A 56,177-nucleotide genomic window follows, 5' to 3' on the forward strand; every position below is an offset into this window, starting at 1 on the left:
CACGGGCGGATCCGTACGAGGGGGTCAGCCCGTCGTACGGATCCGCCCCGGTGAGCGTGTCGACCAGGCCGGTGCCGATCCCGGGGCCGGCCCGGACCACCGGAACGCCGCTCCTCCGTGCGCCGCCCCAGGCCGACGCCCGCACGACGCACGGTGGTCAGCGGCGGTTGCGTAGGGCGGGGCCCTCGTCGAGCCGGACTACCTGTTCCCGGAGTTCGGCGTGGTCGGACAGGTCCAGGTGCCGCGGATCCGCTGCGTGGCGCGGCAGGTCGAACGCGCGGTGGAGGATGTCGGCCTCGTGCTGCTGGAGCTGCCACTGCTCGTCGCCCGGCCCGGGCGGTCCGGGCGCTCGCGGGTGTGCTCGACCCGCTCGTTCTGGGTACGGGGGCGGCTGCCGTCGGCACGGATGGCCTGGCGGAGCCGGAGGTGACGGCGCTCGGCGGACTGCCGGCTCTTCAGCTCCAGCGCGTCAGCGACCCGGGTCCAGGCGACGCCCAAGGGGCGGGCAGGCGAGATGCGCACGAGCTCATCGTCGAGGAGCTTGTCCCGCAGCATCCGGACTACCAGCGGCCGAGGCGCTGCCGGTCAAGAGCGAGGCGTTCGACGGGGCGGTGGCGTCCCTGGTCCTGTGCACCGTACGGGACCTGCCCCGGGCGGTCGCCGAGATCAAGCATGTCCTGCGGCCGGGCGGCGAACTGCGGTTCTTCGAGCACGGGCTGGCTTCGGGGCGGGCGCTGGCGACGGCGCAGCGGGCGGCCGACCGGACCCTGTGGCCGCTGCTCTTCGGCGGCTGTCACACGGCCCGGGACCCCTTGGCCGCGAATCGAGGCGGCGGGCTTCGAGCTGGGCACGTACCGCGCAGGCTGCGCATCCCGGAGACGGGTCTTGGGGTGCCCTCGTCGTCCTGTGTCCTGAGCGTGGCCCGCAAGCCGTTCACGGAGAGCGGGGGCTGACCCTCACGCGCTCCACTGGCGCAGCTCGTCGGCGATGGCCCGTACGTCCGCCTTGCCCTGCTTCACCAGCAGCGCCAGATCGCGGACCTGCTCGGGCGAGGTGATGACCTTGAGCCCGGAGGCGACGAGGTAGCCGTACGCGACGGCCGAGGCGAACATCGCGTTGGAGTGTTCGAGCGCGGGCACGTGCAGCAGCAGCTGCAACAGGGCGGCCGCCCGTGCGTGCGGGTCGCTGTAGACGGTACTGCCGAAGATCTCCGCGTCATGCCGGGCCACGGCGGCGACGAGGGCGCCCCAGTCGACGACCTGGGGGTCTCCGGGCGTCTTGTGCTCGGCGACCATCAGCAGCCAGGAAAGGTCGATCCGCAGGTTCAACGGGGGCCTTCGCGCTCCGGGCCGAACTCCTCGGCGAACACCGACTCGTACTGCTTCATGAAGTCGGCCGCGGCCTCGACGAAGGTGTGTCCCACCTCGCCCGCGTCCTGCTGGACGAGTTCCTCTATGTAGCGGTTCACGCTCATCCCCCTCTGCAGCGCACGCCGCCGCGCGGCCTCGGCGGTGGCCTCGTCCACTCGGACGTTCAGCTGGGTCTTGGGCACCCGACCACGCTAGCGCGGTCGCGCTAGCACCGGCAAGGGGAGCGTGCGCCCGCCATGCGGAATGCGATCGACGCCCCGGCGCCGCGGATGGTGGGATGGTCGTCATGAACGATCTTTCGCTGTCGACACGGTCCGCGACCCCGGCCGATCTGGACGAGGTCCTCGCCTTCTGGAAGGTGGCCGCCGAGGGCACCAGCATCAGCGACGACGGGGACGGGGTCGCCCGCCTGGTGGAACGTGACCCCGAGGCGTTGATCCTGGCCGAGCGGGAGGGGGAACTGGTCGGCACCGTCATAGCGGGCTTCGACGGCTGGCGCTGCCATCTCTACCGCCTCGCGGTCCACCCGGACCAGCGGCGCCGGGGCGTGGGAAGCGCCCTCCTCGCCGCGGCGGAGGAACGGTTCACCGCTCTGGGCGGGCGGCGCGCCGACGCCATGGTCCTCGACCGCAACACCTCCGCGCATCCCGCCTGGCGCGCGGCGGGGTACGGGCCCCAGCCGCAGTGGAGCCGCTGGGTGAGGCATCTGACGGGCTGACGCGGTAAAAGGGGGCCGCCCTGGGCAGACGCCTACGATGACATGCACCTCCGACACCGCGCGGTCCCCCCGCCTCTGCCCGATCATGGGACGGAGGTGAACCGATGACCGAAGTGCTTCTGCTGCTCGTCGCCCTGCTGCTCTGCGTCGCCTGCGGCGCGTTCGTCGCGGCGGAGTTCTCCCTGACCACGGTGGAACGCAGCGAACTCGAACGGGCTGTCGAGCGGGGCGAGCGGGGTGCCGCGAGCGCTCTGAAGGCCGTCCGGAGTCTCACGTTCCAGCTCTCGGGGGCCCAGCTCGGCATCACCGTCACCAACCTGGTGATCGGCATGCTCTCCGAGCCGTCCATCGCCAAACTGATCCGCGGCCCCGTCGAGGCGGCGGGGCTGCATCCCGCCGCCGCGTCCACCCTGGCGCTCGTCATCGGTACGGCGCTGTCCACGGTGGTCCTGATGGTGGTCGGCGAGCTGGTCCCGAAGAACTGGGCGATCTCCTCCCCGCTGGCCGTGGCCAAGACGGTGGCGACACCGCAACGCGGGTTCACGGCGGTGTTCCGGCCCTTCATCAGCCACCTGAACAACACCGCCAACCGGATCGTGCGCCGCTTCGGTCTGGAGCCGACCGAGGAGCTGGCCTCCGCCCGCAGCCCACAGGAGCTGGTGGCGCTGGCCCGGCACTCCGCGAAGGAGGGCGCGCTGGAGGCGGACACGGCCGAGCTGTTCGTCCGCACCCTGAACCTCTCGGAGCTGACGGCGGAGAACGTGATGACCCCGCGGGTCCAGGTGACCGCGCTGGATCTGCACGCGACGGCAGAGGACGTCGCCAACGCCACCCGGGCGACCGGACTGTCCCGCTTCCCCGTCTACCGGGGCAGCCTGGACACCGTGGTCGGCGTGGCCCACATCAAGGACGTCCTGGCGATCCCCGCCGACCGGCGGCCCCGGACCCGTGTCTCGGAACTGCTGCGCGAGCCGCTGCTCGTACCGGAGACGCTCACCGTGGACAAGCTGCTGGACCGGCTGTCCGGCAAGCTCGCCATGGCCGTGGTGATCGACGAGTACGGCGGTACGGCCGGGGTCGCGACGCTGGAGGACATCGTGGAGGAAGTCGTCGGCGAGGTCCGCGACGAGCACGATCCGCACGAGACACCCGATCTGGCCGCCGCAGGTGAGGACGCCGACGGCCGCACCCTGTGGTCGGCGGACGGGGCTGCGCGCACCGACCAGCTCCGCAGGATCGGTCTGCGGGTACCGGAGGGGCCCTACGAGACCCTCGCCGGGCTGGTCGCCACCGAGCTCGGACGGATTCCGACGGTGGACGACAGCGTCGAGCTGGCGGGCTGGCGGATCGACGTGGTGGACGCATCGGGCCGCCGGGCCGCACGGGCCCTGCTGCACGCCCCGCTGCCGGGGTCCGAGGACCGGACGGAGGACGGACAGTGATCGTTCTCCAGCTCTTCATCGGTCTGTTGACGCTCGTGGCCAACGCCTTCTTCGTCGGCGCCGAATTCGCCCTGATCTCGGTGCGCCGCAGCCAGATCGAACCGGAGGCCGAGGCCGGGAACCGGCGGGCCCGCAGTGTCATCTGGGGCCTGGAACACGTCTCGGCGCTGCTCGCCGCCGCCCAGCTCGGCATCACGCTCTGCACCCTGGTACTGGGCATCGTCGCCGAACCGGCCATCGCGCATCTGCTGGAGCCGGTCTTCGACGCGGTCGGAGTGCCGCACGGTCTGGTGCATCCGCTGTCGTTCGTCATCGCCCTGAGCGTGGCGACGTATCTGCACATGCTGCTGGGCGAGATGGTCCCGAAGAACATCGCCCTGGCCGAACCGGCCCGGAGCGCCCTGCTCCTCGGTCCCCCGCTGGTGGCGATGGCCCGGGCCCTGCGGCCGGTGATCTTCGCGATCAACGCGTTCGCCAACGCCCTGCTCACCCTGTTGCGGGTGGAGACCAAGGACGAGGTCTCCGCGACCTTCTCGGACGACGAACTGGCCCGGATGGTGCAGGACGCGGGGGACGCCGGACTGGTCGACGACCGTTCCGCGCAACGCCTCCACCATGCTCTGGAGCTGGGGCGCCGGCCGGTGCGCGACGTGGTGATGCCGGTCGACCGGGTGCTGTACGCCAGGGTCGGCACGACCCCGGAGGAGCTGGAGCGGCTCTCGTCCGAGTCCGGCTTCTCCCGCTTCCCGGTGATGGACAGCGAGCAACGCATCCTCGGCTACCTCCATGTGAAGGACGCCTTGGACGCCATGCCCCGCGACGTTCCCTTCCCGGTGTCGGCGATGCGGCCGATCGCCCGTGTCCGGGCGGCGACCCCGCTGGACGACGCGCTGACCGCGCTGCGCCGCAGCCGGACCCACCTGGCGGCGGTCCTCGACGAGGACGGGCGGCTGGCGGGCATGGTCACGATGGAGGACGTGCTGCGCGAACTCGTCGGACGGCCGGGGTCCCGCTGACCCGCCGGCCGACTGGCCCTGCCGACCTACCGACCGGTACGCTCATCGGGCCATGGAATTGAATGCCTCCTACACCAGTCTCGTCGCGGTCGGCGACTCGTTCACCGAGGGCATGTCCGACCTGCTCGCCGACGGTACGTACCGCGGCTGGGCCGACGTCCTCGCCGCCCGGCTCGCGGTCCGGTCCCCCGGTTTCCGGTACGCCAATCTCGCCGTACGCGGGAAGCTCATCGGCCAGATCGTCGACGAGCAGGTGGAGGCGGCGGCCGCGCTCCAGGCCGATGTGGTCACGCTCGTCGGCGGGCTCAACGACACGTTGCGCCCCAAGTGCGACATGGGGCTGGTGAAGGGACGGCTGGAAGAGGCCGTGGAGCGCCTGGCCCCGTCCTGCAAGCAGCTCGTCCTGATGCGCAGCCCCGCCCGCAACGGGCCGGTGCTGGAGCGGTTCCGCGGCCGTATGGAAGAGCTGTTCACCCTGGTCGACGGGCTGGCCGAGCGGTACGGGGCCACGGTGGTCGACCTCTACAGCGCGCCGTCGCTCAGCGACCCCCGGATGTGGGACGTCGACCGCCTGCACCTGACCGCCGAAGGACACCGGCGCGTCGCCGAGGCCGTCTGGCAGACGCTGGGGCTCCCGGCGGAAGAGGACTGGTGGACGCAGCCGCCCGCGACCGCGCCGCCCCGCTGGGCCTCCCGGCGGACCGAGGACATCCGTTTCGCCCGTCAGCACCTGGCCCCCTGGATCGGGCGACGGCTCACCGGCCGCTCCTCCGGCGACGGACGCTCCGGCGCCCAGTTCGACGCCGCGACGGGCAGGGCCTTCTGGATCACGCCCGCGGACGCCGAGACCCCCGGCCCGGTGGCGGAGTGGCGGCGCGCCGCCTCCCCCGCTCCCTCGTAGCCGGCCCTCGTTCGTAGCAAGCCACAAACAGGGGCGCGGCGCTGGCCTGCACGAACCGCCAGTAGAATCCCTTTACGTGAACGCCGTGTCTGCGAAGCCTCGCATCCCCAATGTCCTGGCCGGCCGCTACGCCTCCGCGGAGCTGGCCGTCCTCTGGTCCCCCGAGCAGAAGGTGAAGCTGGAGCGTCAGCTGTGGCTGGCGGTGCTGCGCGCTCAGAAGGACCTCGGGATCGAGGTGCCCGACGCGGCCCTGGCCGACTACGAGCGGGTGCTGGACCAGGTGGACCTGGCCTCCATCGCCGAGCGGGAGAAAGTCACCCGGCATGACGTGAAGGCCCGGATCGAGGAGTTCAACGCCCTCGCCGGCCATGAGCAGGTCCACAAGGGCATGACCTCCCGGGACCTGACGGAGAATGTCGAGCAGCTGCAGATCCGCCTCTCGCTGGAGCTGATGCGCGACCGCACCGTGGCCGTGCTGGCCCGGCTCGGCAAGCTCGCGGCGGAGTACCGCGAGCTGGTGATCGCCGGACGCTCGCACAATGTCGCCGCGCAGGCGACAACGCTGGGCAAGCGCTTCGCGACCGCCGCCGACGAGCTCCTGGTCGCCTACGGCCGCCTGGAGGACCTGCTCTCCCGCTACCCGCTGCGCGGGATCAAGGGCCCGGTCGGCACGGCCCAGGACATGCTGGACCTGCTCGGCGGCGACGCGGGCAAGCTCGCCGAGCTGGAGCAGCGCATCGCCGGTCATCTCGGCTTCGCCGAGGCGTTCACCTCGGTCGGCCAGGTCTACCCCCGCTCGCTCGACTACGACGTGGTCACCGCCCTGGTGCAGCTGGCCGCGGCGCCCTCCTCGGTGGCGAAGACCATCCGGCTGATGGCGGGCCACGAGCTGGTGACCGAGGGCTTCAAGCCCGGTCAGGTCGGCTCGTCCGCGATGCCGCACAAGATGAACACGCGCTCCTGCGAGCGGGTCAACGGGCTGATGGTGATCCTGCGCGGCTACGCCTCGATGACCGGTGAGCTGGCGGGCGACCAGTGGAACGAGGGAGATGTGTCCTGCTCCGTGGTCCGCCGGGTGGCGCTCCCGGACGCGTTCTTCGCGTTCGACGGTCTCCTGGAGACCTTCCTGACGGTGCTGGACGAGTTCGGCGCCTTCCCCGCGGTCGTGGCGCGCGAGCTGGACCGCTACCTCCCCTTCCTGGCCACCACCAAGGTCCTGATGGGCGCCGTACGGGCCGGGGTCGGCCGTGAGCTGGCGCACGAGGCGATCAAGGAGAACGCGGTCGCCTCCGCCCTCGCGATGCGGGAGCAGGGCGCCGAGCGCAACGAGCTGCTCGACAAGCTCGCCGCGGACGAGCGGATCCCGCTGGACCGCGCGCAGCTGGACGAGCTGATGGCCGACAAGCTCTCGTTCACGGGCGCCGCCGGCGACCAGGTGACTTCGCTGGTCGCCCGGATCGAGGAGATCACCAAGCAGCACCCCGAGGCCGCGGGCTACACCCCCGGCTCGATCCTCTGACCGGCACCGCCGTCACCGTATGACGCGCGAGGCCGCATGACGCCGGAAGAGCTGAACGCCGCCCGTGGCCGCATCGTCCCCGATGTGGCCGCGGGCGGTCTGCGCGTGCTCTTCTGCGGGATCAACCCGAGTTTGACGACCGCGGTGACGGGCCACCACTTCGCCCACCCGGGGAACCGGTTCTGGCCGGTCCTGCACCGTTCCGGTTTCACCCCGAGGCAGTTGCGTCCGGCGGAGCAGGGCGAGCTGCTCGGCCTCGGGCTCGGGATCACCAACGTGGTGGCGCGGGCCACGGCCCGGGCGGACGAGCTGGACGCGGAGGAGTTCCGTCAGGGCGGGGCCGCCCTGACGGCCAAGGTCGAACGGCTCGCCCCGCAGTGGCTCGCGGTGGTCGGCATCACCGCCTACCGCACGGCCTTCGGCGACCCCAGGGCCCGTATCGGCCCCCAGGACCGCACGATCGGCGGCGCCCGTGTGTGGGCTCTCCCCAACCCCAGCGGCCTCAACGCCCACTGGACGGTGCAGACCATGGCCGAGGAGTACGCCCGGCTCCGGGAGGCCGTGCCCGACCGGCCCCGCCCGTAACGCGCGTCCGGATTCGTCGCTCCCGGGCGAACCAGGTTGCGGCTCGATACCGGCTTCCCTCGCTGGTCGCAGGGGTCCCGGCCAGCGAGTACGATCCGGCAGACATGCGCACGAGCTGGGAGGACATACCGTGGGCCGGCTGACCGGTGGGGATCCGTCGCTGTTGCGGCGGATCAATTCCGCGGTAGTGCTGCACGCCCTGAGGGGGGCCGGCGCGCCGACGCTGACGGACCTGACGCGGATCACGGGGCTGTCCCGGCCGACGGTCGAAGGGGTCGTCGAAGGGCTCTTCGAAGCGGGTCTCGTGGTCGAGGCCGTGCCCGACGAGAGCGAGGCGCGACGCCAGGGGCGCCCTGCCCGGAGGTTCCGCTTCCGGGCCGAGGCGGGGCACCTCCTCGGTGTGGAGATCGGCCCGCACCGGGTCTCGGCGCTCATCTCGGGGCTGGACGGGCGGATCATGGGGGCCGGCTCCCGCGTGGTGTCGGAGAACGCCGGCGCGGACGACCGGCTCGACCAGGTCCGGGCCGTCATCGCGGACGTGCTGCGCCGCACCGGAGTCGCCCGGAGCAGTCTGCGTGCGGTCGGTGTGGGCAGCCCGGGAATCGTGGAGGCCGACGGCACCGTGCGACTGGGGACGGCGTTGCCGGACTGGACCGGCCTCCCGCTCGGGGAGCGGCTGCGCCGTTCGTTCCGCTGCCCCGTACTCATCGAGAACGACGCCAACGCCGCCGCGGTGGCGGAGCACTGGAAGGGTGCGGCCACCGAGTCCGACGACGTGGTCTTCGTGCTGGCGGGGCTGAGCCCCGGCGCGGGGTCCTTGATCGGCGGGCGGCTGCACCGGGGGTTCGGCGGGGCCGCCGGGGAGATCGGCGCACTGCACCTGCTGGGCCGGGAGCTGACGCCGGAACACCTGCTGTCGACGACGGACACACCGCTGGAACCGCTGGACGAGCAGGCGGTGGCCGGGGTGTTCGCCAAGGCCAGGGAGGGCGACGCGGGGGCCCAGGCGGCGGTCGAACGGTTCCTTCAGCGGCTGGTGCACGATGTGGCGGCGCTGGTGCTGGCACTCGACCCGGAGCTGGTCGTGGTCGGCGGCTGGGCCGCCGGACTGGACGGGGTACTGGAGCCCCTGCGCAAGGAACTGGCCCGCTACTGTCTGCGCCCGCCCCGGGTGACGCTGTCGCTGCTCGGGGAGGCCGCCGTCGCGACAGGGGCGCTGCGGCTCGCGCTGGACCACGTCGAAGAGGAGCTGTTCGCCGTCGAGGGAGCCGTGACAGCCCGCCGCTGACCGCGCTTCAGGCACAGGCGGACCGGGACGGAGCGCGCGGCCGTTTCGTTAACCCACACGTGGGCGACGGCAAGCAGGCGTTCATCGACTATTTCGAGCGCATGGCCGCCGAGTACCCGGGCAAACACGTCGAATATAGGCGCGCCTTCGTCGACGGCAACCACGTCATCCTGCACTGCCGCCAGATCTGGCCCGACGAGGAGTACGCGGGCATCGACATCTTCCGCTTCGATGCCGACGGCAAGATCGTTGAACACTGGGATGTCCTCCAGGTCGTCCCGCCCACCTCCAAGAACGACAACACCATGTTCTAGGCGGCTCCGTTGGCTCAGTGGGCAGACCAGAGGCAGATGCCCGCAAGGTGAAGTCCGGCGAGGTAGAGGGTCGCGGTCTTCTCGTAGCGGGGGGTGATACCGCGCCACCGCTTGAGGCGGGCTGACGCACCGCTCGACGGTGTTGCGTTGCTTGTCTGCCTCCCGGTCGAAGCCCAGCGGTCTGCCGCCGGCCTGTCCGCGCCGCTTCCGGTCGGCGTGCTGGTCTGCCCGTTCCGGGATCACCGTGCGGATGCCGCGTCTGCGCAGGGCCCAGCTGACGTCTTCGACCGCGTCGGCTTGGGCTACCAGGGCGGTAAACACCCGCTCCCACCCCACTTCGGCGTCCGGTCCGGGAGCAACGGCTGGATCCGCGCCCACTGCGCACCAGTCAACGGCACACCCGGCCCAACGTCCGATTGATCCAAAAACTTGCTAGGTCCACGCGGGCCGTGACACCGCGCGCCCGCCGTTCTTCCCGAGGACCGGAGGCGTCGGGAAGAACGGCGGGCGCGCGGCCGAACGGGCCACGGGCGTCAGGACGCCTGGCGCTCGGGCTGTCCGTCGTGGCTGATCTCCAGCGCGCCGGAGTCCCCGAAGGTGAGCCGACAGGTGTCCGCGCGGTAGGTGGCGACGGAGACGGCCGCCGTACCGTCCGCGGTGAAGTAGCGGGTGGTGACGACGAGGACGGGGGCGCCGGGGAGCCGGTCCAGCTCCTTGGCGTCGTCCGCCCGCGCGGAGCCGAGCTCCACGGAGCGGTCCTGGCCCTGCAGGCCGAGCCGGTGCAGCTCGCGCAGGACGCTGCGGGCGCGGACGGCGCCGGACGGGGCCTCGATGGCGGAGAGGTCGGGGACCGAGGCGGCGGGGACGTACAGAAGTTCCGCCGCCACCGCCTGCCCCTGGGTGTCGCGGATCCGGCGCACCACGTGCACCGGCTCGGCGGGGTCCGTCCCGAGCATCGCGGCCACGGGTGCCGGGGCCTTGGCCATGGTGCTGTCGATCGGCTGCCAGGCCTCGCCACCGACGCCGTCCGCCCATTCCCGCTGGTCGGTGGAGACGGCGACGCCTACGCGCGGCGGGGCGACGGTCGTCCCGACACCGCGGCGGCGCTGCAGCCTGCCTTCGAGTTCGAGCTGCTCCAGGGCCTGCCGGAGCGTGGCTCGCGCGACCCCGAACCGCGCCGCGAGGTCCCGCTCGTTGGGCAGGATCTCCCCCACCGCAAAGTCCGAGTCGAGTGCTTCACTGAGCACGGTCTTGAGGTGCCAGTACTTCGGCTCCTGTACCGATTCCAGCTGCGTGGTCCCCACCCTGATCCTCCGCAATCGCCCGGCGCCATTTCCGCGACGTTATTTATTAAAGGTTCCTGCCTTAAGTGGAGACCCTAGGACGGCATACCCCCTTGGTCAAGACCAATCCTTATTCCGTAACGGAACGAAACGGGACTCTGGCGCAGAGCGTTCACACGACGTTCGCGGAGCCGTGAGGCGAGCGCAGCACAGAGCCCCGCCATCGCAACGGACGACGGGGCTCTGACCAGGCACGCGGCAGACCTGTGGGGCGGATGGGCCCCGGGCGGGCCCGTGGCGCGTGCGGCTATGCGACGGCCAATCCGGCGAGCTTGTCCGGATTGCGAATGATATAGGCGCATTGAATGACACCTTGGCTGACTTCGATCTGAAAGACGGTGTCGGCTTTCCCTCCGGCGAAGTGGACCACGGCCGGTCCACCGTTGAGCTCCATGACGCGGATCTCCCCGTCGGGGTCGAGTTCGCCCGCCACCGCGAAGAGGAAGCGGCCGACCTTGTCGGCGGTCTCGATGATCCGCCGCGCCGCCTTCGCCTTGCCGCCGCCGTCGCTGACGAGCCGGACGTCCGGGGCCAGCAGGGCGAGCAGCCGCTCGATGCCGCCTCCGGAGGCGGCGGCCAGGAAGCGTTCGGTGAGGTCGCGCCGTTCGGCCGGGTCCACCTCGTAGCGCGGCTTGCGCTCCTCCACATGCCGTCTGGCGCGGCCGGCGAGCTGCCGGACGGCCGCCTCGGTGCGGTCCAGGGCGGTGGCGATCTCGGCGTAGGGAAATCCGAAGGCCTCCCGGAGCACGAACACCGCGCGCTCCAGCGGCGAGAGCGATTCGAGGACGACCAGCACGGCGAGCGAGACGGAGTCGGCGAGGACGGCGCGTTCCGCGGTGTCGGGCGGGGTGGGGCCGAAATCGGTGACCACCGGCTCCGGCAGCCAGGTCCCCGGATACGTCTCCCGGCGCGACTGGAGGCGCCTGAGCCGGTCGATGGCCAGCCGGGTGGTGATCCGCACCAGGAAGGCCCGCGGCTCCCGGACGTCCTCACGCGCCGCCGCCGACCACCTCAGCCACGCTTCCTGGACGACGTCCTCGGCGTCGGCGACGCGGCCGAGCATGCGGTAGGCGACCCCGGTGAGTACGGGCCGGTGCTCTTCGAAGATCTCGGTCGCGACGTCGACGGTCATCGATCCATCCCAGCCCACGGGCCACTGGGTGTCCAGCGGGAATCGCCGGGCCTCTTGAACTGCAAGCTACCCGGCGGTAATTGTTGTTGACGAGATGTCTACTACCCACTCCAGGGAGCAGCAGCATGACCACCACGGTCTCCTTCACCGTCGCAACGGCCGACGGCCCCCGTCCGGTGTCGGTCGCGTACGAACGGACCGGCTCGGGCGAACCGTTGCTGCTCCTGCACGGCATCGGCCACCACCTGCGGGCCTGGGACCCGGTGACGCGGATCCTGGCCGCCGAGCGTGACGTGATCGCCGTCGACCTGCCCGGCTTCGGCACCTCGCCCGGGCTGCCGGACGGAGTTCCGTACGATCTCGGGACCATCCGCTCGGTCCTCGACGCCTTCTGCGCCGAACTCGGGCTGGAACGCCCCCATGTGGCCGGGAACTCGCTGGGCGGGCTGCTCGCGCTGGAGCTCGGCCGCACCGAGGTGGCGCGGTCGGTGACCGCGCTCTCCCCGGCGGGCTTCTGGACGGAGGCGGAACGGCGGTACGCCTTCGGCACCCTGCGGGCGATGCGCCGGAGCGCGCTGGCCCTGCCGGTGCCGCTGATCGAGCGCCTGTCGGGCAGCGCGGCGGGCCGGACGGCCCTCACCAGCACCATCTACGCCCGGCCCGGCAGGCGTTCACCGGAGGGCGTCGTCGCCGAGACGCTCGCGCTGCGCGAAGCGACCGGCTTCCACCAGACGCTGGAGGCCGGCCGGGCCACCCTCTTCGGCGAGGACGTGAAGGGCATCCCCGTCACCGTCGCCTGGGGCACCCGCGACCGGATCCTGCTGCGCCGGCAGGGGGCCCGCGCCAAGCGGGTCATCCCCGACGCCCGGCTCGTCAGGCTGCCCGGCTGCGGGCACGTTCCGATGAACGACGACCCGGCGCTCGTGGCCCGCGTCATCCTGGACACCAGCCGCTGAGCCGTCGCACGGAACGTCCGGGCGTGCGGCTCCCCGGCCGCCCGCCGGAGGCCCCGCGCCGCCCGAGGACGCCGGAGCCGTGCGCCACCCCGGCGCCGGCGGAGCGTATCGGACGGGCCGGTTTCGGCTGAGCGGCCGGTGGGGGCCGTCCCCGGCCGACGGGCGCCGTTCACCCGGGGTTCGGGCTCCGGCCGCCGCGAGGCGCTAGGCATGGGCAGACCGGCTCCGCACCCGGGCGGGCCACGGCCTTCCCGGTACGGTGCACCGCCCGACCACCTCCCTGGAGGCGCTTCGATGTCCCACCGTCCACACCGTCCGCTCGTTCCCTCTCCCGGCCGTCGTGCCGTCCTGCGCGGTTCGCTGATCGCCCCGGCGGCGGTCGCCCTCGCGCCCGCGGTCGCCTCGGCGGCGCCCGCGCTGCACCTGGCGGGGCGGCCCGACGCGTCCTGGGGTGTGCAGGTGGGCGGAGTCACCTCCTCGTCGGCGCTGCTGTGGGTGCGCTCGGACCGGCCGGCCCGGATGCTGGTGGAGACCTCGGCGACCGAGTCGTTCCGGCGGGTCCGCAGGTGGCACGGGCCGTCGATCGGGCCCGGGACGGATTTCACGGGGACCACGCCGTTGTACGGGCTGCCGCCGGGCGAGCAGGTGCACTACCGCGTGACGCTCGCCGATCCGGCCGATCCGCGCCGTACCGGAAAGCCCGTGTACGGGACGTTCCGCACCGCTCCGGCGCGGCGCCGGTCCGGAGTGCGATTCCTGTGGTCGGGCGATATCGCGGGCCAGGGCTGGGGCATCAACCCGGACATCGGCGGCTACCGGGTGTACGAGGAGATGCGCCGCCTGGACCCGGACTTCTTCCTGTGCAGCGGCGACAGCATCTACGCGGACGGTCCGCTGGAGGAGAGCGTGACGCTGCCGGACGGCCGGATCTGGCGCAACGTCATGACCCAGGAGAAGGCGAAGGTCGCCGAGACACTGGACGAGTACCGGGGCAACTTCCGCTACAACCTGCTCGACCGGAACGTCCGCCGCTTCAACGCGCAGGTGCCCTCCGTCGTGCAGTGGGACGACCACGAGGTGCGCAACAACTGGTATCCCGGCCAGATCCTCGACGACCCCCGCTACACCGAGAAGAACGTGGACATCCTCGCGTCGCGCTCCGTGCGGGCCTTCCAGGAGTACGTGCCGCTCGCGCCGTCGCACGGTTCCGGGCGCCGGTCGCGGATGTACCGGGTCGTCCACCACGGGCCGCTGCTCGACGTGTTCGTCCTCGACATGCGGTCGTACCGCAACGCCAACTCCCCCGGCCGGCAGCCCGACGACACGACGGGAATCCTCGGCGCCGAGCAGTTGCGGTGGCTGAAGCGCTCGCTCGCCGCCTCCCGGGCGGAGTGGAAGGTGATCGCCGCCGACATGCCGCTCGGCCTGGTGGTCCCGGACGGTGCGACGAACTTCGAGGCCGTGGCGCAGGGTGACCCCGGGGCTCCGCTCGGGCGGGAGCTCCAGATCGCCGAGCTGCTCCGCTTCGTCAAGCACCGCAGGATCACCGGCACCGTGTGGCTGACGGCCGACGTCCACTACACCTCGGCCCAGCACTACGCGCCGGAGCGGGCGGCGTTCAAGGACTTCGCGCCCTTCTGGGAGTTCGTGTCGGGCCCGCTGGCCGCGGGCGGCTTCCCCGCCAATACGCTGGACGCCACGTTCGGCCCCGACCGGGTCTTCGTGCGGGCCCCCGACCGCGCCAATGTCTCGCCGATGGAGTCGCCGCAGTATTTCGGCGAGGTGGAGATCGACGGGGGCAGTGCGGAGTTGACGGTGCGTCTGCGGGCCGAGGGCGGGTCGGTCCTGTTCACCAAGGTGCTCCGGCCGGGCCGCGTCGGCCAGTAGCAGCAGTGGTGGACAGGGGCGGGTGAACGGGGGTTCCGGAGCGAACGGCGGCTTCGGCGAGGGCCGTTGTCAGTGGTGGGTCCTACGCTTTTTTTCATGACCCGATCCGTTCAGGCCTTGGCCTACGCACGCCCGTCCGCCCTGGCGTCCTCGCAGGTGGGGCCCTCCCTCGGTCTGGAGACCGCAGGGGGGCTCACCCCGCGCGGGGCCGAGGCGCACCCGCGGTTCTTCGCGGGTTTCCTCTCCGATCCGCGCATAGCGGCGCGAGGGCTGCTGGCGGTGGCGGACGTGGCCGCCGCCCGCTATTACCAGCGCACGCTGCCCGCCTCGCTGGACCCGGTGGTGACGGGGAACGGGGACCGGTTGCGCTTCGAGTCGTTCTCCGGCTGCTGCGGGGTGTACGCCCGGCTCGATGTGCTCCAGGAAGGGCTCGACGGGCAGGAGACGGGCCATGGGACGACGAATGTGGATGTGAACGCTCCGCTGCGGGAGGCGCTTTCGCGGATCACGGCGGACGACCCGCTGCATCTGCGGGTGGGGCCCGAGGAGCTGGCCGTGACCACGCTGGACGGTCCGGTCGTGGAGAAGAAGGTGCCGCTGCCCGACCGGTGGCTGCGCGGTTTCGCGGAGGCGCAGGTCGCCTCGGCACGATTCGGTCTGCGGGCCGAGCTGACGGCGGCGCGGGCGGTGGCGTTCCTGCGCTCACTGCCCCGCACCCCCTCCTCGGGGAACGCCGCGCGCGGCGCCCGGTGGGTGGTGGCGTCGGGCGGGTCCCTGCGCCCGACGACCCGGCCGGTCCCGGGCGCGGTCTGCCTGCCGGGCCCGGAGCGGCTGGTGGCGTTGCGGCGGGTGCTGCGCGACGCGACGGCCCTGAGGGTGTACGGGCCGGTGGCCGACGGCGCGGCGGCGGCGAGCGCCTGGGAGGTGGTGCTGCCCGGGATGCGGCTCACGCTGACGCTCTCCCCCGACTCCGCACGGGGGTTCTCGGGCGAGGGCGGGGTCCTGGAGGCGCTGGCCACGGATGAGGCGGCGGCCGACGCCGAGCTGGTGTCGGTGCTGCTCGCCTGGGAGCCCCGGATCGAACCGGCGTCGCTGGCCGAGCAGTCGGGGCTGAGCGTGGAGCGGGTGCGGGCCTCGCTGACCCGGCTCGGCACGGCGGGCCGCGTGGGGTACGACCTGGCGGACGCGGCGTACTTCCACCGCGAGCTGCCGTACGACGCGGACCGGGCGGAGCGGCACAACCCACGTCTCGTGGCCGCCCGCCGACTGGCCGGTGAGGGCGCGGTGTCCCTCGACGGTTCGCGGGCGACGGTCGTCTCCGGGGACCGCCGCTACCAAGTGCGGGAGAGCGGTTCCGCGTTCAGCTGTACGTGTCAGTGGTGGGCGGACTACCGGGGGCGGCGGGGGCCCTGCAAACACGCGCTCGCCGTGCGCATGGTCCACCGGGGTGCGACGGTCGCCGGAGGTGCCCGATGAACGAGCTGCTGACCGCCGTGCGGGCGGGGCGTCACCACGATGTGCCGCCGTTGGTGCTCGCCCTGGACCGGCCCGGCCGCCGTTCCGCGCTCGCCGAGCTGAAGGAGCTGCGCAAGGAGGTGCGGGGCTGGGACTGGCAGCGGCGCGACCGGATCCGCAAGGCGCTGCTGGTGGCCGGCGCGGGCTGTCACACCGGGGCGGCGGGGTGTGCCGCCTGGATCGGCGGCCGCGATCTGCGCGACTGGGCCCGCTCCCCGTATCCGTTGATCCTCGCCTCGCTGAAGGACCGCGATCCGGCGTGGCTGGGCGATCTCGCCCACCGCTTCGCGGGGCGCACGGCGCTCTCCGACGCGGAGTACACCTTCGTCGGCGAGCTGACGCGGATCGCCCGGGTCCCGCTTCCCGTCACGGACAATCTGGTGACGGGCTGGACGGAGCTGGTCGGCGCGGCGCGCTGGCGGCGCCGGCCCCGGCGCCCGCTGACCGAGATCCTGCGGGACGATCCGCACACCGCCGTGCTGGCGCCCCGGCTGTTCGAGATGGCGGAGCTGCCGCCGCAGGTCGACTTCCACGACACGCCGGATTCGCAGGACCACTGGCCCGGAGCGCTGTGTGCGCTGGCCGATGACGGGGTGCTGGACCGGTCGTATCTGGTGGAGCGGTGCGTGGCGCGTCTGATGCGCGGCGGCAGATCCGTCGATCAGCGGTTCTTCCTGGCCGTCCTCCAGCGGCTGGAGGCGACGGAGGACGAGGAGAAGAGGCATCTGCGGGACTGGACGGCGATGGCGGCGGACGGCATCGCGCCGGTCTCCTCGCATGCCCAGCAGGTGCTCGTACGGCTCGACGCGCGGGGCGAGCTGCCGACCCGGGAGCTGGTGGACGTGTCGGGGGCGCTGCTCTTCCGCCAGGAGAAGAAGCTGGTACGGGCCCAGCTGACCCTGCTGGGCAAGGTGCTGCGCCGGGACTCCTCGACCGCGGACGAGCTTCTCCCGGCGGTCGCCGAGGCGTTCGGCCACGAGGGCATCGACGTCCAGGAGCGGGCCCTGAAGCTGGTCGCCCGGTATCTCCCCGCCGTCGCCGGCCCGGACGTGCGGGAGCTGCTGGCCTCGGCCGCCGCGCAGTTGGGTCCCGTGCACCGGGAGACGGTCACCACCCTGTTCGGCGGTCTCGTGGAGGAGGTGGTGCAGGAAACGTACGAGGAGTTGCTGCCGCCGGCGCCGGTGCTGCGGCGTCAGGAGCCCGCTCCGAAGACCGTGGCCGAGCTCGTCGAGGAGGTGGCCGCCCGGGTGAAGGCGCATGCGTCGGAGCACTGGATCCCTGCGTCGGCAGTCCTGGACACCGCGGCCGGGATCACCGGTTTCGAGCGGGCGCTCGACGGCCTCGTCCGGCTGGCCCGGAGCGACCGGGAGGAGCTGACGGAGGGCTTGCGGGAGGCGCTGGCCGGGGTGCACTTCGTCGAGCACGGCCTGTCTCCGTACATGGTCGATCCACGGGGTGTCTCGACCTCGCACGGGCTCTCCGTCGTGGTGGCCTCGCTGCTGGGCCTGGTGTCCGAGCGGGACAGGGTCGCGTGGCGGGCGAAGACGGTCGTGACGGGGTCGGACGCCTGTGCTCATGCCGCGCTGAACGGGGTGCTGCTCGACCGGGTGTGGGAGGTGTCGGAGGCGATAGCCGCCGGGCGGGTGCCATTCCTGCTGGCGACGCCGACCTGGCACACCGGGGCGGTCGAGGCGGCCGAGCTCGTGGAGCGGCTGCGGACCTACCGGGATCTGGGTGTCCGCCCGGGCCCCGCCGACTTCGCCCAGGCCCTGCTGCGGGTCCGCCGCGTCAGCGGTCCCGAGCGGGCGGAGGCCGCCGCCGCGGCCGAGGCGCTGGCGACCGGCGAGGGCGACCGGCTGGCCGCCTGGGTCCGTGCCGACGCGTCGGTGGCCCCGGTGCTGCGGCATCCGGCGACCACCGTATCCCGCCCGTCGGCGGGCCATTGGTGGCAGCGGACGACGACCGGGGCACGCCAGGTGCTCCTGGCCACCCGGGAACGGCTGGTGATCCAGCGCGATTTCCCGGAGGCCTTCCACTGGCTGGGCCGCGCCCAGCTACCCCGGGCCCAGGAGTGCTACCACTGGGGACCCGAGCGGTCCTCGCACTGGACGGCCACCCTGCCCGGCGACCCGGAGACGCTGGCCGCCTGGCTGATGCCGGACCTGATGTTCGCCGCCGATCAGGGGCAGCGGGGAGCCGTCGGGTTCCTGCCCGCTCTGGCCGAGAGCGCGGGCGAGACGGGCGGGGCGATGCATCTCGCGCTGGCCTACGGGCTCGGCGCCCGGCACCCGGAGGACCGGACGGCGGCGGTGGACGCGCTGCTGGTGCTGGCCGCGCGGGGGCGGCTGGACGGGGCGGTGCTGGGGCGGGAGCTGGCCATCCTGGTCGACCGCGATCTGGTGAAGGTGAACCGTACGGCCGACGCGCTCGGCACGGCCGCCGCCACCGGCGCGTACCGGACGGTGCTGAGCGTGCTGGCGGCGATGCTGCCCGGTCTCCTGGCGTACGAGAAGACGCCCCGGGGGCTCGGGGACCTGCTGTCCGTGGCCGCCGAGTGCGCCGAGCGCTGCGGTACGGGCGGGATCGAGCCGATAGCGGGGCTCGCCGCGACGGCGGGGCGCAAGGGCTCGTCCCAGACGGTCCGCCAGGCCGCCCGGCTGCTCGCCACGTTCGGGGACCGGGAGATCGAGGAGCGAACGGCCCCGGAATCTGACCGAAAAGCGACGATAGGGGACCAGATCAACACGTAACCCATCGGTCACAAGGCGTTCGTGATCAGGCAACACCGTTCCTTCACAGTGAGGATATGACTGATGTGACCTCCGCGAAGAGCGCCCGCCGTCCGCACCACTGGCGGCGGGACCTGATCGAACTGGCCGCCCTGTTCACCGCCGTGGCCGTGGCCGACGCGATCGCCAACCTGATCGGACACCAGCCCGACGGGCCCTACCTGCTCGTGGCGTCGGCGGTGGCGCTGGCGGCCACGGCCGCGTTCCACACCTGGTGGGCCCGACGCCACAGTCACGCACCCCCGTCCGACGAGACGGACGCCGTGCCGGCCGGGGCCCGCGGGGAGGAGGGCGAGACCGAGGGCGTCGCCGGGGTCTCCGGCGCCGAGGAGACCGGGACCACGCTGTGGCGGATGCGGACGACGGTGCTCGACGCCCCGGGCAGTCTGGCCGCGCTGTGCACGGCGCTCGCCGGGCTCCGCGTCGACATCCTCACTCTCCAGACGCACCCGCTCGGCCAGGGCACCGTCGACGAGTTCCTGCTGCGGGCCCCGGCCTCCCTCCAGGCGCAGGAGCTGTCCCGGAAGATCGCGGCCGCGGGCGGCGCCTCCACCTGGATCGAGCGGGCGGACGCCCACGACCTGGTGGACACCCCGACCCGGGTGCTGTCACTGGCCACCCGGACGGCGCTGGACGCGGCCGAGCTGCCGCTCGCCCTGCGCCAGTTGCTCGGCCGGTGCACCATCCACTCGCTGCCCGCCGTCTCCGTCACGGGCCGCGCGTCCGGACAGAGCGCCCCGGTCGAGGGCGTGCTGGAGGAGACGGTGATGCGGCTGCGGGACCCCTCCGGCGGGGTGATCTCCGTCGAGCGGCCCTATCTGCCGTTCACGCCGACCGAGTTCGCGCGGGCGCGCGCCCTGGTGGAGCTCGACGCCCGGCTCGGCCCCCGCGTACCGCGCAGCGAGGACGTCCTCACCCTGCCCGAGGGCAACGAGATCACCGTGCGCCGCGCGGACCGCGGCGATCTCGCCGCCGCTCGCGCCATGCACGACCGCTGCTCGCCGGACACCCTGGGCCTGCGCTACCACGGTCCCGTCGCGGACGCCGGCCGCTATCTCGACCATCTGCTGAGCCCCCGTTTCGGCCGCACCCTGGCGGTGCAGACGGCGTCGGGCAGGCTGGTGGCGCTGGGCCACCTTCTCTGGGACGGCGACGAGACCGAGGTCGCCCTGCTCGTCGAGGACGACTGGCAGCGCCGGGGCATCGGCTCCGAGCTGCTCCGCCGCCTGGTGGCCCTGGCCGGGGAAGCGGGCTGCGACAGCGTGTACGCGGTGACGCAGTCCCGCAACACCGGCATGGTGGCCGCGATGCGTGCGCTGGAACTGCCCCTCGACTACCAGATCGAGGAGGGCACGCTCGTCATCACCGCCCGGCTGACGAGTGAAGAGGCCGCTCGGCCCTCCGCGCCGACGGAACAGGCCCGTCGCTGAGCGCCTGGCACAGATCCGCCCACAGGTCCTCGACGTCCTCCAGGCCGACCGACATCCGCAGCAGCCGGTCGCCTACCCCGGCCGCCCGCCGGTCTCCCTCCTCCACGATGCGGTGGCTGATGGAGGCCGGGTGCTGGATGAGCGAGTCCACGCTGCCGAGGCTGACGGCGGGCGTGATGAGCCGCACCCCGGAGATCACCCGGTGCGGGTCCCCGTACACCTCGAAGGAGATCATCGCGCCGCCGATCCGCGGGTAGTGCACCCGGGCGATCCGCGGGTCGGCGGTGAGCCTGCGGACGAGTTCGGCGGCGCTCGTGGAGGCCGCCCGGACGCGTACCGGCAGCGTCGAAAGGCCGCGCAGCAGCAGATAGCCGGCCAGCGGGTGCAGCACTCCGCCGGTGGCGAACCGCACCTGGCGCAGGGTCGCGGCGAACTCCTCGTCGCAGGCGACGACGCCGCCCATGACGTCCCCGTGGCCGCCGAGGTACTTGGTGGCGCTGTGCAGGACGATGCGTGCGCCGTGTTCGACGGGGCGCTGCAGGACGGGGGTGGCGAAGGTGTTGTCGACCAGCAGCGGCACGGTTCCGCAGGCGTGGGCGACGGCCCGGATGTCGACCTCGGCCAGGGTCGGGTTGGCCGGCGTCTCGACCATCACCAGACCCGTGTCCGGGCGGATGGCGTCGGCGATGCCCGCCGGGTCGGTCCAGGTCACCTCGGTGCCCAGCAGCCCGGCGCCGAGCAGATGGTCGCTGCAGCCGTAGAGCGGGCGGACCGCGACCACATGGCGCAGCCCCTGGCTCGCGCGGGCGAGCAGGACCGCGGTGAGCGCAGCCATCCCGCTGGCGAAGGCGACCGCGCTGTCGGTCCCCTCCAGCCGGGCGAGCGCCGTCTCGAAGCGGCCCGTGGTGGGGTTGTCCAGCCGGGCGTAGACGGGCGGGCCGTCGGGGAGGGCGCCGGTGGTGGCGAACGCGTCGATGCGCATCGCCTCGCCGCGCGAGTCGCTGGAGGGGTAGGTGGTGGACAGGTCGATCGGCGGGGCGTGCAGGCCGAGGGAGGCGAGGTCGTCGCGTCCGGCGTGCACGGCTTCGGTGGCGAGAGCCCTGGACGGGGTGGGAGCAGGGGGCGTCATCGAGACTTCGTTGTCCATGGCGTCACTCTGAACAGTTACCGGTTCGTAGTGGCCAATCCCCGTGCTACGTTCGCCATATGTCCGATTCCGTCGCTCTCGATCCGGTGGACCTGCAGATTCTGCGGCTGCTGCAGAACGATGCGCGGACCACGTACCGCGAGCTGGCGGCCGAGGTCGGCGTGGCCGCTTCGACCTGTCTGGACCGGGTGGCCCGGCTGCGCCGCAGCGGGGTGATCCTCGGGGACCAGTTGCGCCTCGATCCGGCGAAGCTCGGCCGGGGGCTCCAGGCGCTGCTGCTGGTGCAGGTCAGGCCGCACCGCCGGGAGTTGATCGGGCCGTTCGTCGACCGGATCAGGTCGCTGCCGGAGTCGCGTGCGCTGTTCCATCTCACCGGCCCCGACGACTATCTGGTGCAGGTGGCGGTGGCCGACGCGGCGGATCTGCAGCGGCTGGTCCTGGACGAGTTCACCTCGCGCCGGGAGGTGGCCCGGGTGGACACCCGGCTGATCTTCCAGCAGTGGGAGTGCGGTCCGCTGCTGCCGCCCGCCGCGAACTGACCGGCCGGGTTCGGACACCGGGCGGCCCCGGTGATGACGGAAGGGCCGCCGCCGTACGAGGATGTCCGCATGTCAGACACTTCGAGCAGCGCGCTGCCCCGTCAGGTCGCCGACGCCTACGTCGACGCACTCATCGAACTCGACCCCATCACGGGCACCTATCTGGGTGTGCCCGAAAGCTCGCGCCGCCTGCCCGACTTCTCACCGGCCGGACAGGCGGTCCTGGCCGACCTCCTCCGCGAAACGCTGCGCAAGCTGGACGCCGCCGAGCGGCTTCCCGGTGCGGACAGCGATGCCGAGCGGCGCTGCGGACGGCTCCTGCGGGAGCGTCTGACGGCAGAACTCGCCGTGCACGACGCCGAGGAGGGCCTGCGGGCCGTCTCCAACCTGTCGTCGCCCGCCCACAGCATCACCGAGGTCTTCACCCTCACGCCGACCGCGACGGACGAGGACTGGGCGGCGGTCGTGGAGCGCCTGCGCGCGGTGCCTGCCGCGTACGAGGGGTACCGTGCCTCGCTCGCGCTCGGTCTGGAGCGCAAGCTGTACGGCGGCCCGCGCGCGACCGCCACCTTCGTCGGGCAGCTGGCGGAGTGGGGCGGGGAAGGCGGGGGGGAGGGGTTCTTCGCCGAGTTCGTCGCGCCGGGACCCGCGTCCCTGCGGACGGAGCTGGACGAGGCAGCCGGGCAGGCGACGGCCTCGGTGCTCGCGCTGCGGGACTGGATGCGCGACGTGTACGCCCCGGCGATCGAGGGCGCCCCCGACCCGGTCGGCCGGGAGCGGTACGCCCGCTGGTCGCGGCTGTACAACGGCACCGATCTGGATCTCGACGAGGCGTACGCGTACGGCTGGTCGGAATACCACCGGCTGCTCGCGGAGATGAGGACCGAGGCCGAGAAGGTGCTGCCCGGCTCCGGGCCCTGGGAGGCGCTCGCCCACCTCGATGTGCACGGCAAGCACATCGAAGGGGTGGACGAGGTCCGCGAATGGCTCCAGGGCCTGATGGACGAGGCGATCGAGGCGCTGGACGGCACGCACTTCGACCTGGCGGAGCGGGTACGGAAGGTGGAGTCCCGGATCGCCCCGCCCGGCGGGGCCGCCGCGCCGTACTACACCAGCCCCTCCGAGGACTTCTCCCGCCCCGGGCGCACCTGGCTGCCGACCATGGGCGAGACCCGTTTCCCGGTGTACGACCTGGTCTCCACCTGGTACCACGAGGGCGTTCCCGGCCACCACCTGCAGCTCGCGCAGTGGACGCACGTCGCCGACACCCTCTCCCGCTACCAGGCATCGGTCGGCATGGTCAGCGCGAACGCCGAGGGCTGGGCGCTGTACGCGGAACGGCTGATGGACGAGCTGGGCTTCCTGCCCGACCCGGAACGGCGGCTCGGCTACCTGGACGCCCAGATGATGCGGGCCTGCCGGGTCATCGTCGACATCGGCATGCACCTGGAGCTGGAGATCCCGGCGGACTCCCCCTTCCACCCGGGCGAGCGCTGGACCCCCGATCTCGCCCAGGAGTTCTTCGGCAACCACAGCGGCCGCCCCGCCGACTTCGTGGAGAGCGAGCTGACCCGCTATCTGTCGATGCCCGGCCAGGCCATCGGCTACAAGCTCGGCGAGCGCGCCTGGCTGCTCGGCCGGGAGAACGCGCGCGCCGCGCACGGCGACGCGTTCGACCTGAAGGCGTGGCACATGGCGGCGCTCTCCCAGGGGTCGCTGGGCCTGGACGATCTGGTGGACGAGCTGTCGCGGCTCTGACCGGGCAGAGGCGGTAGGTACGGTGAGGAGTCTCCTCAGGTGAAAGAAGGCGGCCTGTCATGACCGAGCGCAGCTCATTCCTGTTCTGCGCCGACCCGTTGAGGGCGTCGCGGCCCGATCCGCAGTTCGCCAAGGACGTCGCGGCGGCGCGGGCGGCGGGCGGCCGGATCGCCCTGCTCGATCATGACGCGCTGCTCGCCGGGGACGCGGCCGGGGCGGTGGCCCGGGTCGCGCGGGACTCCGGACCGTACTGGTACCGCGGCTGGATGATCCCCTCCGCCCGATACGCGGAGCTGGAGAGAGCACTGGGCGCGCGGGGCTGCACCCTGCTCACCGACGCCGTTGGCTACCGGCAGGCGCATGAACTGCCCGGCTGGTACGAGAAGTTCGACGGACTGACGCCCCGCAGTGTCTGGTCCGCCACGGTTCCGGGGGCCCCGCCGCCCTCCGCCGGGGAGCTGACCGGGCTCGCGGCGCCGCTGGGGCCCGGACCCGGCATCGTGAAGGACTTCGTGAAGTCCCGCAAGCACGACTGGCACGAGGCCTGTTACGTGCCGGAGCTCGGGGACCGGAAGCAACTGGCTTCCGTGGTCGGGCGGTTCGTCGAACTGCAGGGTGACTTCCTCGCGGGTGGTCTGGTGCTGCGGGCCTTCGAGCCGTTCGTCGCGGGCGGCGAGGCGCGGGTGTGGCGGGTGGACGGCGAGGCGGTACTCGTCACCGCCCACCCGGACACCCCCGACCGGCACCCCGTCCCCGAACTCCCCGCCGTGCGGGAGGCGGTGGGCCGTCTCGGGCTGCGCTGGGTCACCACCGACCTGGCGTTGCGCGAGGACGGGGTGTGGCGGGTGGTGGAGGTCGGCGACGGCCAGGTCAGCGGAGTTCCCGCAGGGGCGGGGACGGGTGATCTGTTCGCCGCGCTCGCGGCCACCGGGGCGCGCTGAGCCCCGCCGGGCCCCGGCGGGGCTCAGCGCGGACTCATGGGAACTCAGCAGCCGCAGTCGGCCGCGTCGAGCGGAGCGGTCAGCGGATCGGCCGCGCGACGCTCGCCGCCCTCCCCCAGGATGCGGTGGAGCGGCTGCCCGCTCGATGAAGCATCTGGAGGAGACCACCGGGCGGCTCGGGGCGCTGGACTCCGTCACCACGAGCGGGGCAGGTCCGGCGTCACAGGCGGTGGCGGACCGATGAGCCCTGGCGCTCCTTCACCACTTCGAGCCGGGCCGGGATCCTGCGGCGAAGGTCGGCCACATGGCTCACGATGCCCACGCTGCGGTCCCGCTCCCGGAGGGAGTCCAGCACGTCCAGCACCTCGTCCAGCGTCTGGTCGTCCAGGCTGCCGAACCCCTCGTCGATGAAGAGGGTGTCCAGGCGTACGCCGCCGGCCTCCTCGGTCACGACGTCGGCGAGGCCCAGCGCGAGGGCCAGCGAGGCGAAGAACGTCTCCCCGCCGGACAGGGTCGCGGTGTCGCGTTCGCTGCCGGTCCAGGCGTCGACCACATGCAGTCCGAGTCCGGCGCGGCGGCCGCCGGTGCGGGCGTCGGAGTGGACCAGCGTGTAGCGGCCCGAGGACATCCGCTGGAGCCGTGCGGTGGCGGCGGCCGCCACCTGTTCGAGGCGGGCGGCCAGGACGTACGCCTCCAGACGCATCTTGCGTTCGTTGTCGGCGGAGGTGCCCGCCGCCAGACCCGCGAGCCGGGCGATCCGCTCGTACTCCTGGCGTACGGGCCCCAGCCGCCGTACCTCGTCGGCGGCCTGCCGGGAGAGCCGGGTCAGCTCGCCGCAGCGCTCGTCGGCGGCGGCGAGCGCGGACGACGCCTCGCGCAGCAGCCTTTCCGCCGCCTCGAACTCTCCCTGCGCCGCTGACGGTCGGGCAGGGGGCTGTTCGGCGGCCTCGCGGGCGTCGCGTTCGGCACGGCGGTCGGCCACCGCGGCGGCCTCGGCCTGCCAGGCGTCGACGCGGTGCTGGAGTTCGCGTTGGGCCGCGGCGTCGAGGAGTGTCGCGGCGGCGGCCTCCGGGGTGTCGAAGCCGGCCCGGAACGCCGCGTCGGAGAGCCGGTCGTCGGCCTCCTTGCGCCGCTGGGCCGCGTCCTGTTCGGAGCGCACGGCCTCGGCGGCCTCCGCCAGCAGCTCCACCCGGCGGGTCAGGCGGCCCGCGTAGGCGGCGACGGACCCGGACTCACCTCGGACGGCGGCGAGTTCGCCGTGCAGCGCGGTCTGCTCGCGGTCGAGCGCCTCGCGTCGGGAGGTGCGGGCGGCGGCCCGGCGCTCGGCCTCCCGCCGGAGTTCGAGGCGGCCGGCGTGCTCGCGCTCGGCGGCGTCGAGGGCCTCACGGGCGGCGTGCGTCCCGGCGGCGAGGCGGTGCGCCTCGGCGTGCTCGGCGGTCAATCGGTCGACGGTGCGGCGGAGTTCGTCGACGGAGGGGCCCGGGTCCACCGCCGCCCAGTCGCCGCCGCTCGCGACCAGGGCGGCCTCCGACGCGGACGCCGCCAGGTCACCGGAGTTCGCGTCGCGGGCGTGCTCGTCACTGGCCTCCGTAGCCTGCACCTCCGCGTCGCGGGCGTGCTCGTTCCCGGTCTCCTTGGGCTCCCCCGCACGCGCCTCCGCGTCGGCGGTGGCGTGGCGTTCGCGGACGAGCCCGAGGGCCTGCTCCGCGCGGGTGCGGGTCTCTTCGGCGTCCCGGTGGGCGGCGAGGGCTCTCTCCTCGGTGGCCCGGTCGACATGGCCGTCGCCCTCCGTGGCGGGGGCCGGGTGTTCGGCCGAGCCGCAGACGGTGCAGGGTGCGCCGTCGACAAGCCCGGCGGCCAGCTCCGCCGCGATGTCCCGCAGCCGCCGCTCCCGCAGCCCGAGCCAGGTCTCACGGGCGGCGAGGGCGCGCTCTCGGGCCCCGGCGAGCTCCTCCCGGGCGGTGCGGACCTCGGCGGCCAGTGCGTCGCGGCGGCGGGCGGCCTCCAGTCGGCGGCGGGCCGGGGCGAGGACCCCGGCGAGCTGTTCGGCGCGGGTCGCGGCCTCCTGCGCGGTCGCGATGGACTCCCGGAGCCCGGCGTGGACGGTGTCCCAGCCCGCGAGCCAGACCTCCGTGTCCCGGACGGTCGCGTCGTCGGCCCGGGATTCACGCTCCAGCCGGTTCCGCTCCTCGTCGATCTCGGTACTGCGCGCCTCGGCCCGGCGCGCGGACTCCAGGCCGCCCAGCTCCTGCCGGAACCGGCGCTCCAACTCGGCGAGTTGGTCGGGGCCCGCGTCGGCGAGGTCGGGCGGCAGCTGCGCCCTGGCCCGGCCGAGGGCGTCGGCCGCCCGGCGGTGGGCGCGCTCCGCCTCCTCGCGCAGCTCCAGGGCGGGGGCGACCCGGTCGGCCTTGCGGGCGCGTTCCAACTCCTCCTGGCAGCGGTCGTGTTCGGGGCGCCGCTCCTCCAGCTCCGCGGAGCGCCGGCGAGTCTCCTCGTACCGCTGCTGGAGGCGGGCGAGTTCACGTACGGCGTCCAGGGCGTGGCGGGCCTCGCGCTGCCGGCCCTCGGCCCGGGCGACGACGCCGCGGGCGATGTCGAGCCGTTCGCGGGCCGTGGACCTGGCGATCGCGGCCCACTCCAAGACCGCTTCGGCTAGGCCCGGTTCGCCGGGCCGGGCGGCGATCGGGGCCGCCTCGGCCCCGGCGGGTCCGGCGGCCTGGGCGATGCGCTGGGCGAGGGCGAGGATCCGTTCGTCGGCGGCGGTGACCTCGGCCTCGGCGCCCCGCCGCAGTTCGGCGAGGCGTTCCTCGACGGCGGCGAAGCGGCGGGTGTCGAAGAGCCGGCCGAGGAGCTTGCCGCGGGCCTCGGCGTCCGAGCGCAGGAAGCGGGCGAAGTCGCCCTGCGGCAACAGCACCACCTGGCAGAACTGGTCCCGGCTCATGCCGATGAGCTGGGTCAGCTCCTCGCCGATCTCCTGGTGCGACTTGCTGAGGGCGTGCCAGCCTCGCTCGGGGTCGTAACCGCGCAGCCTGCTCTGGGCCTTCTCCATCGTGAAGCCCTCACCCCGCTTCTTGGGGCGGGGCTGGGCGGGGCTGCGGGTGACTTCGAGGCGGCGGCCGCCGACGGTCAGCTCCAGCCGGACCTCGGTCGGCAGGTCCACCGGCGCGTGGTCGCTCCGCAGGGAGGCCCCGGGGCTCTGCCGGGCGCCGGGGACGGCCCCGTACAGGGCGAAGCAGACGGCGTCCAGGACGGATGTCTTGCCCGCGCCGGTGGGTCCGTGGAGCAGGAAGAGTCCGGCGGAGGAGAGGGCGTCGAAGTCGACTTCCTGGGTGGCGCCGAACGGCCCGAACGCGGTGATGCTCAGGCGGTGCAGTCTCACCTGGACACCTCGCGCACCGTCTCGTCCACCCGGACGTCGTCGAACGCGGCGCGCAGCACGGTGCGTTCGAGGTCGCTGGGGCCGCTGCCGCCGCGCACGTGGGCGACGAAGTCCTCGGCGATCTGGTGGTCGTCGCGGCCCTTGAGGCGCTGGGCGTAGGAGGCCCCCGGGTCGTCCGGCGGGCGCTCGGGGTCGAAGACGAGGCTGAGGGTGTGCGGGAAGCGCCGGGCGAGGCGGGCCATGGGGTCGGCGGGGCGTACCGGATCGGTGAGGGTGGCCTCGACCCAGGCCTGCTCGTGGCGGTCCAGGGCGGGGTCCTCCAGGAGGGTGTCGAGGCGGCCGCGGAGCCGGGCGAGGGGCCGCTCCACGGGGCAGTCGATCCGTTCCTCGGCGGCGATGTCCCCGTCGGCGTCGAGGTCGATGAGCCACATGGTCTTGCGGTGGTCGGCCTCGGAGAAGGAGTAGGCGAGCGGGGATCCGGAGTAGCGGACCTCGGCCGTGACCCGCTGGGAGCCGTGCAGATGGCCGAGGGCCGCGTAGTCGACGCCGTCGAAGACCCCGGCGGGGACGGCGGCGACCCCGCCGACGGTGATGTCGCGTTCGCTGTCGCTGGGCTCGCCGCCCGCCACGAAGGCGTGCGCGAGGACGACGGAGCGGGTTCCGGCGGGGCGGGTGGCGAGGTCGGCGCGGACCTTGTCCATGGCTGCGGTGAGCACTGCCTCGTGACCGGCCTTGTCCGCCCCCAGGGCGTCCTTGACCAGGGCCGGTTCCAGGTAGGGCAGTCCGTAGAACGCCACGTCGCCGTGGTCGTCGGCGAGCACGACGGGGGTGGCGCAGCCTTCGGGGTCGGTCCGCAGATGGATCCCGGCGCGTTCGAAGAGCCCGGCGCCGACGCCGAGCCGGCGGGCCGAGTCGTGGTTGCCGGAGATCATGACGGTGGGGACGCCGGCGGCGGCGAGCCGGTGCAGCGCCCCGTCGAAGAGTTCGACGGCGGTGAGCGGCGGAACGGCCCGGTCGTAGATGTCGCCCGCGACGAGGACGGCGTCCACCTCGCGCTCCTCGACGGTCGCCACGAGATGGTCGAGGTAGGCGGCCTGCGCGTCCAGCAGGGAGACGCGGTGGAAGGACCGGCCCAGGTGCCAGTCCGAGGTGTGCAGGAGCCTCACGCCATCACTCCGCCGGTTTCGGCCTGCATCGTCGTCGTCCTCCACCCCGTGGGCCGCGCACCGGCGGCCCGTGATCCCGCTCGGCACCGACCACGCTAACGCCGCCGGGCCGCCGAACCCGCATCGATCATGATTCTGGCCCCGTGGGATCGCCCTCACCTCACGCGGTCGCGTCCCCGTACGCCTCGCCGCCCAGCTCCAGAATCGCTGTCCCCGCGGTCGTGTCGGCCAGCCAGGCGGTGAACGCCTCGACCTCGCCGTCCGGCAGCCCGATCCCGATGGTGACGGCCTCGGCGTACCGCACCTCGCGGACATCCCGCCCGGTGGCCCGCAGATCGTTCTCCAGCTTTCCGGCCCGCTGGTGGTCGACGTGGACCGTGGCGAGCCGGAAACGCTGCCGGGTGAGGGTGCCGAGCGCGTCGAGGGCTTCGCCGACCACTCCCCCGTACGCCCGGATCAGCCCGCCCGCCCCGAGTTTGACCCCGCCGTAGTAGCGGGTGACGACCGCCACGACGTACCGCATCTCCCGCCGCATCAGCATCTGGAGCATCGGGGTGCCCGCCGTGCCACCGGGTTCGCCGTCGTCACTCGCCCGCTGTACGGAGGCGTCGGCGCCGATCACGTACGCGAAGCAGTTGTGGGAGGCGGTCGGGTGCTCCTTGCGGACGCGGGCGACGAAGTCCTGCGCTTCCTCCTCGGTGGCGGCGGGGGCGAGCGAGCAGAGGAAACGGGATCGGTTGATCTCGCTCTCGTGCACACCCGCGCGGGCGACGGTCCGGTACTGCTCCTGCATCCGTCCACCCTATGTCCCGCCGCGATGGCCGGTCCCGGCGGGAATGGGGAGGTGGGGGCCGTGGGTTGTCCCGGCATGAACGCAGACGGCAGCAGCGCGGTGGGCTCGTACGCGGACGACGCGACGATCAGGCGGATTCTCCAGGACACGGGCGACACCTGGGCGGTGGTGGGCCTGTCCGGCAACCGTTCCCGGGCGGCGTACGGAGTGGCGGGGGCCCTCCAGCGGTTCGGCAAGCGGGTGGTGCCGGTGCACCCGAAGGCCGAGACGGTGCACGGGGAGCAGGGGTACGCCTCGCTCGGGGACATCCCCTTCCCGGTCGACGTGGTGGACGTGTTCGTCAACAGCGAGCTGGCGGGCGCCGTCGCGGAGGAGGCTGTGGCGGTGGGTGCGAAGGCGGTGTGGTTCCAGCTCGGCGTCGTGGACCCGGACGCCTACGGGCGGACGCGCGCGGCAGGCCTGGACATGGTGATGGACCGGTGCCCCGCCGTCGAGATCCCGCGGCTCGGCACGCGCGCCTGAACTGCACGGGTGTGCGGGGCGCCGCGGTGTGGGCAGGATCCCCGCCGTGAAGGACGTACTGGACGTGACCGACAGGGCCCGCACGACAGCCGCGCTGACCGCGCTCGGCGTACGGCCCGGTGATGTGCTCCTCGTGCACGCCTCCCTGCGGTCGCTGGGGCCGGTGACGGACGGGGCGCGGGGGGTGCTGGACGCGTTGCGCCGGGCCGTCGGCCCTTCGGGCACGGTGGTGGTCCCCGCCTTCACCCCGGAGAACTCCGACACCTCCCCGCACTACCGCGAGCGGGTGCGGGGCCTGGACGCCGGAGCCGTGGGCGCCGTGCGCGCCGCGATGCCGGCGTACGACCCGGCGCTGACGCCCGCGCCGTCGATGGGCGCGCTGGCCGAGACCGTACGGACGGCGGCGGGCGGCGGGCGCAGCGCGCATCCGCAGACCTCGTTCGCCGCGCTCGGCCCCGGCGCTGCGCGGCTGCTGGCCGGGCACCGCCCCGACTGCCACCTCGGGGAGGACTCGCCGCTGGCCCGGCTGTACGAGGCGGATGCCCGGATCCTGCTGCTCGGCACCGGCTACGCCACGTGTACGGCGTTCCACCTGGGCGAGTACCGGATGCCCGGCCCGCCGCGCCGGAGGTACCGCTGTGTGGTGGCGTCGCGGGGGGTGCGCCGATGGTGGGAGTACGAGGATGTCGCCCTGGACGACGGGGACTTCGCCGCTCTGGGCACGGCCTTCGAGGAGGCCGCCGCCGAGGGTGACGTAGCGGCGGGGCGCGTGGGCGCGGCGCTGTGCCGGCTCGTCCGGCTGCGGTCGGCCGTCGACTTCGCCACGGCCTGGCTCACGGAGCACCGGACAGCCGGGCGTTGACCCGGCCGCCGCCGGCCGTTCGACGGGGAGGCTCAGACGCCGAGGCCCTCGACGACCACCGCGCCCGGGAGGGCGGCGAGCGCCTTGCCGGGGACGATGAGCTTGCCGCGCCGGCTGCCGCTGCCGATCAGGACCCATTCCTCGTCCACGACGGCGGGGTCCAGCAGGAGGGGCCAGGCGGCGGGCAGGCCGATCGGGGTGATGCCGCCGTACTCCATGCCGCTCTCGCCGACCGCCGTGTCCATGGGGGCGAAGGATGCCTTGCGGGCGCCGAGGTGCTTGCGGACCGCCCCGTTGACGTCGACCCGGGTGCGGGAGAGCACCACGCAGGCGGCGAGGGTGACGTCCTGGCCGCGCTTGCCCGCCACGACGACGCAGTTGGCCGAGGTGTCGAGGAGTTCGACGCCGTGGTGCTCGGCGAAGACGGCGGTGTCGGCGACGGCCGGGTCGCTGTCGACGTGGACGAGCTGCTCGGCGGTGAACCCGCCCCAGCCCGCGGTCAGCGCCGCGGCGACGGGGGCGGGGAGCAGGTCGAGCCGTTCCGCAGCGGGAGCGGCGTCCTCGAAGGTGCCGATGGGTGCGCGCATGGTGCTCACGCTAACAGCGGCGGGGCGGGGCCGGGCGGGCGTCTCAGCGCACGGGCACCCCGGCGGGAGGCGCCTCGGCGAAGGTCTGTCAGCGGACGGGCGGGATGGCGACGGCCATGGTGAAGGCCGCCGGTTCACCGCCCTCGTTGCGGTAGCCGTGCGGTACGTGCGCCTCGAAGGTGGCGGAGGTCCCGGCGGGGACGGCATGGGCGAGACCGTCGACGAGCAGGGTCAGTTCGCCCTCGGTGACGTGGAGGAGTTCGACGGTGCCCTCGGGGTGCGGGTCGGACGTGGTGCCCTCCCCGGGCACCAGCCGGCAGCTCCACAGTTCGAGCGGGCCGCGGGCCTCCGCTCCGACGAGCAGCGTGGTGGAGCTGCCCGCCTCGGTCGACCACATGCGGACGGCCCGGCTCGCCGGGACCAGCCGGACCTGGGGCCCCTGCTCGTGGTCGAGGAGCGTGGTGATGGCGACGCCGAGCGCGTCGGCCAGCTTCACCGTGGTGCCGACGCTCGGATTCGTCCGCGCCTGCTCGATCTGGATGATCATCCCGCGGCTGACTCCGGCGCGCGCCGCGAGGGCGTCCAGGGTGAAGCCGCGCTCGCCCCGCCAGCGCTTGAGGTTGCGGGCCAGCGACTGGGTGAGCTGGTCGAGGTCGGACACGTACCGTCCCTGCGGTGGATGGCGGCTGCGGATACCTGGGTGCGGCAGAGCGAAGTGCGGGTGGCCGGGGCGCGTGCGGCGCGTGCCGGGGTCAAGAATATTGCACCGCCGTACAGCGCACTCCACCGTCCACCAGGCCCTACCGGCGTCTTACGGGGTTTCCCGCACCTCGTCCAGCTCGGCGAGGGCCAGCAACTGCTCGGGCGTGACGCCCTTCGGGATCGGCACGGGGGCGGGCGTGCGCAGGGGCGGCTGCCAGCCCTTCTCCGGGTCCCAGCTGCGCACGACGCGGGCGGGGGCTCCGGCGACCACCGCGTGGTCCGGGACCTCTCCCCGGACGACGGCACCCGCCGCGACCACCACGTTCCGGCCGAGCCGGGCCCCGGGCAGGATCACCGCGCCGGTACCGATCCAGCAGCCGGGGCCGATCGCCACCGGTTCCATCCGGGGCCACTGCTTGCCCACGGGCTCGTGCGGGTCGTCGTAGCTGTGGTTGGTCGAGGTGATGTAGACGTACGGACCGCAGTACGTGTCCGAGGCGATGGTCACCGTCGTGTCGGCGATCACATGGCTGCCGCGCCCCAGCACCACCCCGTCGCCCAGGGTGAGGATCGGGTCGGGCCCCAGGTCCAGGTCCGGCATCATCCCCGCGGTGAGGGTGACCTGCTCGCCGATGACGCAGTGCGCGCCCAGCTCGATCCACGGCTCCCCGAAGACGGTGCCCTGCGGGAAGGCGAGCCGGGTGCCCGCGCCGATCGCGCCGAACCGCAGCCGCCCGGGGTGCTCGGCGGTGACCGCGCCCGCCCGCTGCGCCCAGGCCCAGCCGAGGTGGACCGCGCGGGAGGCGGCGCGGCGCGGCCAGCGGGCGAGGAAGGAGAACGTGTTTCGGTTCTTCGGCACGCGCTCACGGTAGTCGGCGGCGCGGTGGGCGATCCCGGCGGTGACCTGTGATGTTCACCCCACTGCGCGGCGCCCGCCGGGGGCCGTCGCCTACCGTGAGAGTCGGCCTGATCCGGTGGAGAGGGCCAGGAGCACCACACCGGCGCGAAGGAGCAGGCGATGGCGGAACGGGCGTTGATCACGGGCATGGGCGGCAAGGAGCCGGACATCGACGTGGACGCTTATCTGGCCCCGACCTCCGTGGTGATCGGCGAGGTGACGCTCGCCCCGGGCTCCAGCGTCTGGTACCAGGCCGTGCTGCGCGCCGACTGCGGTCCCATCACGCTCGGCCCCGACAGCAACATCCAGGACAACTGCAGCGTGCACACCGACCCCGGGTTCCCGCTCACCGTGGGCGCGCGGGTCTCGGTCGGCCACAACGCGGTGCTGCACGGCTGTGTGATCGAGGACGACGTACTGGTCGGGATGGGCGCCACAGTGCTCAACGGCGCGCACATCGGCGCGGGTTCGCTGATCGCGGCGCAGGCTCTCGTACCGCAGGGGATGCGGGTGCCGCCGGGCTCGCTCGTCGCGGGGGTGCCCGCCAAGGTCAAGCGTCCGCTGACCGCCGAGGAGCTGGAGAGCATTCGCTTCAACGCGGCGGGGTACGTGGAGCTGGCGAAGGCGCACCGCGAGGCGCACGGCGGCTGACGCCCTCCGCGGCCCGCCGGAAGGCACCCGGGCCGTCGCTCCTCCCGCACCCGGAGGGGCGACGGCCCGGTCTCATGTGCGTACGGCGGGGGTCAGCCGTTGGGGCGCAGGGTCCACACGACGGTCATCTCACCGGTGACCGCGCCGTCGGCGCGCCTGATCTCGATGGCGACGGGGAATTCCGGCCGCTGTCCGGCGTCCAGCTCGGCGACCACGTCGGCGATCGGGCGGCCGAGGGTCGCGGTGGCGGTGACCTCGCCCATGGCGAGCTTCTTGTAACCGATCTCGGCCTTCACGGCGAGCGGCACGGCCCGCGACATCTGGTCGCCGAAGGCGGCGATGACGATCGCGCCGCTGGCGGACTCGGCGAGCGTGAACATCGCTCCGGCGTGGGGTCCGCCGACGTGGTTGTGGTAATCCGCCTGGTCGGGCAGCCGGACGACGGCCCGCTCCGGGGTGGTCTCCAGGAATTCGAGGTTGAGGGTCCGGGCCATCGGAACGGTCGCGACGAGCATCTCGCCCACGGTCATCTGTTCAGCGCTCATGCCCGAAGGTTACTCACCAGTAGCACCGTTTGGCCATCCCCTTGTGACGGCTCTGGGACAGGGCGGGCGTAGAAGTGGGCGCACGGCCCATCTATGGTTACTGGCCATGTGGCCAGGAACGCAGCCGCCCGGGGGCGAGCAGAACCCGCAGGACCAGAACCAGAACCCGTACCAGCAGCCGGGGTACCAGCAGCCGAATCCCTATCAGCAACCGGGATATCCGCCGCAGGGCCGGCCCACGGAGCCGGGCTACGGGTACCCGCAGGGCGCGCCCGGCGGGCAGCCGGGCTATCAGCAGCCCAATCCGTACCAGCAGCCGACGGTGCCGCAGTACGCCGTCCCGGGTCCGCCCGGCGGGCCGGAGCCCGGCGACGACAAGAAGAAGACGACGATCGTGGCGATCGTCGCGGCGCTGGCCGTCGTGGTCGCGGCGGGCGTCACCGGATTCCTCGTGCTCGGCAAGGACGACGAGGGCAAGAGCGTCGCCGACGGCAAGAAGTCCGCGTCGCCGAGTGCCAAGCCCAGCGAAACGGCCACCGGCTCCGCGCCGCCCGCGGAGAACCCCCGGGGCTCCGAAGGCGACCCCAAGCCGCTCATTCCGGGCTGGAAGGTCGTCACCAACCCCAAGTGGGGCACGCAGTTCGACGTTCCCGGTGACTGGGAGGTCGCCAGTTCGGGAACGTTCGCCGGTTTCGAGGACGCCAAGAAGGAGGACGGGTCGCCGGTCGCCGGCTTCTCCGCACCCGCCTACTACAAGAGCAAGTGGTGCCTCGACGACTCCGACGGGGACGGCCGCGAGGAGGACACCGGGCTCGCCGGCGTCGGGACGAAGGGCGCCCAGGGCGCCAAGAACACCGACGAGGCCGCGCGGAACGAGGCCGCCAACTGGGTGTGGGCCGCCTACTCCCAGCTGGACCCGAAGTCCAAGGTCAAGATCGGCAAGGCCAAGCCCTTCACCACCAAGTCGGGTCTGTCCGGCAGTGTCGCGCAGGCCACCGCCCTGGAGCTGGCCAACAAGGAGAAGTGCGACAGCGACGGGAAGTCGATCGCGTTCTCCTTCAAGAACTCCAAGGGCGACTTCTCGACCTGGGTCCTCTACGCCGCCACCGGTGTCAAGGACGAACTGCCGGACACCACCATCCAGCAGATCCTGAGCACGGTCCGCCTCGCGGGTGAGCCCACGGGCTGACACCCGCACCGCGCAGCGCGTTCCGCACCACCCCGCCGCCCCGCCCCGCCCGCCGGGCGCCTCAGCCGACGCTGAAGGCCCCGGCGGGCGGTTCGGGCGAGGCGACCGCCTCCGCGTCCGCCACCGGGCGGGCCCCGCCGATGAACCGGGTCAGCGCGGCACCGTGGGTGACCCGCGCGGGGAAGGCGTCCGCGGCGCAGCGGCGGACGAGCGGGTCCACGTCGATGGGCGTGTACGAGGCGAGCAGGACGACGTTGCCGAAGCGCCGCCCGCGCAGCACCGCCGGCTCCCCCACCAGCGCCAGCTCCGGGAAGACGGCGGCGAAGTTCGCCACCTGCGAGCGGAGGAAGGCGAACGGCGCGCTGTCGGCCAGGTTGGCCGCGTAGATCCCGTCCGCGCGCAGGGCCCGCCCGGCCGCCCGCGCGTACTCGACGGACGTGAGGTGCGCCGGAACCCGGGAGCCGCCGAAGACATCCGCGATCAGGAGATCGGCGGAGCCGGGGGCCGCCGCTTCCAGCCGCGCCCGGGCGTCGGCCGCGTGCAGAGTGATGCCGCTCCCCTCGGGCAGCGGCAGATGCTCCCGGACCAGCCCCAGCAGCCCCCGGTCGGCGTCGACGACGTCCTGCCGCGAGCCGGGACGGGTCACGGCCACATAGCGGGGCAGGGTCAGCGCGCCGCCGCCCAGATGCAGGACGTCCAGGGGCGTGCCCGGCTCGGCCGCGCCGTCCACGACGTGGGCGAGCCGCGCGACGTACTCGAACTCCAGATGGGTCGGGTCGTCGAGGTCGACGTAGGACTGGGGCGCGTCGTCGACCGTGAGCAGCCAGGCCCGGTCGCGGTCCACGTCGGGCAGCAGCCGGGCGGTGCCGCAGTCGACCTCGCGGATGACGGGTATCGGCTCGTTCACCTCTCCATTGTCGCCTCCCCCGCACTGCGGCCCGCCCCCCGGGCAAGGGGTGACGGGCCGCGGTGGGGCTCGGAGCATCGCGGTGCCCGCGGGGCTCAGAGCAGCTCGGTGACCGTTCCCGCGCCGACCGTGCGGCCGCCCTCGCGGATCGCGAAGCCGAGGCCGGACTCCAGCGGCACGTCACGGCCCAGCTCCACGGTCATGGTGACCGTGTCGCCGGGGCGCGCGACCGCCGCCTCGCCGAGGTCGACATCGCCGACGACGTCCGCCGTGCGGATGTAGAACTGCGGCCGGTAGCCGGTGGCGACCGGGGTGGTCCGGCCGCCCTCCTTCGCCGACAGCACGTACACCTGCGCGGTGAACCGGCGGCTGGGCGTGACGCTGCCGGGCGCGGCCACGACATGGCCGCGGCGGACCCGGTCGCGCTCCACCCCGCGCAGCAGCAGCGCGACGTTGTCCCCGGCCTCGGCGGACTCCATCGGCTTGCCGAAGGTCTCCAGGCCGGTGACGACCGTCTCGACGTCCGCTCCCAGCACCTGGACCCTGTCGCCGACGCGGACGGTGCCGCGCTCGACGGCGCCGGTGACGACGGTGCCCCGGCCGGTGATGGTCAGGACGTTCTCGACGGACAGCAGGAACGGGGCGTCGGTGTAGCGCACCGGCATCGGTACGTACGTGTCGACGGCGTCCAGCAGCCCTTCGACCGCCGCCGTCCACCGTGGGTCGCCCTCCAGCGCCTTGAGCCCGGAGACCCGGACCACGGGGACGGTGTCGCCGCCGTACCCGTGCGCGGAGAGCAGCTCGCGGACCTCCAGCTCGACCAGGTCGGTCAGCTCGGGGTCGCCCGCGTCGGCCTTGTTGAGGGCGACGACGATGTGGTCGACGCCCACCTGACGGGCCAGCAGGACGTGCTCGGCGGTCTGCGGCATGATCCCGTCGAGCGCGGAGACGACGAGGATCGCCCCGTCGAGCTGCGCCGCTCCGGTGACCATGTTCTTGATGTAGTCCGCGTGGCCGGGCATGTCGACGTGCGCGTAGTGGCGGGTGTCGGTCTCGTACTCGACGTGCGCGATGTTGATGGTGATGCCGCGCTGGGCCTCCTCGGGGGCCCGGTCGATCCGGTCGAAGGACACGTAGGAGGTGGAGCCGGAGCCGCGCTCGCTGAGGACCTTGGTGATGGCGGCGGTGAGGGTGGTCTTGCCGTGGTCGACGTGGCCCATGGTGCCGATGTTGAGGTGCGGCTTGGTGCGCACGTAAGCCGTCTTGGACATGGCTGATTCCTTCGGAGAACTCGAAGCCGGGAAGAGAGATGGACCCCAGGGCCCCGCCGACCCTCCCCTTGCGGGGTCCGCCGGACTGTCGGGGGAGGGTCAGCTTCGGGCGCCGCCGATGGGCGCTGCGGCAACGGCGAACGCCGATGCGACTGCTGCTGCGGCCGGGGCGAGTGCCTCGGCGACCGCGTCGTTCACGGCAGCCTTCGGCGCGTCCGCGACTGCGGACGGCGCTGCGAGGAAGGCGTACCGGAACATGCCCCTGATCATGGCCGGGCGCGGCGGCCGCGTCGAATGGTTTTCGGACGGCTCTCAGAGGTTCTTGAGGGCCTCGCGCACGGAGAGCGGCGACAGCCGGGGCCGCGCGCCGTCGACGAAGTCGCGTACGGCGGCGGGGTCGGTCTTGGCGTACTCGCGCAGGGCCCAGCCGATCGCCTTGCGGATGAAGAAGTCGGGGTGGTCCGCGCGGCGCAGGCAGTAGCCGAACAGCCGGTCGGCGTCGGTGGCTTCCTTGTACCGCAGCTGGTGCAGCAGGGCGGTCCTCGCGGCCCAGAGGCTGGGGTCGTCGACCCACCGGTCCATCTCCCGTGCGAGCGCCGGGTCGGCGGCGACCAGCGGGCCCGCGACATGCGCGGCGAGCAGATCGACCGTGTCCCACCAGGGGACGGTGGTCACCAGGTGGTGCAGGACGGGCAGGAAGCCAGAGGTGCAGCGGCCCGCGTGGCGGCGCAGATAGTCGACGGCGAAGTAGTGGTACTCGCGCTCGGGCAGCCGCCAGCAGCGCAGCGCGATCGCCGCGCAGTCCCGCTCGGCCGGCCGCCCGGTGCCCGCCAGCACGGTCCGTGACAGGGCCCGGCGCTCGGGGGTGGGGATGCCGAGGAAGGGTGCGACGTGCTTCATGTACGCGGCGGCGCCCTCGGCCCGTACGGGGTCGGCGGCGGGGGCGTAGGCGGCGACGAGCCGCTCCAGGACGGTGTCGGCGAGGGTGCTGACCGGCGGGGCGGGGGCGTCGGCGGCGGGGTTCACGCGACGCACATTACGGCGATCACACAGCCTTTTCGGTTACTCTCCCCGAATGTTCGACCCCGTCCCCGCCGCCCCGCCCGCCTCGGGTCCGGCCCTGCGCCTCTCCCGGGCGTTGTTGTCGCCGTGGTCCCGGTTCTCGCTGCTCGTCCTCGTCCTGCTCGGGGCCGCGTCGACGATGCTGCTGTTCGAACCACAGCGGCTGCTGGCGTCGGGCTGGCCGCCCCAGCTCACCGGGGGCACGGCGGCGATGGTCTTCGGCCTCGCGTACGGGGCGCTGACGGTGGCGTTCGTGCCGCGCCCGCTGCTCAACATCGCCGCGGGCGCGTTGTTCGGCGCGCAGACGGGTCTGGCTGCGGCGCTGGCGGGCACGGTGCTGGGTGCGGGCGTGTCGTTCATGCTGGGCCGGGTGCTGGGTCAGGACGCGTTGCGGACCCTGTTGCGCGGGAGGCTGCTCACCGCGGCGGACGGGGTGCTGAGCCGGCACGGCTTCCGGTCGGTCCTGGCGCTGCGGCTCTTCCCCGGCGTGCCGTTCGCCGCCGCCAACTACTGTGCGGCGACCTCCCGGATGGGCGCTCCGCCGTTCCTGCTGGCGACCGGGCTGGGGTCGATCCCGAACACGGCGGCATACGTGATAGCCGGCAGCGAGGCCGCTTCGCCGACCTCGCCGGTGTTCCTGGGAGCCATGGGCTTCATCGTGCTGTCCGGTCTCGGCGGGGCGCTGGTGGCCTGGCGCAGACGCCACCGGCTGGGCCGGGACACGCCGGACGACTGAGCGTACGGCTCCACGTGGACGACCGGTGCAGTCGGCCTGACGTTCACTTTCAGGCGATACGCTGCCCGCGACCCCGATGTCCTTGACCGCACTCCGCACTTTGCACGGAGCCGACGGGCCCAGCCGCCCGTGGCCGATGCACGATCACCTCCGGGATGGCCTAAGCCCCATGAGCTGGTTCGAATCATTCGTCCTGGGACTTGTTCAGGGACTCACCGAGTTCCTGCCGATCTCCTCCAGCGCGCATCTGCGGCTGACGGCCGCGTTCGCCGGCTGGCACGACCCGGGGGCGGCTTTCACCGCGATCACCCAGATCGGCACCGAGGCGGCGGTGCTCATCTACTTCCGCAAGGACATCGCGCGCATCCTGTCGGCCTGGTTCCGCTCCCTGACGGACCGTGCGATGCGCAGCGACCACGACGCCCAGATGGGCTGGCTGGTCATCGTCGGCTCGATCCCCATCGGCGTGCTGGGCCTCACGCTCAAGGACCAGATCGAGGGCCCGTTCCGCGATCTGCGGCTGATCGCGACGACACTGATCGTCATGGGCATCGTCCTCGGCGTCGCCGACCGACTGGCCGCGCGCGACGAGGCGGGCGGCAAGCACCGGGTGGTGAAGGAGCGCAAGACGCTCAAGGACCTGGGCGTCAGGGACGGTCTGATCTACGGGTTCTGCCAGGCGATGGCGTTGATCCCCGGCGTCTCCCGCTCGGGCGCGACGATCAGCGGCGGTCTGCTGATGGGCTACACCCGCGAGTCGGCCGCCCGCTACTCGTTCCTGCTGGCGATCCCCGCGGTGCTCGCCTCGGGCGCGTACGAACTGAAGGACGTGGGTGAGGGCCATGTCTCCTGGGGTCCGACGGTCTTCGCGACCCTGGTGGCCTTCTTCGTCGGCTACGCCGTCATCGCCTGGTTCATGAAGTTCATCACCACCAAGAGCTTCATGCCCTTCGTCGTCTACCGCATCCTGCTCGGCATCCTCATCTTCGCGCTGGTCTGGTCGGGCGCGCTGAGCCCGCACGCGGGCGAGTCGGCGGGCTGACCCGAGAGGTCTGCGCCCCGCCCGGGAGCAGCCGGGCGGGGCGATCCAGTAGCGCAGCAGCCAGCAGCGCGGACAGATGGCTCCACCGTACGGCGGGGGTCCGACAACGCCCGGGGCGTCAGGACCCGTGGGGTTTCAGACCGGTGGCGGACAGGACCGCCTCGACCGTTTCGGCCACAGTCAGTTCCGCGCTGTCGATCCAGATCTTCTCGTCGGCCAGTTCGTCGCGCATCGCCGTCTCCAGGAACGACCAGTCCGTCGTGAGCGTCTTGTCCCGGGCGAGATTGCGCTCGCGGGCCTTCGCCGCGCCCGGGGCCAGGACGACGCGGTGCAGCGGTCCGGTGGTGAGCGTGGCCCGGTAGAAGTCGAGGTGGGCGCGGCGTACGACGACGTCGTCGATGACCGGGAGGAAGCCCGCGGTGAGGAAACTGTCCGCCAGCAGGCAGGCGTTGCGGGCCCGGAGGAAGATCTGGCGGTCCGCCTCCTCGTCCTGGTCGGGCGAGGGCCACCGGCCGCCGGAGACGATGAGCTCCTGGAGGGCGTCCACCTCGATGTGGGCCGAGGCGGCGAACCGGGCCGCCAGCGCCTCGGCCACCGTGCTCTTGCCGCTGCCGGGGATGCCGGTCAGCAGGACCGCGCCCGCCGCCGGCGGTTTCGTGTCCACCGGTACTTCCGCCCAGGCCATCCCCGTACTCCCTCGTCCGGTCAGTACACGTCCCGTACGTATCTGCGGTCCGAGGCTAGCTGTTTGACCTGGGCGGCCGCCGCGTCGGGTTCGAGCCCCCCGTGGGCGACGGCGATGTCGCGCAGCGCACGGTCGACGTCCTTGGCCATGCGGGAGGCGTCGCCGCAGACGTAGAGATGGGCGCCGTCGCGGAGCCAGGACCAGAGCTGGGCTCCGTGCTCGCGCATCCGGTCCTGGACGTAGACCTTGGCCCGCTGGTCGCGGGAGAAGGCGGTGTCCAGCCGGGTGAGAGTGCCATCGCGGCTCATCGCGTCGAGCTCCTCGCGGTAGTAGAAGTCCGTGGCGCGGTGCTGCTCGCCGAAGAACAGCCAGTTGGCGCCCGAGTGGCCGAGCGCACGGCGTTCCTCCAGGAAGCCCAGGAACGGGGCGACTCCCGTACCGGGGCCGACCATGATCATCGGGGTGGCCGGGTCGGCGGGCGGGCGGAAGCGGTCGTTGCGCTGGACGAACACCGGGACGGGGCTGTCCGGTTCGGCGTCCGCGAGGAACGTGGAGGCGACGCCCTTGCGCATCCGGCCGAGGTCGCTCTCGTAGCGGATCACGGAGACGGTCAACCGCATCCGGTAGGGGTCCTCCAGCGGGCTGGAGGCTATGGAGTACAGCCGGGGGCGCAGCGGTCCCAGCACCTCGGCCCAGGTGGCGGCCGTGGCCCGTACCGGGTGCTCGGCAAGGACGTCCACCGCTTGCCGCCCCCACGTCCACCGGTCCCTCTCGCCCTTGTTGTCGGGGCGCAGCAGCTTCTTCAGGGACCGGTCCCCCGTGTGGTCGGCGATCAGGCGCAGCAGGTCCGGGGTGATGCGGGTGATGTCGAGGTGGCGGTACAGGGCCGTCTCCAGCGCGACCGGGCCGTGCCCGTCGATGTCCACCTCGGCGGCGGGATCGAGCCCGGTGACGGCGAGCCACTCCGCCACCAGGTCGCGGCAGTTGAGCGGCCGTACGCCGAGGGCGTCGCCGGCCGTGTACGTCAGGGGGGTGTCGGCGCGCCGCGTGTCGATCGTGAAGGCGCGCACCTCCTTCGTCGCACCGGGCAGGCTCAGGAGGCGGTTCCCCGTGAGGAGGGCGGTGACGGGCTCGGCCCTGGAGGGGCGGGCGGGCGGCTCCTCGCGCGGTGTCGCCCCTGCCGGTGCCGCACTCGTCACCGGCGTGGCTTCCGGCCCCGTGGTTCCCTCCGGCGCCGTCGTCTCCAGCGCCGCCCTGACCTCCTTGAGCCACTGGCCGAAGGGCTGCTCGTACTCCGGTTCGCAGTCGGTGCGCGGGACCAGCCGCTCCGCGCCCAGTTCGCCGAGGCGTTCGTCCAGGCGGCGGCCGTGGCCGCAGAAGTCGTCGTACGTGGAGTCGCCGAGGGCGAGTACGGCGTAGCGGACGCCTTCCAGGCGCGGGGTTTCGGGGGTGTTCAGCGACTCCCAGAAGCCGGAGCCGTTGTCGGGGGCGTCGCCGTCGCCGAAGGTGCTGGTGACCACGAGGAGGTCGGCCGGGGTCGGCAGTGCGTCGGGCGTCCCGTCGTCCATACCGAGGAGCGTGGTGCGGTACCCCTGGGCGGCCAGCGTCCGGGCCGCCGTCGCGGCGGCCTCCTCGGCGTTGCCGGTCTGCGAGGCCCACAGCACGACGACCGGCCGGCCCCCGTCCTCCGGAACGCCCGGCGGTGCCTCGGACGCGGCCCCGGGCTCCGCCGTCGCGGCCCTCTCGGGGAGCCGGGAGTAGGCGCCGGCCAGCACACCGTCGACCCACAGAGCGTGGTCCGGGGCGAACGGCGCGTCGGCCGGGAGCACCGGGGTGCCCGCAGGGCGGGCGCCGAGGCCCGCCAGGAATCCGGCCAGATAGCGACGTTCCGCGTCCGTCAGAACCGGTGGGGCGGTCTCCGGCAGCCCCAGGGCCCCCGCCAGCCCCGTCAGGTCCGCAAGCCCCGCCCGCTCACCCGATCCCGTGGGGCCGGCCGGCCCCATCCTGCCCGCCGGCCCCGTCGGGCCGGCCCCGCCCCCGGTGGCCGCCGGACCGAGGGCGCCGGTGTGCTCGGGCCGGTCCGCCGTGGCGGGAGCGAGGCGCACCGCCGGGGCCGCGACCTTCGCCAGCCGGACCGCGCACACCTTCAGCTCCGGCTGGAACGAGATCGGGTCGACCGCGTCGTTCGTCACCGCGTTGACACCGAGGTACTCGCCGAACAGATCGTTCCAGTGGAAGGGCGCGAAGCACTCCCCCGCCGCGACCCGGTCCGTGATCCGGGCCGGGAGCACCGCGCGGCCGCGCCGGGACGCGACCTCGACGCCGTCGCCCTCGGCCAGGCCCAGGGCGGCCGCGTCGTCGGGGTGGATCTCCACGAAGGGGGCGGGGTCCAGACGGTTCAGTTTGGTGATCTTCGCCGTCTTGGTGAGGGTGTGCCACTGGTGCTGGAGCCGCCCGGTGTTGAGGACGAACGGGAAGTCCTCGTCGGGCATCTCGGCGGGCGGCAGGTGCGGGCGGGCATGGAAGACCGCCCGGCCGCCGGGCAGCGGGAAGGCGAGCCTGGGCACGCTGCCGTCGGGCCGTACGGCCAGCTCCTGGCTGACGCCGTCGTTGAGGTAGCGCACGGGGTTGCGTGCGGGTCCTTCGACGTCCGCGCTCGGCCACTGGACGGGCGTCCCGCGCAGTCGCTCGTACGTCACGCCCCGCAGGTCGTAGCCGGTGCGCGGGTTCCAGGCCCGGGTGATCTCGGCGAAGATCTCCTCGGCACTCGTGTAGCCGAAGGCGTCCTCGTACCCCAGGGCGCGGGCGACCTCCGCGATGATCCGCCAGTCCGGCCACGCCTCCCCGGGCGGGTCGGTGGCACGGCGGGAGAGGGTGAGGGTGCGCTCCGAGTTGATCATCACGCCCTCGGACTCGGCCCAGAGGGCGGCGGGCAGGACGATATCGGCGTACGCGTTGGTCTCGGTGTCGGCGAACACGTCCTGGGTGACGACGAATTCGGCGGCTTCCAGACCCTCGATGACGGTACGGCGGTTGGCGACCGAGGCGACCGGGTTGGTGCAGATGATCCAGCAGGCCTTGATCTCCCCCTCGGCCATGCGCCGGAACATGTCGACGGTGCCGCTGCCCGAGCCGTCCGCGCGCAGGATGCCGGGCTCGATGCCCCACAGCTCCTCGGTGAAGGCGCGGTCCTCGTCGGACAGGACCGATCGCTGGCCGGGCAGGCCGGGCCCCATGTAGCCCATTTCGCGGCCGCCCATCGCGTTGGGCTGGCCGGTGAGCGAGAACGGTCCGCTGCCGGGGCGGCAGATGGCCCCGGTCGCCAGGTGCAGGTTGATCAGGGCGTTGGTGTTCCAGGTGCCGTGGGTGGACTGGTTGAGTCCCATCGTCCAGCAGCTCATCCACTCGCCCGCCTCGCCGATCCAGCGGGCCGCCTGCCGGATGTCGTCCTCCGGGATGCCGGTGATCTCCGCGACCGCGGCGGGCGGGTAGTCCCGGAGGAAGGCGGGCATCTGCTCCCAGCCCTCAGTGTGCTCGGCGATGAACGCGGGGTCGGTGTGCCCGTTCTCGACGAGGAGGTGCAGCAGGCCGTTGAGGAGAGCCAGGTCGGTACCGGGCCGGATGCGCAGATACAGGTCCGCCTTGGCGGCGGTGGCGTTGCGCCGGGGATCGACGACGATCAGCCTCGCGCCCGCCTTGACGCGCTCCATCATCCGCAGGAAGAGGATCGGGTGGCAGTCGGCCATGTTGGCGCCGGTGACGAGGAACACGTCGGCGTGGGCGAAGTCCTCGTACGAGCCGGGCGGCCCGTCCGCGCCCAGGGACAGTTTGTAGCCGCTGCCCGCGCTCGCCATGCAGAGCCGGGAGTTGGACTCGATGGTGTTGGTCCGCAGGAAGCCCTTGGCCAGCTTGTTGGCGAGGTACTGCGCCTCCAGCGTCATCTGGCCGGATACGTAGAGGGCCACCGCGTCCGGGCCGTGGGTGTCCAGCACGGACCGCAGCCGGCGTGCCGTCTCCGCGATGGCGGCGTCCCGGCCGAGCGGGGCGGGCTGCTCGCTGCGGTCGGCGCGGGCCAGGGCGGTGGTCAGCCGGCCGGGTGCGGCGAGGAGGTCCGCGCCGGTCGCGCCCTTGGTGCACAGCCGTCCGGCGTTCGACGGGTGCTCCTTGTCGCCGGAGGCCTTCACGACGGTGCGGCGGCCGTCGGGCCCGGCGGCGATGTCGAGGACGATCCCGCAGCCGACACCGCAGTACGAGCAGACCGTACGCACCCGGTCGGTGGCGGGGGCGTCCGGCGGCGGGGTCGGCACGGTCATGGGCGGGGCCCTTCGGGGGCGGGCGTTCCCGGAGGGACGCGGGGCGGGCGGCGGTTGCTCCCGAATCTAGGAAAGGCCCGTTACCCAGGGATGACACCGGGCGAACAACGCCGGTTACGTCGCCTGCACACCGGCCGGGAACCTCCGGTGAGGCTTCCCGGCACGGGCCCCCGACGCCGGCCGGTGATCGCGCGGGAACTTCCCGGCCGGGGCGGCCGACTACTGGAGAGACACCGGGTGCGGACGGCCTCCCGGTGACGGAAGCGGCGGCCTTGACGACGGGGCGGCCGCCGGGATGACCGCCGCAGTACACCCACGGGGCCCCTGGCCCGGGAGGAGACCGCGAGGCATGCACTGGTACGAGGACGACGCGCTCTGGTCGGATTTCGCCGCGACGATGTTCCCACCGGCACGGGCCGAGTCCGCCGCCGCCCTGGTCGCGTCCTCTCCGCTGCTGGACTTCCCACCGGGCACGAGGGTCCTGGACCTGTGCTGCGGCCCGGGCCTCTTCGTGGTGCCGCTGGCGGGCCGCGGGTACGAGGTGACGGGCGTCGATCTCTCCCCGTCGATGCTGGGGAGCGCCCGTACCGCCTGCGACGCGGCTGGCGCCGCGGTCCGGCTGGAACGTGCCGACATGCTCACGTACCGGGAGCCGGGCGCCTTCGACGTGATCCTGAACGTCTTCACGTCGTTCGGCTACTTCGAGGAGGCCGAGGACAACCTCCAGGTGCTGCGCAACGCCCATGAGAGCCTCGCGCCGGGCGGACAGCTGCTGGTGGACGTGATGGGCAAGGAGGTACTGGCGGGCTGGATCGGACGGCCGCAGGCGGTCGACCTGCCCGACGGCTCCTATGTCGTCCAACGCGACACCGTCCTCGACAGCTGGCGGCGCCTGCGCACGGACTGGACGCTGGTGCGCGGCACGACGGCCCGCACCGCCTCCATCACCTCCTGGCTCTACTCGGCGGCCGAGCTGCACGCCCTCTTCGAGAGCGCGGGCTTCACCGACGTGGAGTGCTTCGGCGGGTTCGACGCGTCCGGCTACGACCAGCGCTCGGACCGGCTCATCGTGCGCGGGCGGCGCAAGTGAGGGCGGGGGCGGACGCCCGTCCGCGCAGCGTCCCCGCCGCGACGGTCCACGACCACATCACCGACGCGGTGAAGACCCCGGACCTGATCCGGCTGACCGACGACGTCGTCCTCGCCCGCTTCGAGACGATGAAGGTGTACGCCGCCCTCGGCGCGGTCCGCTCGCTGCTGCGCCGAGGCCGGGTGGTCCCCGGGCAGACCCTGGTCGACAGCTCCAGCGGCATCTACGCGCTGGCCCTCGCCATGGCCTGCCACCGTTACGGGCTGCGCTGCCACATCGTCGCCTCCACCACCGTGGACGCCACCATGCGGGCGCAGTTGGAGATCCTCGGCGCGACGGTCGACGCGATGCCGCCCTCGCAGAGCCTGCGTCTGGACCAGGAGCTGCGCGTACGCCATGTGCGCCGGCTGCTGGCCGAACGGCCCGACTTCCACTGGATGCGGCAGTACCACGACGGGGTTCACCACGAGGGCTACCGGGAGTTCGCACAGCTGCTGACGGGGGCGCTGCCGGAAGGTCCGCTGACGGTGGTCGGCGCGGTCGGCACGGGTGCGTCGACCGGTGGACTGGCGCGTGCGCTGCGGGAGTCGGGGCGGTCGGTGCGGCTGGTGGGCATCCAGCCGTTCGGCAGTGTGACCTTCGGGAGCGAGCGGTTCGAGGACCCGGAGGCGATCATCGCGGGTATCGGCAGCTCGATCCCGTTCGGGAACGTCCGGCACGAGCTGTACGACACCGTCCACTGGCTGGACTTCCGCCATGCGATGGCCGGGGCGGTCGGACTGCTGCGGGAGCACGCGGTGTTCGCGGGTCTCTCCACCGGGGCGGCCCATCTGACGGCCTCCTGGGAGGCGGCCCGCGAGCCCGGGCGGCTCCATCTGGTGCTGGGCGCCGACACCGGACACCGGTACGCGGAGCGGGTGTTCGCCCGGCACGCCGAGGCCCTGGACCCGGCGGGGCTGCGGCCCCGGACCATCGTCTCGCCGGACGACCTGCGGCCGCCGTGGTCGGTGATGGAGTGGGCCGGGCGCGCCGCTCCGGAGGCCGCCAGGACCGCCGAGGGCGCCTGGCCCTCCGAGGGCGATGTCCCCTCCCCGTCCGCGTCCCCCTCCCCTTCCTCCGTACCGAGCGTGGAGCTGCTGCCATGACGATCGTCGCACTGGAGTCCCTGTCCTTCGGCCTCGGACGGATGGCGGCGGCCGCCGCGGAGGCGGGCCACCGGCTGTGCCTGCTGACCGGCGACCGTGCGGTCTACCGGCACGAGCTGGCGGTGCTGCCGCCGGACGCGCTGGACGTCGTCGATGTCGACACGTGGGACCAGGACGCCGTCCGGCGGGCGCTGGACGCCGTGCCGGACCTGGCCGGGCTGATCAACACGACGGACACCTGGAGCCTGCCGGCCGCCGAACTGGCCCGCGAACGGGGGCTCCCGGGGCCGGACCCGGAGTCCGTGACGCTGCTGCGGGACAAGCGCCGGGTCCGGGAGACGCTCCACGCACACGGGTTGAGCCGCAGTACGGCCATGACTGTCCCGCCGGGTCCCGAAGGCGCCGGGGAGGTGCTGCGGGCAGTGGGGCTGCCCGCGGTCCTGAAGGACTCGGCGGGCACCTCGTCCCGCCATGTGTGGATCGCGCCCGACGAGGAGGCCCTGCACCGGGCACTGGCGGATGCCGCCGAACAGCGCCTGACGGGAACGCTGTTCGCCGAGGCGTTCCTCGCCGGTCCGCTGTACAGCGCGGAGACCCTCAGCTGGGCCGGGACCACCCGGCTGCTCGGGGTGCTGAGCCGCCAGACGTCCCGGGCGGCCGTGGTACGGGAGGAGGCGGCGGCGTTCCCGGTGGCGCTGCCGGAGGCCGACCGGGCCGCGATCGAGGCGTGGGCGGGCCGGGTCCTGGCGGCCGCCGGGCATGAACGGGGCTTCGCCCATGTGGAGTTCATCCTGACGGCCGACGGGCCCGAACTGGTCGAGATCAACCGGAGGATCGGCGGGGCACTGGTCGGCGAGGTGCTGTGCCGCACGCTGCGGACCAACGTCTACACGGCGATGATGGACGAAGCCCTGGGCCTCCGTCCAGCGCTGCTGGACGCCCCGCTCGACACCGAAGGCCCCGCGTACGGCTTCGTGTTGGTGTACCCGGAGCGGCCCGGGGTGCTGAAGGGCTGGCTCGGGCTCGACGAACTCGCCGCCTTTCCCGGGGCGGTGGAGTGGTTCCCGGTGCGCGAGCCCGGCGAGAGCGTGGTCCACGTCGGCGACCAGCGGGGCTGCACGGGCATGGTGCTGGCCGAGGGGCGGACGGCGGAGCTGGCCCAGCACCGGGCGTGGAGCGCGGCCGTCCGGGTCCGCCCGGTCGTCATCGCGGACGAGCCGTGAGAGCCGAGTCCGCAGGAGGGCCGGGTGGTGCCGGGCCCACGGCCGAAAAGCGCCCCGGAGCGCCGGGTGCGCGGTGAACGGGCGAACGCACGGCCCCGGTTCACCGGCCCCCAGCGGTTCCTGCTGGCGGGCTCGTTCCTGATCACGCTGGGCAGCTTCGCCGTGCTGCCCTACATGTCGGTGCTGCTGCACCAGCGGCTCGGCCTCGGGCTCGGCACGGTCGGCTTCGTGCTGGCCGTCGCCTCGCTGGTCCAGTTCGCCGGGGGCGCGGTCGCGGGCCCGGTGACCGGGCGGATCGGGCTGCGGCGGGCGATGCTGCTGGCGCTGGCGCTGCGTACAGCGGGGTTCGCCGCGTTCGTACCCGGGCTGACCAGTCCGGTCCTCGCGGTCGGGGCACTGCTGCTGGTGTCGGCGGGTGCGGCGTTGTATCTCCCGGCCAACAAGGCGTACTTGGTGGACGGCGCGCCCGGCACGGCCCGCCCCCGGCTGCTGTCGGCGAGCGGTTCGGCGTTCAACGCGGGGATGGCGCTGGGCCCTCCGGCCGCCGCGCCCCTCGTCATGGGCTCGCCCGGGGTGCTGTTCTCCTGCGTCACCGTACTGTTCGCGCTCGTCGGCGCCGGGCACGCCCTGCTGCCGCGGGGAGCGGCGGACGGGGGCGAGGAGACCCGGTCCGCCGCTCCGGGCCGGGTTGCGAACGCTCCGCGCCGCCCGGGGCCTTCGCCGTTCGTCGTGACGGTGCTCAGCGTGTACGCGTTCATGTTCTTCCAGCACTACCTGGCGCTGTACGCGGTCCCCCGGACGTCGGCCGCCTTCTACGGGGCCGTCCTGACGGGGTACGCGGCCCTCCTCGTCGTCGCCCAGCCGCTGCTGGCGGAACGGGTCGCCGCGCTGAGCTACCCGGCCGCGTTGCGGTGGGGGTTCGGGGCGATGGCGGCGGGCATGGCGGCGATCGGCGCGGGAGGGCACGCGGGGATCGCGGTGGGCGGGGCGCTGCTGTGCCTCGGGGAGATCGTGCTCTTTTTCAAGAACGACCTGGAGGCGCTGGCCCGTTCGGCCGCCGCCCCGGCGAGCGTGTTCGGGCGGCAGCGGCTGGCGGCGGGCATCGGCGCGTTCGCGAGCGGGGTGGTGGGCGGTCAGCTGTACGGGGCGGCGGAGGCGGCGGGCTCGGTGCGGGGGTTCTGGGCGGCGGTCTGCCTCCAGTGCCTGCTGCTGCCGGTGTTCCTGCTCCGCCGCCGTACCGCCCGGGCCCCCGAGGGATCCCGGGCGGACGCCGCCCAGGGGGTGTCCGGCGGATCAGGGCCGGACTCGCCCTAAGGCGTACCGGGCGCCGTGGCCACGGTCACGATCCGCAGGACACGCCGCGAGCGGCGCCGGGAGCGGGTTCGGCCGGTTCCGCGCGCCACTGTCCGGCGAGTTCGCGGCGGGCGCGCGCCACGCGGGAGCGGACCGTGCCGATCGGGCAGCCCGCGGCGGCCGCGGCCTCCTCGTAGGACGCGCCCAGCAGCTGGGTAAGGACGAACGCCTGGCGGCGGGCCGGGTCCAGTCGGCGCAGGGCGTCCAGCACCGCGGCGGACTCCTCGAATCCGGGCAGATGGCGGGGCTGGGCGCGTTCCGCGGCGGTCTGCCAGTCCGCGGTGTCGGCGGTCCGGGGGCGTACGGCGGCCGCCCGGTGCCGGTCGATGACGACGCGCCGCGCGATCGACATCAGCCAGGTCCGGGCGCAGGACCGCCCCGCGAACCGGGCCAGTCCGCTCATCGCCCGCAGGTAGGTCTCCTGGGCCAGGTCGTCCGCGCCCGGGGCGTCGGAGCTGAGATAGGCGACGAACCGGCGGACGTCCTCGTAGGTCGCCCGGACGAACCGGTCGGCGGCCTCCCGGTCCCCGCCGCCCGCGGCCAGCGCCCAGTCGGTGATCTGCCCGTCGTTCTGCCGGGCGGCCGGGACCCGGGGACGGGGCGGACGGGTGGCGGACACCCGGAGGACCGGCGGCCGGGAGACGGGGGGCCGGACGGGCGGCGCGGCAGCCGGTGATGCGGCGGCGGCCGGCCGTACGGCGGTCCGGGCCACGGCGGCGGGTCGCGCGGCGGCCGGTAGCGCGGGAGCAGGAAGTGTCACAGCAGTCCTTCGCGTCCTTGCGGAGCCGCGGCAGCGGTCGCCCGGCTCCGGTGGCCGGTTCCGTGCCGGACGCGCCGCTGGGGCGGGCCCGGGGGGACCGGCATGCCTGTCACGGGTGTGCGAGGGCGCACACCCGTACCGCCTCCGGAGCACAGCGGCCGGAGGGCGGATGGAGGTCAGAGGAAGCGGAGGGAGAGCGGGGGCCCGCGCCGGGAGATGGCGTGCAGGGCGAGAAGGTCCTGGGGGCGGCGGCCGGCCCGGCGCCGGGTGCGCCGCCGGGCGGGCGGCACGGGGGCGGGCGGCGTCGCGGACCACAGGCGCCAGGCCGTCCGCAGCGGGGCGCGGACGAACAGCACCAGGCAGCGGCCCAGCCGGGCGAGGGCGACCTCGCCGCGCCACAGCCACCAGCCGCAGACCAGCCCCGCCAGCGCGTGGGCGACGGCCATGCCGAGGGTGAACAGCGTCCCGTCGAAGGCGGCCAGAAGCCCCATCAGGTCCGACGGGCCGCCGATCGGGACCTCGTGCGCGGAGTGGCCCATGGCACCCGAGGCATGGTGCCCACCGCCCGCGTGGTGCGCGCCGGCGCCGGACGGCAGCCAGGATCCGGCACCGGAGAAGAAGGCGTGCAGCCCCACCTGTCCCAGGACATGGGCGGCGACGGTCGCCGGAGCGCTCCGTTCCCGCGCGGCGAGCCACCATCCCGCCCCGCACACCGGCAGCAGCGCGGCGGCCTGGACGAGCAGGGGCAGGGACGCGCCGGACATCAGCGCGTGGCCGAGCCCGGACACGGCGACGCACACGACCGCGAACAGCGCGGTGCGCCCGAGTCGGAGTGCGGTTCCGGCTCCCATGGCAGCCATGGTGCCAGCCGCACCCACCCGGGCGGGAAGAGCACCAGATGCCGAAACAACGGGAGTTCGCCTCGTTTGCCCCACCGGCACTGCATGTGATCCATGTCACATGGCACTGCTGGGAACTTTCCCCTCCCGCCGCCCGACTGCTCCAACAACGCGTCTGCGTACGCCTCGTGGCCCGGGGCCGCCGCACCCGCCCCCATCCCGCCCCGAAGAGGCCGCATGACGAACCCGCCCCCCGCCCCCGAACCGGCGGCCGCCGAGGCGCCCGTAACCACCGCACCCGGCGACCGCCAGGTCCCCGGACCCCGCCCGCCGGGAGAGCCGAGACGGCCGACGCTCCGCTCCGACCTGCGGGCCTCGTGGCCCGACGGGCTGGTGGCGCTCGTCATCACCGCGGCGGTCTTCGTCCTGCTCTACATACGCATCCGCAACAAGACCTCCTCCACGGTCACCGTGATGCCGTTCATGGCCGACGCGGGCGGCTTCTGGATGTACTTCCTCAGCCAGGCGTTCGGCTGGTCCGCCCTGCTCTGGGCCTGGGGCACGGTCATCCTCGGGCTGATGCTGTCCGGACCGCGGCCGGGCCGCCTGCCGCTGTCGGGCCCCCGGCTGGAACGCCTGCACCGCACCACAAGCCTCAACACCATCGCCCTGATCGCGGCCCACGCCCTGCTCTTCGCGGCGGAACTGGTCCGGCACGACACGGCCGCCTGGAACTCCGCCGTCGCCACCGCCTTCGTGGAGGCCTTCGTCCCCGGCGGCTACGACTCCGGTACCGGGCAGATCGCCATCCCCGTCGGCCAGGCCGCGCTCTACCTCGCGATCCCGCTCGGCCTGCTCTTCTACGTACGCCACCGCATCGGCCCCAAGACCTGGCGGGTCCTGCACCGCTGTGTGATCGCCGTCTACGTCCTCAGCGTCTGGCACACCCTGCTGTACGGGACCAACGTCTGGTACGACGGCTGGTTCCGCACCAGCGTCTGGCTGCTCCAGCTCCCGATCGCCGCCCTGCTGCTCCTGCGGCTGCTGCGGCCCGCCCGCCGCTCCGAGAAACTGCCCGCCCGCCCCGGGGCGGGCGCCGGGGCCCGTACGGGGTGGGCTCTGCGGCTGGGCGGCCGGCTCGCGGTGGTGGCGATCGTGGTGGCCCTGATCGCCGTCGTGGCCGGCGGCAGGGACGGCGGGCGCAGCATGCCCCCGGACGACACCTCCTCCACCCACAACCACGACTAGGACACCACGGACGAGCGCTGTCGGCCCGGCGACGTACGCTCGGGGGCATGACCACCAACGATCTTCCCGTGATCGCCGCAGTCGACGGTTCCACGCACAGCCGGCAGGCGCTGGACTGGGCCACGCGCGAAGCCGTGCGGCGCGGGCTGCCGCTGCTGATCGTCCACGTCCGCCCGCTCACCCGGCAGGTCGACGAGGAGACCGGGCGGCGCGAGGCCGAGGCGCTCCTGGCCGAGTCGGTACGCCGGAGCGCGCTCATCGCCCCGGAGCTGCGGCCGTCGACGCTGGCCCCGCTGGACTTCCCGTCGGCGGCCCTGGTCTCGCTGGGCCGGGACGCGTCGATGATCGTGGTCGGATCGCGCGGACTCGGCGGCTTCCGCTCGCTGATGATCGGTTCCAACAGCCTCGCCACCGCGTCGATGGCGAGCTGTCCCGTCGTCGTGGTGCAGGACGACCGCCCCGAGGGGGACGACGACCGGGGTGCGGACGCGGACGCCTTCACCGACATCGTGGCGGGGGTGGCCGCCGACGAGAGCAGCGAGGCGGTCCTGGAGTTCGCCTTCGCCACCGCGGCCTCCCGGCCGGGGGCCCGGCTGCGGATCGTCCACGGCTGGACGATGTTCTCCTCGATGCTCGCGGGCGGCCCCGTCCTGGACCGGCAGGAGGCCGCGGGGTCCGCCGCCCGGACGCTGGCCGAGCTGACCTCGGGCTGGCACGAGAAGTACCCGCAGGTGGAGGTCGTCCGGGAGCCGGTCAACGGTTCCGCCTCGCGCACCCTGGTGACCGCGTCGGCGACGGCGGCCCTGACGGTGATCGGCCGCCGCAAGGGCGGTGAGTCGCTCGGGCTCGGGCTGTCCCCGGTGGCGCAGACGGCGGTCACGCACGCGCTGGGACCGGTCGCCGTCGTCCCCTGCTGAGGCTGTTCCGTCTCCTGTGGACGCAGGACTCTTGGCCTGGCGGGCGGCGTGACCGAGACTTGGCCGATGACACAGCGTGTGGCGCTCGCGACCGTGCTGGACCGGCTTGCCATCGATGCGGTGATCACCGGATATGCGGTGGCCGTCGACGAGGGGGCCTGGTCGGACTACGGCGCCCTGTTCACCCCGGACGGCCGGGCGGACTACCGGAGCGCGGGCGGCGTGGAGGGTCCGGCCGACGAGGTCGCCCGGTGGCTGGAGGAGACGATGCGTCTCTTCCCCGTACGCCAGCACCTGATCGTCAACCGCCGGATCGACCTGGAGGATCTGGGCGGCTACCCGGGCGACCGGGCCGAGGTGCGGGCCGACTACCTCAATCCGATGTGCCTGGCCCGGCAGGCGTCGAGCGGTTCGGACGCGGACGCGCCGGGCGAGGCGGATGCCGGGCGGTCGGGCGCCGCCGCGCCCGACTTCGTGACCGGCGGCCGCTCCACCTTCGCACTGCACCGCGCCGAGGCGGGCTGGCTGATCCGCACGGTCGCCGTACACGAGAAGTGGCGCCGGGCCCCGGGGCCGTAGAGCCTGTCGTCAAACCTCCACCTGCTGGAGCCGTCCGCCGTGCCCCGCTCGGCCCGCGTCCTGTGTCCGGCGGGGATCACCTCCCCCACACTGGGTACCCAGGGGTCGACGCGGTGACGGCGATCGCCCGCCCGCGCAGGACCGAGGAGGGCACGGCATGCGCATCCAGGGCGGGCGTCTCCAGGTCGGCCGGAACGCGGCCGACACGTCCGGAAGCGGTGGCTCCGGCACGCCCGGAGCCGGGTCGGCGGCAGGCGGCCGGGACTCCACCGGCGCCGGGCGGCTCGCGTCCCCCTGGCCCCGGGCCGCTGCCCTTCTGCTCGCCGGGGCGCTGCCCGCGCTCGCCTTTCCCGCGCCGGGGCTCTGGTGGTTCGCCTACGGGGCGCTGGTCCCCTGGCTGTTGCTGATCCGCACGGCGCGCACGCCGCGCCGCGCGGTGCTGGACGGGTGGATCGGCGGCATCGGGTTCGTCATCGCCGTGCACCACTGGCTGATGCCGAGCCTCCATGTCTTCATCGTGTTGCTGGCCGCCCTGCTGGGACTGCTCTGGGCCCCCTGGGGCCTACTGGCGTCCCGGCTCCTCGGCGGCTCCCCCTCCGCGCGGCGTGCCGTGGCCGCCGTGGTCGTCGTGCCCTCCGGGTGGCTGCTGATCGAACTGATCCGGTCCTGGGAGGGGCTCGGCGGGCCCTGGGGGCTTCTCGGCGCGAGTCAGTGGGAGTTCTCCCCCGCCCTGCGGGTCGCCTCGGTGGGCGGGGTGTGGCTGGTGAGCCTGTCGGTGCTGGCGGTGAACACCGGCGTGGCCCTTTTGATCGCCGCTCCTCCCGCCCGTACGGCCGCCGGGGTCCTGCTCCTGGTGTGCGCCCTGTCCGTCACCGCGATGTGGGCCTGGGCGCCCCGGCCCGAGAGCGCGGGCACGGTCAGGATCGCCGTCGTACAGCCGGGGATCGTGGAGGGGCCGAGGAGCGTGGCGCGCCGCCTCGACCGGGGCGAGGAGCTGACCCGTCCGCTGGCGGGCCGGGGCGTGGACCTGGTGGTGTGGGGCGAGAGCAGCATCGGCGCGCAGGCGTGGGAACGCCCGGAGACCGCTCGGCGGCTGGCGGAGCTGTCCCGTCTGGTGGGCGCG

At 73.4% G+C, this 56,177-nt stretch carries 51 protein-coding genes and 2 pseudogenes (1 of these 53 running past the window's edge); 31 read left to right on the forward strand and 22 right to left on the reverse strand.

Annotation, left to right across the window (positions count from 1 at the left end; genetic code table 11):
• Positions 1-198: 198 nt before the first annotated feature.
• Positions 199-522 carry a hypothetical protein gene (locus RNL97_RS03810; RefSeq protein ID WP_243316509.1) on the reverse strand — a complete coding sequence of 108 codons (324 nt, stop codon included), beginning with the start codon at positions 520-522 and terminating at the stop codon, positions 199-201.
• A 41-nt stretch (positions 523-563) separates the two neighbouring features.
• Here RNL97_RS03810 and RNL97_RS03815 point away from each other — a divergent pair.
• Positions 564-953 (forward strand): annotated as a pseudogene (locus RNL97_RS03815) (class I SAM-dependent methyltransferase); the annotation flags it as partial.
• A gap of 3 nt (positions 954-956) precedes the next feature.
• On the opposite strand, the gene RNL97_RS03820 reads toward RNL97_RS03815, so the two are convergent.
• Entirely contained in the window at positions 957-1,328 is a 372-nt protein-coding gene (locus RNL97_RS03820) for a fic family toxin-antitoxin system, toxin component (protein WP_243313333.1), read from the reverse strand.
• The gene (locus RNL97_RS03825; protein ID WP_030588441.1) at positions 1,325-1,552 is read right to left on the reverse strand and encodes a hypothetical protein; all 228 of its coding nucleotides are present in this window, start codon (positions 1,550-1,552) and stop codon (positions 1,325-1,327) included. Before RNL97_RS03825 ends, RNL97_RS03820 begins: the two co-directional genes overlap by 4 nt.
• A 95-nt stretch (positions 1,553-1,647) precedes the next feature.
• Here RNL97_RS03825 and RNL97_RS03830 point away from each other — a divergent pair, with 95 nt between their 5' ends.
• The 8 genes from RNL97_RS03830 (at position 1,648) to RNL97_RS03865 (ending at position 9,153) form a co-directional block, all read left to right on the forward strand.
• Positions 1,648-2,088 (forward strand): GNAT family N-acetyltransferase, encoded by a 441-nt coding sequence (locus RNL97_RS03830; protein WP_030588439.1) that lies wholly within the window; start codon positions 1,648-1,650, stop codon positions 2,086-2,088.
• A 104-nt stretch (positions 2,089-2,192) separates the two neighbouring features.
• Complete coding sequence (locus RNL97_RS03835; RefSeq protein ID WP_030588436.1) at positions 2,193-3,530, forward strand: hemolysin family protein; 1,338 nt, start codon at positions 2,193-2,195, stop codon at positions 3,528-3,530.
• Entirely contained in the window at positions 3,527-4,546 is a 1,020-nt protein-coding gene (locus RNL97_RS03840) for a hemolysin family protein (RefSeq protein WP_030588433.1), read from the forward strand. The genes RNL97_RS03835 and RNL97_RS03840 overlap by 4 nt, the downstream gene beginning before the upstream one ends.
• A gap of 52 nt (positions 4,547-4,598) precedes the next feature.
• Positions 4,599-5,447, forward strand: a complete 849-nt coding sequence (locus RNL97_RS03845; RefSeq protein WP_030588429.1) for an SGNH/GDSL hydrolase family protein — start codon at positions 4,599-4,601, stop codon at positions 5,445-5,447.
• Positions 5,448-5,532: 85 nt separating this feature from the next.
• Positions 5,533-6,966, forward strand: a complete 1,434-nt coding sequence (purB, locus tag RNL97_RS03850; protein WP_010062307.1) for an adenylosuccinate lyase — start codon at positions 5,533-5,535, stop codon at positions 6,964-6,966.
• 36 nt (positions 6,967-7,002) lie between these two features.
• Complete coding sequence (mug, locus tag RNL97_RS03855; RefSeq protein WP_313750374.1) at positions 7,003-7,551, forward strand: G/U mismatch-specific DNA glycosylase; 549 nt, start codon at positions 7,003-7,005, stop codon at positions 7,549-7,551.
• A 130-nt stretch (positions 7,552-7,681) separates the two neighbouring features.
• Positions 7,682-8,839 (forward strand): ROK family transcriptional regulator, encoded by a 1,158-nt coding sequence (locus RNL97_RS03860; protein ID WP_030588423.1) that lies wholly within the window; start codon positions 7,682-7,684, stop codon positions 8,837-8,839.
• Positions 8,836-9,153: a nuclear transport factor 2 family protein gene (locus tag RNL97_RS03865; RefSeq protein WP_279344156.1), complete on the forward strand. Its 318-nt coding sequence runs from the start codon at positions 8,836-8,838 to the stop codon at positions 9,151-9,153. The genes RNL97_RS03860 and RNL97_RS03865 overlap by 4 nt, the downstream gene beginning before the upstream one ends.
• A gap of 14 nt (positions 9,154-9,167) precedes the next feature.
• Here RNL97_RS03865 and RNL97_RS03870 read toward each other — a convergent pair.
• From RNL97_RS03870 to RNL97_RS03880, 3 genes and pseudogenes are all read right to left on the reverse strand, one after another.
• Positions 9,168-9,420: pseudogene (locus tag RNL97_RS03870) on the reverse strand (IS5/IS1182 family transposase); the annotation flags it as partial.
• 266 nt (positions 9,421-9,686) lie between these two features.
• Positions 9,687-10,457: a GntR family transcriptional regulator gene (locus RNL97_RS03875; RefSeq protein WP_030588420.1), complete on the reverse strand. Its 771-nt coding sequence runs from the start codon at positions 10,455-10,457 to the stop codon at positions 9,687-9,689.
• A gap of 286 nt (positions 10,458-10,743) precedes the next feature.
• Positions 10,744-11,628, reverse strand: coding sequence for an RNA polymerase sigma-70 factor (locus RNL97_RS03880; protein WP_243313338.1), 885 nt, complete (start codon positions 11,626-11,628; stop codon positions 10,744-10,746).
• 125 nt (positions 11,629-11,753) lie between these two features.
• Between RNL97_RS03880 and RNL97_RS03885 the strand changes: the two genes are divergently transcribed.
• The 5 genes from RNL97_RS03885 (at position 11,754) to RNL97_RS03905 (ending at position 20,205) form a co-directional block, all read left to right on the forward strand.
• Positions 11,754-12,584, forward strand: coding sequence for an alpha/beta fold hydrolase (locus RNL97_RS03885; protein ID WP_030588414.1), 831 nt, complete (start codon positions 11,754-11,756; stop codon positions 12,582-12,584).
• A gap of 294 nt (positions 12,585-12,878) precedes the next feature.
• Entirely contained in the window at positions 12,879-14,471 is a 1,593-nt protein-coding gene (locus RNL97_RS03890; RefSeq protein ID WP_313750375.1) for an alkaline phosphatase D family protein, read from the forward strand.
• A gap of 96 nt (positions 14,472-14,567) precedes the next feature.
• Positions 14,568-15,947 carry an SWIM zinc finger family protein gene (locus RNL97_RS03895; protein ID WP_313750376.1) on the forward strand — a complete coding sequence of 460 codons (1,380 nt, stop codon included), beginning with the start codon at positions 14,568-14,570 and terminating at the stop codon, positions 15,945-15,947.
• Complete coding sequence (locus RNL97_RS03900; RefSeq protein WP_313750377.1) at positions 15,944-18,736, forward strand: DUF7825 domain-containing protein; 2,793 nt, start codon at positions 15,944-15,946, stop codon at positions 18,734-18,736. Before RNL97_RS03895 ends, RNL97_RS03900 begins: the two co-directional genes overlap by 4 nt.
• A 65-nt stretch (positions 18,737-18,801) precedes the next feature.
• Positions 18,802-20,205, forward strand: a complete 1,404-nt coding sequence (locus tag RNL97_RS03905) for a GNAT family N-acetyltransferase (protein ID WP_030588403.1) — start codon at positions 18,802-18,804, stop codon at positions 20,203-20,205.
• On the opposite strand, the gene RNL97_RS03910 is transcribed toward RNL97_RS03905, so the two are convergent.
• Positions 20,138-21,352 carry a trans-sulfuration enzyme family protein gene (locus RNL97_RS03910; RefSeq protein WP_313750378.1) on the reverse strand — a complete coding sequence of 405 codons (1,215 nt, stop codon included), beginning with the start codon at positions 21,350-21,352 and terminating at the stop codon, positions 20,138-20,140. The two genes, RNL97_RS03905 and RNL97_RS03910, sit on opposite strands and share 68 nt — an antisense overlap.
• A gap of 59 nt (positions 21,353-21,411) precedes the next feature.
• Here RNL97_RS03910 and RNL97_RS03915 point away from each other — a divergent pair, with 59 nt between their 5' ends.
• The 3 genes from RNL97_RS03915 to RNL97_RS03925 all read left to right on the forward strand — a co-directional run bounded on the left by RNL97_RS03915 (position 21,412) and on the right by RNL97_RS03925 (position 24,590).
• Entirely contained in the window at positions 21,412-21,891 is a 480-nt protein-coding gene (locus tag RNL97_RS03915; protein ID WP_006122929.1) for an Lrp/AsnC family transcriptional regulator, read from the forward strand.
• A 69-nt stretch (positions 21,892-21,960) separates the two neighbouring features.
• Positions 21,961-23,649, forward strand: a complete 1,689-nt coding sequence (locus RNL97_RS03920; RefSeq protein WP_030588396.1) for a DUF885 domain-containing protein — start codon at positions 21,961-21,963, stop codon at positions 23,647-23,649.
• Positions 23,650-23,708: 59 nt separating this feature from the next.
• On the forward strand, positions 23,709-24,590 hold the full coding sequence (locus RNL97_RS03925) for an ATP-grasp domain-containing protein (protein ID WP_313750379.1): 882 nt from the start codon (positions 23,709-23,711) through the stop codon (positions 24,588-24,590).
• A gap of 220 nt (positions 24,591-24,810) precedes the next feature.
• On the opposite strand, the gene RNL97_RS03930 is transcribed toward RNL97_RS03925, so the two are convergent.
• The 3 genes from RNL97_RS03930 to RNL97_RS03940 all read right to left on the reverse strand — a co-directional run bounded on the left by RNL97_RS03930 (position 24,811) and on the right by RNL97_RS03940 (position 29,928).
• Entirely contained in the window at positions 24,811-27,969 is a 3,159-nt protein-coding gene (locus tag RNL97_RS03930; RefSeq protein WP_313750380.1) for an SMC family ATPase, read from the reverse strand.
• Positions 27,966-29,135 carry an exonuclease SbcCD subunit D gene (locus tag RNL97_RS03935; RefSeq protein WP_243313347.1) on the reverse strand — a complete coding sequence of 390 codons (1,170 nt, stop codon included), beginning with the start codon at positions 29,133-29,135 and terminating at the stop codon, positions 27,966-27,968. The genes RNL97_RS03930 and RNL97_RS03935 overlap by 4 nt, the downstream gene beginning before the upstream one ends.
• Positions 29,136-29,295: 160 nt before the next feature.
• On the reverse strand, positions 29,296-29,928 hold the full coding sequence (locus RNL97_RS03940; RefSeq protein ID WP_030588384.1) for a YigZ family protein: 633 nt from the start codon (positions 29,926-29,928) through the stop codon (positions 29,296-29,298).
• Positions 29,929-30,003: 75 nt separating this feature from the next.
• On the opposite strand from RNL97_RS03940, the gene RNL97_RS03945 reads away from it, so the two are divergent.
• Positions 30,004-30,450, forward strand: coding sequence for a CoA-binding protein (locus RNL97_RS03945; RefSeq protein WP_313750381.1), 447 nt, complete (start codon positions 30,004-30,006; stop codon positions 30,448-30,450).
• A 46-nt stretch (positions 30,451-30,496) separates the two neighbouring features.
• Positions 30,497-31,312, forward strand: a complete 816-nt coding sequence (locus RNL97_RS03950; protein ID WP_030588378.1) for an AAC(3) family N-acetyltransferase — start codon at positions 30,497-30,499, stop codon at positions 31,310-31,312.
• A gap of 32 nt (positions 31,313-31,344) precedes the next feature.
• On the opposite strand, the gene RNL97_RS03955 is transcribed toward RNL97_RS03950, so the two are convergent.
• The 3 genes from RNL97_RS03955 to RNL97_RS03965 all read right to left on the reverse strand — a co-directional run bounded on the left by RNL97_RS03955 (position 31,345) and on the right by RNL97_RS03965 (position 33,460).
• Complete coding sequence (locus RNL97_RS03955; protein WP_030588375.1) at positions 31,345-31,899, reverse strand: YbaK/EbsC family protein; 555 nt, start codon at positions 31,897-31,899, stop codon at positions 31,345-31,347.
• Positions 31,900-31,987: 88 nt separating this feature from the next.
• Positions 31,988-32,560, reverse strand: a complete 573-nt coding sequence (locus RNL97_RS03960) for a helix-turn-helix domain-containing protein (protein ID WP_030588373.1) — start codon at positions 32,558-32,560, stop codon at positions 31,988-31,990.
• Between the two features lie 150 nt (positions 32,561-32,710).
• Entirely contained in the window at positions 32,711-33,460 is a 750-nt protein-coding gene (locus tag RNL97_RS03965; protein WP_030588370.1) for an acyltransferase, read from the reverse strand.
• A gap of 159 nt (positions 33,461-33,619) precedes the next feature.
• On the opposite strand from RNL97_RS03965, the gene RNL97_RS03970 reads away from it, so the two are divergent.
• Positions 33,620-34,150 carry a gamma carbonic anhydrase family protein gene (locus RNL97_RS03970; RefSeq protein WP_313750382.1) on the forward strand — a complete coding sequence of 177 codons (531 nt, stop codon included), beginning with the start codon at positions 33,620-33,622 and terminating at the stop codon, positions 34,148-34,150.
• Positions 34,151-34,242: 92 nt separating this feature from the next.
• On the opposite strand, the gene RNL97_RS03975 is transcribed toward RNL97_RS03970, so the two are convergent.
• On the reverse strand, positions 34,243-34,680 hold the full coding sequence (locus RNL97_RS03975) for a DUF4442 domain-containing protein (RefSeq protein ID WP_030588364.1): 438 nt from the start codon (positions 34,678-34,680) through the stop codon (positions 34,243-34,245).
• 121 nt (positions 34,681-34,801) lie between these two features.
• Here RNL97_RS03975 and RNL97_RS03980 point away from each other — a divergent pair, with 121 nt between their 5' ends.
• Positions 34,802-35,884 carry a hypothetical protein gene (locus RNL97_RS03980; protein ID WP_030588362.1) on the forward strand — a complete coding sequence of 361 codons (1,083 nt, stop codon included), beginning with the start codon at positions 34,802-34,804 and terminating at the stop codon, positions 35,882-35,884.
• 61 nt (positions 35,885-35,945) lie between these two features.
• On the opposite strand, the gene RNL97_RS03985 is transcribed toward RNL97_RS03980, so the two are convergent.
• The 4 genes from RNL97_RS03985 to RNL97_RS04000 all read right to left on the reverse strand — a co-directional run bounded on the left by RNL97_RS03985 (position 35,946) and on the right by RNL97_RS04000 (position 39,088).
• Positions 35,946-36,791 carry a spermidine synthase gene (locus RNL97_RS03985; protein ID WP_030588359.1) on the reverse strand — a complete coding sequence of 282 codons (846 nt, stop codon included), beginning with the start codon at positions 36,789-36,791 and terminating at the stop codon, positions 35,946-35,948.
• Between the two features lie 95 nt (positions 36,792-36,886).
• Positions 36,887-38,062: an elongation factor Tu gene (gene tuf, locus RNL97_RS03990; protein WP_243313354.1), complete on the reverse strand. Its 1,176-nt coding sequence runs from the start codon at positions 38,060-38,062 to the stop codon at positions 36,887-36,889.
• 99 nt (positions 38,063-38,161) lie between these two features.
• Entirely contained in the window at positions 38,162-38,320 is a 159-nt protein-coding gene (locus RNL97_RS03995; protein WP_199814238.1) for a hypothetical protein, read from the reverse strand.
• A 54-nt stretch (positions 38,321-38,374) separates the two neighbouring features.
• Positions 38,375-39,088, reverse strand: a complete 714-nt coding sequence (locus RNL97_RS04000) for a DNA alkylation repair protein (protein ID WP_243313358.1) — start codon at positions 39,086-39,088, stop codon at positions 38,375-38,377.
• 49 nt (positions 39,089-39,137) lie between these two features.
• Here RNL97_RS04000 and RNL97_RS04005 point away from each other — a divergent pair, with 49 nt between their 5' ends.
• Together RNL97_RS04005 and RNL97_RS04010 are read left to right on the forward strand one after the other, a co-directional pair.
• The gene (locus RNL97_RS04005; protein WP_030588350.1) at positions 39,138-39,860 is read left to right on the forward strand and encodes a TVP38/TMEM64 family protein; all 723 of its coding nucleotides are present in this window, start codon (positions 39,138-39,140) and stop codon (positions 39,858-39,860) included.
• Positions 39,861-40,029: 169 nt separating this feature from the next.
• Positions 40,030-40,902: an undecaprenyl-diphosphate phosphatase gene (locus RNL97_RS04010; protein ID WP_030588347.1), complete on the forward strand. Its 873-nt coding sequence runs from the start codon at positions 40,030-40,032 to the stop codon at positions 40,900-40,902.
• A gap of 118 nt (positions 40,903-41,020) precedes the next feature.
• Here RNL97_RS04010 and RNL97_RS04015 read toward each other — a convergent pair whose 3' ends face one another.
• Both RNL97_RS04015 and RNL97_RS04020 read right to left on the reverse strand, forming a co-directional pair.
• On the reverse strand, positions 41,021-41,587 hold the full coding sequence (locus RNL97_RS04015) for an AAA family ATPase (RefSeq protein ID WP_030588344.1): 567 nt from the start codon (positions 41,585-41,587) through the stop codon (positions 41,021-41,023).
• A gap of 20 nt (positions 41,588-41,607) precedes the next feature.
• Positions 41,608-45,900, reverse strand: a complete 4,293-nt coding sequence (locus RNL97_RS04020; protein WP_313750383.1) for a bifunctional nitrate reductase/sulfite reductase flavoprotein subunit alpha — start codon at positions 45,898-45,900, stop codon at positions 41,608-41,610.
• A 349-nt stretch (positions 45,901-46,249) separates the two neighbouring features.
• Between RNL97_RS04020 and RNL97_RS04025 the strand changes: the two genes are divergently transcribed.
• From RNL97_RS04025 to RNL97_RS04040, 4 genes are all read left to right on the forward strand, one after another.
• Complete coding sequence (locus RNL97_RS04025) at positions 46,250-46,990, forward strand: class I SAM-dependent methyltransferase (RefSeq protein WP_030588338.1); 741 nt, start codon at positions 46,250-46,252, stop codon at positions 46,988-46,990.
• Complete coding sequence (locus tag RNL97_RS04030) at positions 46,987-48,135, forward strand: pyridoxal-phosphate dependent enzyme (RefSeq protein ID WP_030588335.1); 1,149 nt, start codon at positions 46,987-46,989, stop codon at positions 48,133-48,135. Before RNL97_RS04025 ends, RNL97_RS04030 begins: the two co-directional genes overlap by 4 nt.
• Complete coding sequence (locus tag RNL97_RS04035; protein WP_313750384.1) at positions 48,132-49,358, forward strand: ATP-grasp domain-containing protein; 1,227 nt, start codon at positions 48,132-48,134, stop codon at positions 49,356-49,358. Before RNL97_RS04030 ends, RNL97_RS04035 begins: the two co-directional genes overlap by 4 nt.
• A gap of 66 nt (positions 49,359-49,424) precedes the next feature.
• On the forward strand, positions 49,425-50,672 hold the full coding sequence (locus RNL97_RS04040) for an MFS transporter (RefSeq protein WP_030588329.1): 1,248 nt from the start codon (positions 49,425-49,427) through the stop codon (positions 50,670-50,672).
• A gap of 25 nt (positions 50,673-50,697) precedes the next feature.
• On the opposite strand, the gene RNL97_RS04045 is transcribed toward RNL97_RS04040, so the two are convergent.
• Both RNL97_RS04045 and RNL97_RS04050 read right to left on the reverse strand, forming a co-directional pair.
• Complete coding sequence (locus RNL97_RS04045) at positions 50,698-51,330, reverse strand: sigma-70 family RNA polymerase sigma factor (protein ID WP_313750385.1); 633 nt, start codon at positions 51,328-51,330, stop codon at positions 50,698-50,700.
• A 317-nt stretch (positions 51,331-51,647) separates the two neighbouring features.
• Positions 51,648-52,322, reverse strand: coding sequence for a hypothetical protein (locus RNL97_RS04050; protein ID WP_030588323.1), 675 nt, complete (start codon positions 52,320-52,322; stop codon positions 51,648-51,650).
• Positions 52,323-52,547: 225 nt separating this feature from the next.
• On the opposite strand from RNL97_RS04050, the gene RNL97_RS04055 reads away from it, so the two are divergent.
• The 4 genes from RNL97_RS04055 to lnt form a co-directional block, all read left to right on the forward strand.
• Positions 52,548-53,558: a ferric reductase-like transmembrane domain-containing protein gene (locus tag RNL97_RS04055; protein WP_030588320.1), complete on the forward strand. Its 1,011-nt coding sequence runs from the start codon at positions 52,548-52,550 to the stop codon at positions 53,556-53,558.
• Positions 53,559-53,605: 47 nt separating this feature from the next.
• On the forward strand, positions 53,606-54,475 hold the full coding sequence (locus tag RNL97_RS04060) for a universal stress protein (RefSeq protein ID WP_243313369.1): 870 nt from the start codon (positions 53,606-53,608) through the stop codon (positions 54,473-54,475).
• Between the two features lie 66 nt (positions 54,476-54,541).
• Positions 54,542-55,054, forward strand: coding sequence for a nuclear transport factor 2 family protein (locus RNL97_RS04065; RefSeq protein WP_030588313.1), 513 nt, complete (start codon positions 54,542-54,544; stop codon positions 55,052-55,054).
• Between the two features lie 157 nt (positions 55,055-55,211).
• On the forward strand, positions 55,212-56,177 hold the 5' portion of the coding sequence (gene lnt / locus RNL97_RS04070; RefSeq protein WP_313750386.1) for an apolipoprotein N-acyltransferase. 726 nt of this gene lie beyond the right edge of the window; only the first 966 of its 1,692 coding nucleotides appear in the window; its start codon is at positions 55,212-55,214; its stop codon lies beyond the right edge, outside the window.

This window comes from Streptomyces parvus, from assembly GCF_032121415.1.
Taxonomy (GTDB): Bacteria; Actinomycetota; Actinomycetes; order Streptomycetales; family Streptomycetaceae; genus Streptomyces; species Streptomyces globisporus_A.

Bases quoted from the DNA above. Each gene is read 5' to 3' on its own strand.
- RNL97_RS04025 (WP_030588338.1), top strand. From the start codon at position 46,250: ATGCACTGGTACGAGGACGACGCGCTCTGGTCGGATTTCGCCGCGACG.
- RNL97_RS04060 (WP_243313369.1), top strand. From the start codon at position 53,606: ATGACCACCAACGATCTTCCCGTGATCGCCGCAGTCGACGGTTCCACG.
- RNL97_RS03970 (WP_313750382.1), top strand. From the start codon at position 33,620: ATGGCGGAACGGGCGTTGATCACGGGCATGGGCGGCAAGGAGCCGGAC.
- RNL97_RS04050 (WP_030588323.1), bottom strand. From the start codon at position 52,322: ATGGGAGCCGGAACCGCACTCCGACTCGGGCGCACCGCGCTGTTCGCG.
- RNL97_RS04035 (WP_313750384.1), top strand. From the start codon at position 48,132: ATGACGATCGTCGCACTGGAGTCCCTGTCCTTCGGCCTCGGACGGATG.
- mug (WP_313750374.1), top strand. From the start codon at position 7,003: ATGACGCCGGAAGAGCTGAACGCCGCCCGTGGCCGCATCGTCCCCGAT.
- RNL97_RS03995 (WP_199814238.1), bottom strand. From the start codon at position 38,320: ATGTTCCGGTACGCCTTCCTCGCAGCGCCGTCCGCAGTCGCGGACGCG.
- RNL97_RS03900 (WP_313750377.1), top strand. From the start codon at position 15,944: ATGAACGAGCTGCTGACCGCCGTGCGGGCGGGGCGTCACCACGATGTG.
- RNL97_RS04015 (WP_030588344.1), bottom strand. From the start codon at position 41,587: ATGGCCTGGGCGGAAGTACCGGTGGACACGAAACCGCCGGCGGCGGGC.
- RNL97_RS03945 (WP_313750381.1), top strand. From the start codon at position 30,004: ATGAACGCAGACGGCAGCAGCGCGGTGGGCTCGTACGCGGACGACGCG.
- RNL97_RS03895 (WP_313750376.1), top strand. From the start codon at position 14,568: ATGACCCGATCCGTTCAGGCCTTGGCCTACGCACGCCCGTCCGCCCTG.
- RNL97_RS03890 (WP_313750375.1), top strand. From the start codon at position 12,879: ATGTCCCACCGTCCACACCGTCCGCTCGTTCCCTCTCCCGGCCGTCGT.
- RNL97_RS03920 (WP_030588396.1), top strand. From the start codon at position 21,961: ATGTCAGACACTTCGAGCAGCGCGCTGCCCCGTCAGGTCGCCGACGCC.
- RNL97_RS03910 (WP_313750378.1), bottom strand. From the start codon at position 21,352: ATGGACAACGAAGTCTCGATGACGCCCCCTGCTCCCACCCCGTCCAGG.
- RNL97_RS03940 (WP_030588384.1), bottom strand. From the start codon at position 29,928: ATGCAGGAGCAGTACCGGACCGTCGCCCGCGCGGGTGTGCACGAGAGC.
- RNL97_RS03915 (WP_006122929.1), top strand. From the start codon at position 21,412: ATGTCCGATTCCGTCGCTCTCGATCCGGTGGACCTGCAGATTCTGCGG.
- RNL97_RS03835 (WP_030588436.1), top strand. From the start codon at position 2,193: ATGACCGAAGTGCTTCTGCTGCTCGTCGCCCTGCTGCTCTGCGTCGCC.
- RNL97_RS03885 (WP_030588414.1), top strand. From the start codon at position 11,754: ATGACCACCACGGTCTCCTTCACCGTCGCAACGGCCGACGGCCCCCGT.
- RNL97_RS03980 (WP_030588362.1), top strand. From the start codon at position 34,802: ATGTGGCCAGGAACGCAGCCGCCCGGGGGCGAGCAGAACCCGCAGGAC.
- RNL97_RS03975 (WP_030588364.1), bottom strand. From the start codon at position 34,680: ATGACCGTGGGCGAGATGCTCGTCGCGACCGTTCCGATGGCCCGGACC.
- RNL97_RS03830 (WP_030588439.1), top strand. From the start codon at position 1,648: ATGGTCGTCATGAACGATCTTTCGCTGTCGACACGGTCCGCGACCCCG.
- RNL97_RS04005 (WP_030588350.1), top strand. From the start codon at position 39,138: ATGTTCGACCCCGTCCCCGCCGCCCCGCCCGCCTCGGGTCCGGCCCTG.
- RNL97_RS04010 (WP_030588347.1), top strand. From the start codon at position 40,030: ATGAGCTGGTTCGAATCATTCGTCCTGGGACTTGTTCAGGGACTCACC.
- RNL97_RS03955 (WP_030588375.1), bottom strand. From the start codon at position 31,899: ATGCGCGCACCCATCGGCACCTTCGAGGACGCCGCTCCCGCTGCGGAA.
- RNL97_RS03880 (WP_243313338.1), bottom strand. From the start codon at position 11,628: ATGACCGTCGACGTCGCGACCGAGATCTTCGAAGAGCACCGGCCCGTA.
- RNL97_RS03925 (WP_313750379.1), top strand. From the start codon at position 23,709: ATGACCGAGCGCAGCTCATTCCTGTTCTGCGCCGACCCGTTGAGGGCG.
- RNL97_RS04020 (WP_313750383.1), bottom strand. From the start codon at position 45,900: ATGACCGTGCCGACCCCGCCGCCGGACGCCCCCGCCACCGACCGGGTG.
- tuf (WP_243313354.1), bottom strand. From the start codon at position 38,062: ATGTCCAAGACGGCTTACGTGCGCACCAAGCCGCACCTCAACATCGGC.
- RNL97_RS04055 (WP_030588320.1), top strand. From the start codon at position 52,548: ATGACGAACCCGCCCCCCGCCCCCGAACCGGCGGCCGCCGAGGCGCCC.
- RNL97_RS04065 (WP_030588313.1), top strand. From the start codon at position 54,542: ATGACACAGCGTGTGGCGCTCGCGACCGTGCTGGACCGGCTTGCCATC.
- RNL97_RS03845 (WP_030588429.1), top strand. From the start codon at position 4,599: ATGGAATTGAATGCCTCCTACACCAGTCTCGTCGCGGTCGGCGACTCG.